Source organism: Streptomyces sp. NPDC050439, from assembly GCF_040655335.1.
In the GTDB taxonomy this organism is placed as follows: domain Bacteria; phylum Actinomycetota; class Actinomycetes; order Streptomycetales; family Streptomycetaceae; genus Streptomyces.
Genome location: NZ_JBFAJT010000003.1, coordinates 1 through 54,426 on the forward strand (window position 1 = coordinate 1; position 54,426 = coordinate 54,426).

General features: G+C 70.5%; 59 protein-coding genes and 1 rRNA gene (1 of these 60 only partly in view). 24 read left to right on the plus strand and 36 right to left on the minus strand.

The annotated features are described in order from the left end of the window. From AB0I66_RS13040 to AB0I66_RS13050, 3 genes are all read right to left on the minus strand, one after another. Positions 1–90, minus strand: a 16S ribosomal RNA gene (locus AB0I66_RS13040); the annotation flags it as partial. A gap of 174 nt (positions 91–264) precedes the next feature. After that, positions 265–519: a hypothetical protein gene (locus tag AB0I66_RS13045; protein ID WP_363207899.1), complete on the minus strand. Its 255-nt coding sequence runs from the start codon at positions 517–519 to the stop codon at positions 265–267. Between the two features lie 128 nt (positions 520–647). Beyond that, positions 648–1,289 (minus strand): DNA-3-methyladenine glycosylase, encoded by a 642-nt coding sequence (locus tag AB0I66_RS13050; protein WP_363207900.1) that lies wholly within the window; start codon positions 1,287–1,289, stop codon positions 648–650. Between the two features lie 127 nt (positions 1,290–1,416). Between AB0I66_RS13050 and AB0I66_RS13055 the strand changes: the two genes are divergently transcribed. From AB0I66_RS13055 to AB0I66_RS13065, 3 genes are all read left to right on the plus strand, one after another. After that, positions 1,417–2,199, plus strand: a complete 783-nt coding sequence (locus AB0I66_RS13055) for a sporulation protein (RefSeq protein ID WP_363207901.1) — start codon at positions 1,417–1,419, stop codon at positions 2,197–2,199. A gap of 60 nt (positions 2,200–2,259) precedes the next feature. Continuing rightward, positions 2,260–2,799, plus strand: a complete 540-nt coding sequence (locus AB0I66_RS13060; RefSeq protein WP_363207902.1) for a YbhB/YbcL family Raf kinase inhibitor-like protein — start codon at positions 2,260–2,262, stop codon at positions 2,797–2,799. 146 nt (positions 2,800–2,945) lie between these two features. Continuing rightward, complete coding sequence (locus AB0I66_RS13065; protein WP_363207903.1) at positions 2,946–3,452, plus strand: HNH endonuclease; 507 nt, start codon at positions 2,946–2,948, stop codon at positions 3,450–3,452. 30 nt (positions 3,453–3,482) lie between these two features. On the opposite strand, the gene AB0I66_RS13070 is transcribed toward AB0I66_RS13065, so the two are convergent. From AB0I66_RS13070 to AB0I66_RS13080, 3 genes are all read right to left on the minus strand, one after another. After that, positions 3,483–4,442, minus strand: coding sequence for an SPFH domain-containing protein (locus AB0I66_RS13070; RefSeq protein ID WP_363207904.1), 960 nt, complete (start codon positions 4,440–4,442; stop codon positions 3,483–3,485). A 119-nt stretch (positions 4,443–4,561) separates the two neighbouring features. After that, entirely contained in the window at positions 4,562–4,990 is a 429-nt protein-coding gene (locus AB0I66_RS13075) for an NfeD family protein (protein ID WP_363207905.1), read from the minus strand. A gap of 82 nt (positions 4,991–5,072) precedes the next feature. Further along, a complete protein-coding gene (locus AB0I66_RS13080) occupies positions 5,073–5,870 on the minus strand; it encodes an ABC transporter ATP-binding protein (RefSeq protein WP_363207906.1) in 798 nt (265 codons plus the stop codon). Positions 5,871–5,994: 124 nt separating this feature from the next. On the opposite strand from AB0I66_RS13080, the gene AB0I66_RS13085 reads away from it, so the two are divergent. Continuing rightward, positions 5,995–6,777 carry a hypothetical protein gene (locus tag AB0I66_RS13085; protein WP_363207907.1) on the plus strand — a complete coding sequence of 261 codons (783 nt, stop codon included), beginning with the start codon at positions 5,995–5,997 and terminating at the stop codon, positions 6,775–6,777. A gap of 176 nt (positions 6,778–6,953) precedes the next feature. Here AB0I66_RS13085 and AB0I66_RS13090 read toward each other — a convergent pair whose 3' ends face one another. The 3 genes from AB0I66_RS13090 to AB0I66_RS13100 all read right to left on the minus strand — a co-directional run bounded on the left by AB0I66_RS13090 (position 6,954) and on the right by AB0I66_RS13100 (position 9,167). After that, on the minus strand, positions 6,954–7,199 hold the full coding sequence (locus AB0I66_RS13090; protein WP_363207908.1) for a chaplin: 246 nt from the start codon (positions 7,197–7,199) through the stop codon (positions 6,954–6,956). 170 nt (positions 7,200–7,369) lie between these two features. Continuing rightward, a complete protein-coding gene (locus AB0I66_RS13095) occupies positions 7,370–8,029 on the minus strand; it encodes a response regulator transcription factor (RefSeq protein WP_363207909.1) in 660 nt (219 codons plus the stop codon). After that, positions 8,022–9,167: a GAF domain-containing sensor histidine kinase gene (locus AB0I66_RS13100; protein WP_363207910.1), complete on the minus strand. Its 1,146-nt coding sequence runs from the start codon at positions 9,165–9,167 to the stop codon at positions 8,022–8,024. The genes AB0I66_RS13095 and AB0I66_RS13100 overlap by 8 nt, the downstream gene beginning before the upstream one ends. Positions 9,168–9,359: 192 nt before the next feature. On the opposite strand from AB0I66_RS13100, the gene AB0I66_RS13105 reads away from it, so the two are divergent. The 3 genes from AB0I66_RS13105 (at position 9,360) to AB0I66_RS13115 (ending at position 12,154) form a co-directional block, all read left to right on the plus strand. Beyond that, positions 9,360–10,058 (plus strand): SDR family oxidoreductase, encoded by a 699-nt coding sequence (locus AB0I66_RS13105; protein ID WP_363207911.1) that lies wholly within the window; start codon positions 9,360–9,362, stop codon positions 10,056–10,058. Next, entirely contained in the window at positions 10,055–11,137 is a 1,083-nt protein-coding gene (locus AB0I66_RS13110) for an S-adenosylmethionine:tRNA ribosyltransferase-isomerase (protein ID WP_363207912.1), read from the plus strand. Before AB0I66_RS13105 ends, AB0I66_RS13110 begins: the two co-directional genes overlap by 4 nt. Positions 11,138–11,431: 294 nt before the next feature. Then, the gene (locus AB0I66_RS13115) at positions 11,432–12,154 is read left to right on the plus strand and encodes a transglycosylase SLT domain-containing protein (RefSeq protein WP_363207913.1); all 723 of its coding nucleotides are present in this window, start codon (positions 11,432–11,434) and stop codon (positions 12,152–12,154) included. Between the two features lie 104 nt (positions 12,155–12,258). Here the strand turns inward: AB0I66_RS13115 and AB0I66_RS13120 are convergent, their stop codons facing one another. Further along, complete coding sequence (locus AB0I66_RS13120; RefSeq protein ID WP_363207914.1) at positions 12,259–14,865, minus strand: FHA domain-containing protein; 2,607 nt, start codon at positions 14,863–14,865, stop codon at positions 12,259–12,261. 264 nt (positions 14,866–15,129) lie between these two features. Here AB0I66_RS13120 and AB0I66_RS13125 point away from each other — a divergent pair, with 264 nt between their 5' ends. Both AB0I66_RS13125 and serB read left to right on the plus strand, forming a co-directional pair. Further along, positions 15,130–16,857, plus strand: coding sequence for a streptophobe family protein (locus AB0I66_RS13125; protein WP_363207915.1), 1,728 nt, complete (start codon positions 15,130–15,132; stop codon positions 16,855–16,857). A 618-nt stretch (positions 16,858–17,475) separates the two neighbouring features. Continuing rightward, entirely contained in the window at positions 17,476–18,690 is a 1,215-nt protein-coding gene (gene serB, locus AB0I66_RS13130; protein ID WP_363207916.1) for a phosphoserine phosphatase SerB, read from the plus strand. Between the two features lie 83 nt (positions 18,691–18,773). On the opposite strand, the gene AB0I66_RS13135 is transcribed toward serB, so the two are convergent. From AB0I66_RS13135 to AB0I66_RS13150, 4 genes are all read right to left on the minus strand, one after another. Further along, positions 18,774–19,292 (minus strand): histidine phosphatase family protein, encoded by a 519-nt coding sequence (locus AB0I66_RS13135; RefSeq protein WP_363207917.1) that lies wholly within the window; start codon positions 19,290–19,292, stop codon positions 18,774–18,776. 88 nt (positions 19,293–19,380) lie between these two features. Further along, positions 19,381–19,605, minus strand: a complete 225-nt coding sequence (locus tag AB0I66_RS13140) for a hypothetical protein (RefSeq protein ID WP_363207918.1) — start codon at positions 19,603–19,605, stop codon at positions 19,381–19,383. A 168-nt stretch (positions 19,606–19,773) separates the two neighbouring features. Beyond that, positions 19,774–19,890, minus strand: coding sequence for an SGM_5486 family transporter-associated protein (locus tag AB0I66_RS13145; protein WP_358853437.1), 117 nt, complete (start codon positions 19,888–19,890; stop codon positions 19,774–19,776). 67 nt (positions 19,891–19,957) lie between these two features. After that, positions 19,958–21,262: a CynX/NimT family MFS transporter gene (locus tag AB0I66_RS13150; RefSeq protein ID WP_363207919.1), complete on the minus strand. Its 1,305-nt coding sequence runs from the start codon at positions 21,260–21,262 to the stop codon at positions 19,958–19,960. Positions 21,263–21,372: 110 nt separating this feature from the next. On the opposite strand from AB0I66_RS13150, the gene AB0I66_RS13155 reads away from it, so the two are divergent. Next, positions 21,373–22,065 (plus strand): FadR/GntR family transcriptional regulator, encoded by a 693-nt coding sequence (locus AB0I66_RS13155; RefSeq protein WP_363207920.1) that lies wholly within the window; start codon positions 21,373–21,375, stop codon positions 22,063–22,065. A 49-nt stretch (positions 22,066–22,114) separates the two neighbouring features. Here AB0I66_RS13155 and AB0I66_RS13160 read toward each other — a convergent pair whose 3' ends face one another. The 3 genes from AB0I66_RS13160 to fabG form a co-directional block, all read right to left on the minus strand. Further along, the gene (locus AB0I66_RS13160; protein ID WP_363207921.1) at positions 22,115–22,450 is read right to left on the minus strand and encodes a hypothetical protein; all 336 of its coding nucleotides are present in this window, start codon (positions 22,448–22,450) and stop codon (positions 22,115–22,117) included. A 143-nt stretch (positions 22,451–22,593) separates the two neighbouring features. After that, a complete protein-coding gene (gene fabI, locus AB0I66_RS13165; protein ID WP_363207922.1) occupies positions 22,594–23,355 on the minus strand; it encodes an enoyl-ACP reductase FabI in 762 nt (253 codons plus the stop codon). 5 nt (positions 23,356–23,360) lie between these two features. Beyond that, positions 23,361–24,080 (minus strand): 3-oxoacyl-[acyl-carrier-protein] reductase, encoded by a 720-nt coding sequence (fabG, locus tag AB0I66_RS13170; RefSeq protein WP_363207923.1) that lies wholly within the window; start codon positions 24,078–24,080, stop codon positions 23,361–23,363. A gap of 185 nt (positions 24,081–24,265) precedes the next feature. On the opposite strand from fabG, the gene AB0I66_RS13175 reads away from it, so the two are divergent. From AB0I66_RS13175 to tyrS, 3 genes are all read left to right on the plus strand, one after another. Continuing rightward, positions 24,266–25,789, plus strand: a complete 1,524-nt coding sequence (locus tag AB0I66_RS13175) for a TldD/PmbA family protein (protein ID WP_363207924.1) — start codon at positions 24,266–24,268, stop codon at positions 25,787–25,789. Further along, the gene (locus AB0I66_RS13180; RefSeq protein ID WP_363207925.1) at positions 25,786–27,177 is read left to right on the plus strand and encodes a metallopeptidase TldD-related protein; all 1,392 of its coding nucleotides are present in this window, start codon (positions 25,786–25,788) and stop codon (positions 27,175–27,177) included. Before AB0I66_RS13175 ends, AB0I66_RS13180 begins: the two co-directional genes overlap by 4 nt. An 88-nt stretch (positions 27,178–27,265) precedes the next feature. After that, the gene (tyrS, locus tag AB0I66_RS13185; RefSeq protein ID WP_363207926.1) at positions 27,266–28,543 is read left to right on the plus strand and encodes a tyrosine--tRNA ligase; all 1,278 of its coding nucleotides are present in this window, start codon (positions 27,266–27,268) and stop codon (positions 28,541–28,543) included. Between the two features lie 75 nt (positions 28,544–28,618). Here tyrS and AB0I66_RS13190 read toward each other — a convergent pair whose 3' ends face one another. Then, positions 28,619–28,894 carry a GlsB/YeaQ/YmgE family stress response membrane protein gene (locus AB0I66_RS13190; protein WP_363207927.1) on the minus strand — a complete coding sequence of 92 codons (276 nt, stop codon included), beginning with the start codon at positions 28,892–28,894 and terminating at the stop codon, positions 28,619–28,621. 215 nt (positions 28,895–29,109) lie between these two features. On the opposite strand from AB0I66_RS13190, the gene AB0I66_RS13195 reads away from it, so the two are divergent. Further along, positions 29,110–29,499: a DUF3099 domain-containing protein gene (locus AB0I66_RS13195; RefSeq protein ID WP_363207928.1), complete on the plus strand. Its 390-nt coding sequence runs from the start codon at positions 29,110–29,112 to the stop codon at positions 29,497–29,499. A gap of 189 nt (positions 29,500–29,688) precedes the next feature. Continuing rightward, positions 29,689–29,904 carry a hypothetical protein gene (locus AB0I66_RS13200; protein WP_363207929.1) on the plus strand — a complete coding sequence of 72 codons (216 nt, stop codon included), beginning with the start codon at positions 29,689–29,691 and terminating at the stop codon, positions 29,902–29,904. Between the two features lie 16 nt (positions 29,905–29,920). Here the strand turns inward: AB0I66_RS13200 and moaA are convergent, their stop codons facing one another. The 3 genes from moaA to AB0I66_RS13215 form a co-directional block, all read right to left on the minus strand. Beyond that, the gene (gene moaA / locus AB0I66_RS13205) at positions 29,921–30,928 is read right to left on the minus strand and encodes a GTP 3',8-cyclase MoaA (protein ID WP_363207930.1); all 1,008 of its coding nucleotides are present in this window, start codon (positions 30,926–30,928) and stop codon (positions 29,921–29,923) included. Positions 30,929–31,107: 179 nt separating this feature from the next. After that, a complete protein-coding gene (locus AB0I66_RS13210) occupies positions 31,108–32,742 on the minus strand; it encodes a cation acetate symporter (protein WP_363207931.1) in 1,635 nt (544 codons plus the stop codon). After that, on the minus strand, positions 32,739–33,107 hold the full coding sequence (locus AB0I66_RS13215) for a DUF485 domain-containing protein (protein ID WP_363207932.1): 369 nt from the start codon (positions 33,105–33,107) through the stop codon (positions 32,739–32,741). The genes AB0I66_RS13210 and AB0I66_RS13215 overlap by 4 nt, the downstream gene beginning before the upstream one ends. A gap of 328 nt (positions 33,108–33,435) precedes the next feature. On the opposite strand from AB0I66_RS13215, the gene AB0I66_RS13220 reads away from it, so the two are divergent. The 3 genes from AB0I66_RS13220 to AB0I66_RS13230 all read left to right on the plus strand — a co-directional run bounded on the left by AB0I66_RS13220 (position 33,436) and on the right by AB0I66_RS13230 (position 37,794). Next, on the plus strand, positions 33,436–34,971 hold the full coding sequence (locus AB0I66_RS13220; RefSeq protein ID WP_363207933.1) for a S8 family serine peptidase: 1,536 nt from the start codon (positions 33,436–33,438) through the stop codon (positions 34,969–34,971). A gap of 14 nt (positions 34,972–34,985) precedes the next feature. Continuing rightward, entirely contained in the window at positions 34,986–36,569 is a 1,584-nt protein-coding gene (locus tag AB0I66_RS13225; RefSeq protein ID WP_363207934.1) for a S8 family serine peptidase, read from the plus strand. Between the two features lie 181 nt (positions 36,570–36,750). Then, entirely contained in the window at positions 36,751–37,794 is a 1,044-nt protein-coding gene (locus AB0I66_RS13230; protein ID WP_363207935.1) for a CopD family protein, read from the plus strand. Here AB0I66_RS13230 and AB0I66_RS13235 read toward each other — a convergent pair. The 6 genes from AB0I66_RS13235 to AB0I66_RS13260 all read right to left on the minus strand — a co-directional run bounded on the left by AB0I66_RS13235 (position 37,727) and on the right by AB0I66_RS13260 (position 43,767). Then, positions 37,727–38,452 (minus strand): lysoplasmalogenase, encoded by a 726-nt coding sequence (locus AB0I66_RS13235; protein WP_363207936.1) that lies wholly within the window; start codon positions 38,450–38,452, stop codon positions 37,727–37,729. The genes AB0I66_RS13230 and AB0I66_RS13235 overlap by 68 nt on opposite strands. Further along, the gene (locus tag AB0I66_RS13240) at positions 38,449–39,369 is read right to left on the minus strand and encodes a sterol desaturase family protein (RefSeq protein WP_363207937.1); all 921 of its coding nucleotides are present in this window, start codon (positions 39,367–39,369) and stop codon (positions 38,449–38,451) included. The genes AB0I66_RS13235 and AB0I66_RS13240 overlap by 4 nt, the downstream gene beginning before the upstream one ends. A 170-nt stretch (positions 39,370–39,539) precedes the next feature. Beyond that, positions 39,540–40,793, minus strand: a complete 1,254-nt coding sequence (locus AB0I66_RS13245) for an amidohydrolase family protein (RefSeq protein ID WP_363207938.1) — start codon at positions 40,791–40,793, stop codon at positions 39,540–39,542. After that, positions 40,790–42,073 (minus strand): amidohydrolase family protein, encoded by a 1,284-nt coding sequence (locus tag AB0I66_RS13250; RefSeq protein ID WP_363207939.1) that lies wholly within the window; start codon positions 42,071–42,073, stop codon positions 40,790–40,792. The genes AB0I66_RS13245 and AB0I66_RS13250 overlap by 4 nt, the downstream gene beginning before the upstream one ends. A 10-nt stretch (positions 42,074–42,083) precedes the next feature. Continuing rightward, positions 42,084–42,968, minus strand: a complete 885-nt coding sequence (locus AB0I66_RS13255) for an SDR family NAD(P)-dependent oxidoreductase (protein ID WP_363207940.1) — start codon at positions 42,966–42,968, stop codon at positions 42,084–42,086. Between the two features lies 1 nt (position 42,969). Next, a complete protein-coding gene (locus AB0I66_RS13260) occupies positions 42,970–43,767 on the minus strand; it encodes an acetoacetate decarboxylase family protein (protein WP_363207941.1) in 798 nt (265 codons plus the stop codon). 71 nt (positions 43,768–43,838) lie between these two features. On the opposite strand from AB0I66_RS13260, the gene AB0I66_RS13265 reads away from it, so the two are divergent. The 5 genes from AB0I66_RS13265 to AB0I66_RS13285 all read left to right on the plus strand — a co-directional run bounded on the left by AB0I66_RS13265 (position 43,839) and on the right by AB0I66_RS13285 (position 47,554). Further along, positions 43,839–44,507, plus strand: a complete 669-nt coding sequence (locus AB0I66_RS13265; protein WP_363207942.1) for a TetR family transcriptional regulator — start codon at positions 43,839–43,841, stop codon at positions 44,505–44,507. Positions 44,508–44,538: 31 nt separating this feature from the next. Next, positions 44,539–45,546, plus strand: coding sequence for a DEDDh family exonuclease (locus tag AB0I66_RS13270; RefSeq protein WP_363207943.1), 1,008 nt, complete (start codon positions 44,539–44,541; stop codon positions 45,544–45,546). A gap of 90 nt (positions 45,547–45,636) precedes the next feature. After that, on the plus strand, positions 45,637–45,870 hold the full coding sequence (locus AB0I66_RS13275) for a hypothetical protein (protein WP_135331724.1): 234 nt from the start codon (positions 45,637–45,639) through the stop codon (positions 45,868–45,870). A gap of 91 nt (positions 45,871–45,961) precedes the next feature. Further along, positions 45,962–46,756 carry an SURF1 family protein gene (locus AB0I66_RS13280; RefSeq protein ID WP_363208660.1) on the plus strand — a complete coding sequence of 265 codons (795 nt, stop codon included), beginning with the start codon at positions 45,962–45,964 and terminating at the stop codon, positions 46,754–46,756. 42 nt (positions 46,757–46,798) lie between these two features. Then, positions 46,799–47,554 carry an SDR family oxidoreductase gene (locus AB0I66_RS13285; protein ID WP_363207944.1) on the plus strand — a complete coding sequence of 252 codons (756 nt, stop codon included), beginning with the start codon at positions 46,799–46,801 and terminating at the stop codon, positions 47,552–47,554. 27 nt (positions 47,555–47,581) lie between these two features. Here AB0I66_RS13285 and amaP read toward each other — a convergent pair whose 3' ends face one another. Genes amaP through AB0I66_RS13310 form a run of 5 tightly spaced genes read right to left on the minus strand, consistent with a single transcriptional unit; the run spans position 47,582 to position 49,922 of the window. After that, on the minus strand, positions 47,582–48,160 hold the full coding sequence (gene amaP / locus AB0I66_RS13290) for an alkaline shock response membrane anchor protein AmaP (RefSeq protein ID WP_363207945.1): 579 nt from the start codon (positions 48,158–48,160) through the stop codon (positions 47,582–47,584). A 5-nt stretch (positions 48,161–48,165) separates the two neighbouring features. Further along, complete coding sequence (locus tag AB0I66_RS13295; protein ID WP_363207946.1) at positions 48,166–48,852, minus strand: DUF6286 domain-containing protein; 687 nt, start codon at positions 48,850–48,852, stop codon at positions 48,166–48,168. Continuing rightward, on the minus strand, positions 48,849–49,193 hold the full coding sequence (locus AB0I66_RS13300; protein ID WP_363207947.1) for a hypothetical protein: 345 nt from the start codon (positions 49,191–49,193) through the stop codon (positions 48,849–48,851). Before AB0I66_RS13300 ends, AB0I66_RS13295 begins: the two co-directional genes overlap by 4 nt. 3 nt (positions 49,194–49,196) lie before the next feature. Further along, on the minus strand, positions 49,197–49,385 hold the full coding sequence (locus AB0I66_RS13305; RefSeq protein WP_249590721.1) for a hypothetical protein: 189 nt from the start codon (positions 49,383–49,385) through the stop codon (positions 49,197–49,199). Positions 49,386–49,427: 42 nt separating this feature from the next. After that, positions 49,428–49,922, minus strand: a complete 495-nt coding sequence (locus tag AB0I66_RS13310) for an Asp23/Gls24 family envelope stress response protein (protein WP_363207948.1) — start codon at positions 49,920–49,922, stop codon at positions 49,428–49,430. A gap of 93 nt (positions 49,923–50,015) precedes the next feature. Between AB0I66_RS13310 and AB0I66_RS13315 the strand changes: the two genes are divergently transcribed. Then, complete coding sequence (locus AB0I66_RS13315; protein WP_363207949.1) at positions 50,016–50,753, plus strand: nucleopolyhedrovirus P10 family protein; 738 nt, start codon at positions 50,016–50,018, stop codon at positions 50,751–50,753. Between the two features lie 17 nt (positions 50,754–50,770). Here AB0I66_RS13315 and AB0I66_RS13320 read toward each other — a convergent pair whose 3' ends face one another. The 4 genes from AB0I66_RS13320 to AB0I66_RS13335 form a co-directional block, all read right to left on the minus strand. Next, complete coding sequence (locus tag AB0I66_RS13320) at positions 50,771–51,583, minus strand: enoyl-CoA hydratase/isomerase family protein (protein ID WP_363207950.1); 813 nt, start codon at positions 51,581–51,583, stop codon at positions 50,771–50,773. Positions 51,584–51,717: 134 nt separating this feature from the next. After that, positions 51,718–51,939, minus strand: a complete 222-nt coding sequence (locus tag AB0I66_RS13325; protein ID WP_055550175.1) for a helix-turn-helix domain-containing protein — start codon at positions 51,937–51,939, stop codon at positions 51,718–51,720. 371 nt (positions 51,940–52,310) lie between these two features. Beyond that, positions 52,311–53,909: an ABC-F family ATP-binding cassette domain-containing protein gene (locus tag AB0I66_RS13330; protein ID WP_363207951.1), complete on the minus strand. Its 1,599-nt coding sequence runs from the start codon at positions 53,907–53,909 to the stop codon at positions 52,311–52,313. Between the two features lie 95 nt (positions 53,910–54,004). After that, positions 54,005–54,426: the 3' portion of a hypothetical protein gene (locus AB0I66_RS13335; RefSeq protein ID WP_363207952.1), read on the minus strand. 364 nt of this gene lie beyond the right edge of the window; the window shows 422 of its 786 coding nt (coding positions 365–786); its start codon lies beyond the right edge, outside the window; the stop codon is at positions 54,005–54,007.

The window sequence follows — 54,426 nt, forward strand, 5'->3', positions numbered from 1 at the left end:
AATCCACCCCGAAGGGCTTCATCGTTCGACTTGCATGTGTTAAGCACGCCGCCAGCGTTCGTCCTGAGCCAGGATCAAACTCTCCGTGAATGTTTACCGGTAATCCGGTGCACATCCGCGTTGAGCGGAACCAGGAAGAGGAATAATCTTCCGGTTCACAGCGTCCTCGCTGATGTTTTCTTCAAAGGAACCTCGTCCCGGCCAAACGGCCGAAGACGGGGTATCAACATATCTGGCGTTGACTTTTGGCACGCTGTTGAGTTCTCAAGGAACGGACGCTTCCTTTGTACTCACCCTCTCGGGCTTTCCTCCGGGCGCTTCCCTTCGGTGTTTCATTTTGTCTTGCTGTGTTTCGCTGTCTTGCGTTTCCAACTCTACCAGATCCGTTTTCCGTTCCGTTCCCGGTTCGGATTTCATTTCCGGTGGCCATTGGGGGCCTTTGCCTTTCGGCGTGTTCACTACGTTAGCGGATTCCCTCTGCAACTCATAATCGAGTTCCGCGAGTTCGAATTCCGGCATGCGAGCATGCGAAATGCGCCCCCGCTGAGGGGAAGTCGTAGGTAGTGGTTGGCCGCTCTCGGCTGCTGGCAGATTGCCGTAACCGGGTCAAGCGGCTCGGGCTACATTACGGTCCGCCCAGGGCCGCGTCAAGTTCGGCGCCGTCGGGGCGCATGGGCCCGATAAGGGCTCACCGTCGGGTCGTTGGCCGTCCAGAAGCGCCACGGGTGGACGGCTCCTTCGCCGCCGACTCCCGTACGCGGGCCGTTGCTGACCTGGTCGGGGTCGACAGGGGTGCCCGCGAGGAGAGTGAGGGGCGCGTCCCCGCCTGCGCAGAGGTCGGAGCCGTTCAGGCTGCGGTCCACGTCAAGGGCGGTGGCCAGGCGTGCCGGGCCTTTGGCCAGTTCCCTGTCGTTGCGGGCCGAGAGTCGACGCTTGCGGGCTGTCTCGGCTCCCGCCGTGATCTCCCCCGCCCGGAGCAGGACTCCGCTCGCCTGGCCCTCCGGGCCGCACACCACGTTGAGGCAGTGCCACATGCCGTAGGTGAAGTAGACGTACGCGTATCCGGGCGGACCGAACATCACGCTGTTGCGGGCGGTGGGGCCGCGATAGGCGTGTGACCCCGGGTCGGCCTCGCCCGCGTAGGCCTCCACCTCTGTCAGGCGCAGCTCGATCGGACCGTCCGGTGAGCTGCGTACGAGGACACGACCCAGCAGATCAGGGGCCACGTCGAGGACAGGGCGTGCGAAGAAGTCATGGGTGAGGGGCGTACGGTCAGGGGCCTCGATCATGGCGTCCGAGCGTACTGGAGACGGTCTGTTCGGCGAGGACGCGGAACCGGACGTGGGTTCACCGCGTTTGTATGGATCAAGGATTCAAGTCGAGTCGAACCACAGGCGGGGCCTGGGGAGGAGAGTCATGGGGTTCAAGAAGCTGCTTGCGAGCCTGGGTGCCGGCGGTGCGTCGGTGGAGACGGTGCTGACCGAGGTCAACGTCGTGCCCGGTGGTGTCGTGCAGGGTGAGGTGCGGATCCAGGGCGGGTCCGTGGACCAGGAGATCGAGGGTCTGTCCGTCGGTCTGCAGGCGCGGGTCGAGGTCGAGGGTCAGGACCAGGAGACGAAGCAGGACATCGAGTTCACCAAGCTGCGTCTCGGTGGGGCGTTCACGCTCCAGGCGGGGCAGGTGCACGCGGTGCCGTTCGGCCTGGAGATCCCCTGGGAGACGCCGGTCACCTCGATCGACGGGCAGCAGCTGCGCGGCATGAACATCGGTGTGACCACCGAGCTCGAGATCGCGCGTGCCGTGGACTCCGGCGACCTGGACCCGGTCAACGTGCACCCGCTGCCGGCGCAGCAGGCCATCCTGGACGCGTTCATCCAGCTGGGCTTCCGCTTCAAGAGCGCCGACATGGAGCGCGGGCACATCCGTGGCACGCGGCAGAAGCTGCCGTTCTACCAGGAGATCGAGTTCTTCCCGCCGCAGCAGTACCGCGGGCTCAACCAGGTCGAGTTGAGCTTCGTGGCCGACGACCGCGAGATGGACGTCATCCTGGAGATGGACAAGAAGCCGGGCCTCTTCAGTGAGGGCAGCGACTCATTCCGCTCGTTCAAGGTCGATCTGAACGACTTCCAGGGCACGGACTGGGCGGCGTACCTCAACGAGTGGCTGTCCCAGGTCGGCAGCAAGCGCAACTGGTTCTAGGCTCGGGACGGAAGAGCTGTAGAGCTACCGCCGATCAGGAACCAACCAGGAGGTGCTGACGTGACCGAGCTCAAGAGGCCGCCGCTTCCGCATGACTTCCATCCGCCCGTGCCGTCCTTCACGGTCGTGAGCGAGGACTTCGAACCGGGTGCGGTCCTTAAGGACGCTCAGGTCCAGGCGGCCGGGAACACTTCGCCGCACCTGCGGTGGGAGGGCTTCCCGCCGGAGACCAAGAGTTTCGCCGTGACGTGCTTCGACCCTGACGCGCCCACGGGCAGCGGGTTCTGGCACTGGTCGGTCATCGACATCCCGGTGTCGGTGACCGAACTGCCCACGGGTGCGGGCAGCGGCAAGTTCGAGGGACTGCCCGAGGGCGCGGTGCAGGTGCGCAACGACTACGGGACGAAGGAGTTCGGGGGCGCCGCGCCGCCTCCCGGCGACCCGGCGCACCGTTATGTGTTCACCGTGTACGCGGTGGACCAGGAGAAGCTCGGTCCGGACTCCGACGCTTCGCCTGCCGTCGTCGGGTTCAACCTCCGGTTCCACACGGTCGGGCGTGCGCAGGTGCTCGCCGAGTACGCGGCTCCCGCGGGTAGCTGAGCGTTCACTGAACGTTTGCCCGCCCCTGGTCATGAAAGTGATCAGGGGCGGGCATTTTTTATTGCGTTGTCCATCTCGGCGTGCCCGGCCAGAGTTGATCCCAGCCCGCCAGGGGTGGGTCGGTGTGCATACGGGAGGTGGGCGAAATGCGGGACACGCTGGTGCTGAACGCGAGCTTCGAGCCGCTGTCGACGGTGACGCTGAACCGTGCCGTCGTGCTGGTCCTCAGCGACAAGGCCGTCGTCGAGCATGCCCACCCCGGACTGCGTGTGCGTGCGGCCGCGGTGGAGATACCGGTGCCTCGGGTGATCAGGCTCTGCAGGTATGTGCGGGTGCCTTTCCGAAGACGGGCTCCGTGGTCGCGGCGGGGTGTTCTCGTGCGGGACCAGCACCGGTGCGCGTACTGCGGGAAGCGGGCGACGACCGTGGACCACGTGGTGCCGCGGGCGCAGGGTGGTGCGGACTCCTGGCTGAACACGGTCGCCTCGTGTGCCATGGACAATCACCGCAAGGCGGCCCGGACGCCTGAGGAGGCCGGGATGCCGCTGTTGCGGCAGCCCTTCGAGCCGACTCCGGCCGACGCGATGCTGCTCGCGCTCGGCCGGGACGAACTGGCTTCGCTGCCCGAGTGGCTGGCTCAGCCCGCGGCCTAGCTCCGCGCGCCGCGCCCCCCTGTCGAGGCCTCAGTCGATCCGCGGCTGTTCGCGGCGCTCGGTGGCGGGGGCGGGGACGCTGCCGGAGGCGCCCGAGCTGCCGGAGCCGCCGCCCAGGGGGCCGAAGTTGCCGAGTGCGCCGCCGAGGCCCTTGAGGGCGTCGCCGATTTCGCTGGGGACGATCCAGAGCTTGTTCGCGTCGCCCTCGGCGATCTTCGGGAGCATCTGGAGGTACTGGTACGAGAGGAGCTTCTGGTCCGGGTCTCCGGCGTGGATGGACTCGAAGACCGTACGGATCGCCTGGGCCTCGCCCTCGGCGCGCAGGGCCGCGGCCTTGGCCTCACCCTCGGCGCGCAGGATCGCGGACTGCTTCTCGCCCTCGGCGCGCAGGATCTCCGACTGCCGTACACCTTCGGCCTGGAGGATCGCGGCGCGCTTGTCGCGGTCGGCGCGCATCTGCTTCTCCATCGAGTCCTGGATGGAGGTCGGCGGCTCGATCGCCTTGAGCTCGACGCGGTTGACGCGGATGCCCCACTTGCCGGTGGCCTCGTCGAGGACGCCGCGCAGTGCCGCGTTGATCTCCTCGCGGGAGGTCAGGGTCCGCTCCAGGTCCATGCCACCGATGATGTTGCGCAGCGTGGTGACGGTGAGCTGCTCGATCGCCTGGATGTAGCTGGCGACCTCGTACGTCGCGGCGCGGGCGTCGGTCACCTGGTAGTAGATGACGGTGTCGATGTTCACCACGAGGTTGTCCTGGGTGATCACCGGCTGGGGCGGGAAGGGGACGACCTGTTCACGGAGGTCGATGCGGTTGCGGATCGAGTCGATGAACGGGACGACGATGTTCAGGCCCGCGTTCAGCGTCCGTGTGTAGCGGCCGAAGCGCTCGACGATGGCGGCGCTGGCCTGCGGGATGACCTGGATCGTCTTGATCAGGGCGATGAAGACCAGCACCACCAGAATGATCAGGACGATGATGATTGGCTGCATCGTTGTTCCCCGTACCCCTCTTGCCTCGGTGTTCCCAAAAGATCCGCAGAGTCAGAACGCGGGTCGGCGAAGATCTTGCTGGTCGAGTCTGACAGACCGTCGCACCCCCCGTGGTGGATTCACATGACGACGGCCGTCGCTCCGTCGATCTCGACGACATCCACCTCGCGTCCCGCCTCGTAGCTCTGGGCGGTGTCGAGCGCGCGGGCCGACCAGACCTCGCCGGCGAGCTTGATGCGGCCGCCGGAGGCGTCGACGCGTTCCAGGACGACGGCCGTCCTGCCCTTCAACGCCTCGATTCCGGTGGCCAGTTCGGGCCGTTGGGAGCGGTGCCGCGCCGCCACCGGGCGTACGACCGCGATGAGCGCGACCGACACCGCGGCGAACACGACGACTTGGAGCACGGTGCCGCCGCCGAGGCCCGCGGTCACTGCGCCCGCGACGGCGCCCACGGAGAGCATGCCGAACTCCGGCATCGCGGTCAGTACGAGCGGGATTCCGAGCGCGGCGGCGCCGATCAGCCACCACACCCATGCGTCGATGTCCACGTGGTCATGGTAGGACCGCGGGACCTTCTCGCACAGGGCACGTGATCTACCGGCCGGAGCGGGCCCGGCCGTTCGCGCCGTCTCAGCTGAGCGGGAGACCCTGTGCGCTCCAGCGCTCGCCGCGCTCCTCGACCACCAGGGGCAGTCCGAAGCACAGGGAGAGGTTGCGGGAGGTCAGTTCGAGCTCCAGCGGGCCCGCGGCCATGATCTTGCCCTGGCGGATCATGAGCACGTGGGTGAAGCCGGGGGCGATCTCCTCGACGTGGTGCGTGACCATGATCATCGAGGGGGCGATCGGGTCGCGGGCCAGGCGGCCGAGGCGCCGTACGAGGTCCTCGCGGCCGCCGAGGTCGAGGCCCGCGGCGGGCTCGTCCAGGAGGAGCAGCTCGGGGTCGGTCATCAGGGCGCGCGCGATCAGTGTGCGCTTGCGCTCGCCCTCGGAGAGGGTGCCGAACTTGCGGTCCAGGTAGTCGGTCATGCCGAGGCGGTCGAGGAAGGCGCGGGCGCGCTGCTCGTCGACGTCCTCGTAGTCCTCGTGCCAGCCGGCGGTCATGCCGTACGCGGCGGTGAGCACCGTCTGGAGCACGGTCTGGTTCTTGGGCAGCTTCTCGGCCATCGCGATGCCGGCCACGCCGATGCGCGGGCGGAGCTCGAAGACGTCCGTGCCGGGCTTGCCCAGGGTCTCGCCGAGGATGGTGGCGGTTCCGGTGCTCGGGTAGAGGTAGCTGGACGCGACGTTCAGGAGGGTGGTCTTTCCCGCGCCGTTCGGTCCGAGGATGACCCAGCGCTCACCCTCCTTGACCGACCAGGAGACCTGGTCCACCAGAGCCCGGCCCTCGCGGACCACGGATACGTCCTCCAGCTCCAGTACATCGCTCATGAGCGCGTTGTCTCCCATTGCAGTCTCGGCTGTCGCTTGCGTCTGTGAAACGCAGTCCCCTGGGAGAAAACCTACGCCACCGGTCGAGCGCTCCAGCCCTTAGCCCGGTCCTTAGGCTGTACGCATGCTTTCGGAACCACGCTCAGGACGCCTGGCGGCATGGGGAAATGCCCTACTTGCCGGACTTGTCTCACCGGATGACGCGGTGCACGCGATGGTCGGTGACGACGCCGTGCACCGGGTCGAAGGACTTCCCGGCGAGTCGGGGCCGGTCGGTCTCACGCTCGCCGTCGGACGATTGCGCACGCTCGGGGTGACCGGGCTGCGGGTCGCGCTGCCCGCGCCCGGCCATCCGCTCGGCCTGAGCGGTCCGCCCGCGTTCAACGCCCGCGCCCTGGACGCGCAGGAGGCCGTCGTCGCCTTCGGGGCGGCGTACGGCCTGGTGCCCGAGGTGACCGAGGCGGGGCCCGAGGGCGACGTACACGTGGAGGTTCTCTGGCACTGTCTGCCCGTTCGGGAGGCGCCGCCCGCCGATGTGCCCTCGCTGGGCGAGGCGGAGCGCGAGCTCGCCGAGGCGCTGCGGGATGCGACGGAGGTGCTCTCGCGCCTTGACGTCGCGGGCTCGGGACCGGTCGCCGAGGCCGCGGTGGACGCCTACCGGGCGCGGGCCGAGCGCGGGCGCGAGGCCCTGGCCCCCGGATATCCGCCGCGCGCCGTACGGGTGTTGGAGCTGGCCCAGCGGGTCGGCCTGCTGATCTCGGTGGCGTACGAGAACGGCCACGGCGGGGCCGTGAGCGCCTCGGAGATGGCCGCGCGGGGCGAGGCGCTGCGTCCGGTCGAACGGACGGCCCGGCGGGCGCAGGTGGCCGCGTACAACGCATTTGTGGAGGAGCGGCAGCGGGGCTGAGCCCCGCTGCCCGGGGTGGCCGCAGCTCCGGGGGCCGTCTGTTCCGGAGAGACTGTCGGCCGCGGCACCGTCGTGGCTTGTCGCGCAGTTCCCCGCGCCCCTTGAGGGGCACGGCAGACCGGCCCCCCGGGAATTACCCGGGAGGCCGGTAGTCACTGCTGCGCCCGGGGCGTGCGTCAGGCGTTGAGGCCGTTGTTCGCGAAGGCCGGGTTGAGGGCGCCGATGACCGACACGGTGTTGCCCACGGCGTTCACGGGGATGTGCACCGGCGCCTGGACGAGGTTGCCCGAGCCGACGCCCGGCGACTTCACGGCCTTGCCGCCCGCGTGCGCGCCGTCCGTGGCGGAGGCGAGACCGGCACCGGCGACGACGAGGCCACCCGCCACCATCGTGACAGCAGCGGCCTTCTTCAGGTTCTTCACTTCTGGACCCTCCTAGCGATCGCCGCGGCCAGCCGCCGCAGCACGCCCTGAAGAACGGCCGGGCGGCGCGCAGGTTGCGCCAATCGGGGGACATTGACACGACGGTATGAATCTCAGACCGGAACGCATCCATCCGCCGCGCCGGTCGACGGAGTACGCAGAAACGTTAATCAGCCGGTCACACCGTGTCGGACGGCCCACAGGGCGGCCTGGGTGCGGTCGGCGAGGTCCAGTTTCATCAGGATGTTCGAGACGTGGGTCTTGACGGTCTTCTCGGAGAGGACGAGGGCGCGCGCGATCTCGCGGTTCGAGCGGCCGTCGGCGATGAGCCCGAGGACCTCGCGCTCCCGCTCCGTGAGCGAACCGCCCCTCCCCTGCCCGGTGTTGGCCTCCTGGGACAGCAGCGCGCCCGCCACCTCGGGCTGCAGCAGCACATGCCCCGCGTGCACGGAGCGGATGGCGCCCGCCAGGGCGTCCGGGTCGACGTCCTTGTAGACATACCCGGCGGCGCCCGCGCGCAGGGCCGGGACGACCGTGCGTTGCTCGGTGAAGCTGGTGACGATGAGCACGCGCGCGGGGTTGGCCAGTTCGCGGAGCTTGCGCAGTGCCTCGACCCCGTCCATGCCCGGCATCTTGACGTCCATGAGGACGACGTCCGGCTTCAACTTCTCGGCCTGCTCGATCCCTTCGGCGCCGTCCGACGCCTCACCCACGACCTCGATGTCGTCCTGCACCTCGAGGAACGTGCGCAGACCGCGGCGGACCACCTGGTGGTCGTCGACCAGCAGCACCCGGATCCCCGTCTTCGTCCTGAACACGGCGTCAGCCACCGGGAACCTCCATCTCGATCGTCGTGCCCTTGCCGGGCTCCGATTCCACCGTCAGCCGTCCGCCGACCCCGCCGGCCCTGTCCCGCATCGAGACCAGGCCCAAGTGCCGTCCCGCGCGCCGGATCACGCGCGGGTCGAAGCCGCTGCCGTCGTCCGTGACGCGCAGCACGGCTCCGGCGCCACGCCGCACCAGTGTCACGCAGACGCGCTCCGCGCCGGAGTGGCGCAAGGCATTGTGCAGCGCCTCCTGGGCGACGCGCAGCATCGCTTCCTCCTGGGCCGCCGGCAGGGCGCGGACCGCGCAGCTCTCGAAGGTGACGGCGGCGGAGTGCGCGCGGTCCAGGACCTGCGTGTGCGTGCGCAGCGTGGCCACCAGGCCGTCCTCGTCCAGGGCGGCGGGGCGCAACTCCACGACGGCGGCGCGCAGTTCGTCCGCCGCCTCGGCCGCGAGCGCGGCCACCTGCTGGAGTTCGCCCTTGGCGCGCGAGGGGTCGCGGTCCACCAGGGCGGCCGCGGCCTGGGCGGTCAGGCGCAGCGAGAAGAGCTTCTGGCTGACGGCGTCGTGCAGTTCGTGCGCCAGGCGCGAGCGCTCCTCGGCGATGGTCAGCTCGCGACTGCGCTCGTAGAGACGGGCGTTGGTGAGGGCGATCGCGGCGTGCTGGGCGAGGATCGAAAGGAGCTCTTCGTCGTCGGCGGTGAACCCGCAACCGCCGTCCGGCTTGGGGCAGTTCTTGTTCGCGAGGAATAGGGCGCCGAGCGTCTCGTCCCCGTACCGGATCGGCAGGCCGAGGAAGTCGGACATGTCCGGGTGGGCGGACGGCCAGCCCTCGAAGCGCGGGTCCTTGCGCACGTCGGCGAGGCGCTCGGGCTCGGCCTTGTGCAGCATCGCGGCGAGGATGCCGTGCTGGCGGGGCAGCGGGCCGATGGCGCGCCACTGCTCGTCGCTGACGCCGTCGACGACGAACTGGGCGAATCCTCCGTGGTCGTCCGGAACGCCGAGCGCCGCATACTCCGCGTCGAGCAGTTCGCGGGCCGAGGCGACGATCGTCTTCAGGACGTCGCGCACCTCCAGCTGCCTGCTCATGGCGAGAAGCGCGGAGCTCACCGCGTTCAGGCCGGACCGGGGACCTTGACTCATGGCCTCACCGTACCGGCGGGGTGTGACAGTGCGTATCGGACCAGTGGTGGCCGTCGCCTAGGGCTGTCGGCGTAAGCCCAAGGGCCCTGAGTGGTTGCGGCCGACGCACGAGGCGCCGGGAGCGGTGCCGTTCCTACCGTGGGGTCAGCCGCCGGAGAAGCGGCCGCAGGGTGACCCGAGGGGACGGATGTCATGCCGGTAGCGATCATCACGGGGGCTTCGAAGGGCCTGGGGCGCGCCCTGGCGGCGGCGCTCGCCGAGCGGGGCTGGGGCTTGGTGCTCGACGCGAGAACGGCAGCCGTGCTCGATGAGACCGCCCACGATCTGGCGGGGCGCGGCGCGCGCGTGGAGGCCGTCGCCGGGGATGTCACGGACGCCGGGCACCGGGCTGATCTGGTGGCCGCGGCGCACGGGCTCGGCGGTCTCGATCTGCTGGTGAGCAACGCGAGCGCGCTGGGCGCGGAGCCCCTCGTACGGCTCGACGAGCTCACGCCCGACGGGCTGCGGCTGGCTCTGGAGACCAATGTGGTGGCGGCGCTGGGGCTGGTCCGCGAGGCGCTGCCCCTGTTGCGCGCCTCCGGGGCGGGGGCGGTGGTCGGTGTCAGCTCCGACGCGGCCGTGGAGGCGTACGAGACGTGGGGCGGGTACGGGGCGTCCAAGGCCGCTCTCGACCAGCTGTCGGCGGTCCTGGCCGTGGAGGAGCCGGGGATCAGGGTGTGGGCGGTCGATCCCGGTGACATGCGGACCGACCTCTACCAGGCGGCCGTCCCGGACGATGACGCCTCGGGACGGCCGTCGCCCGAGACGGTGGTGCCCGCCTTCCTGAGACTGCTCGACGAGCGACCGGCGAGCGGGCGGTACGCCGCCCCTTCCTTGCTGGACGCCCGATGACGCTGGCCGTGCGGGTGCCCGACGAGCTGTCGGCGCGCGTCCCCGCCGAGCAACGTGGTCCGGGGCTCGGCAGGGACGCGGTGCGGCTGCTCCTGTCGCGCGGGACGGAGGTCTCGCATCACGCGTTCACCGACCTGCCCGCGCTGCTGCGGGCCGGGGACCTGCTGATCGTGAACACCTCACAGACGCTGCCCGCCGCGGTCGACGGGACCGTCGGGCACGCGCGCGTGGTGGTGCATTTCTCGACGCGGGGCGACGACGGACGGTGGGCCGTCGAGTTGCGGGACCCGGACGGCGGGGGCACCACGCGCGCGCGGGCGGGCGGGCCCGCGCATTCAGTCGTGCGGCTCCCCGGTGGCGTACGTCTGGTCGTCGAGGAACCGCTGGCCCCGGGGAGCGGGCGGTTGTGGTGGGCCCGGGTGCCGGCCGACGTGCCGTCACTGCTGCGGCGGCACGGGCGCCCCATCCGTTACTCCTATACGGAGAGGGACCAGCCGCTCTCCGTACATCAGACGGTGTTCGCGCTGCCGTCGGCCGACGGGGCGGGCAGTGCGGAGATGCCGAGCGCGGCCCGCCCCTTCACCGCGGACCTGGTGGCACGCCTGGTGAGCAAGGGTGTGCAGTTCGCCCCGGTCACGCTGCATACGGGGGTGGCGTCCCCCGAGGCGCACGAGCCGCCGTATCCCGAGCTCTTCGAGGTGCCCGAGGCGTCGGCGCGCCTGATCAACGCTGCCGCAGCGGGCGGCGGGCGCGTCATCGCGGTCGGCACGACGGCCGTGCGCGCCGTGGAGTCGGCCGCGGGCCCCGACGGGGCGGTCCGGGCGGCAGCGGGCCGTACGGAGCTCGTGGTGACGCCCGAGCGGGGCGTGCGCGTGGTGGACGGGCTGCTCACGGGGCTGCACGAGCCGCAGGCCTCGCATCTGCTGATGCTGGAGGCAATCGCCGGCCGGGCCGCCGTGGACCGGGGTTATACGGAGGCCGTACGCCGTCTCTACCTGTGGCACGAGTTCGGCGACGTACATCTCCTACTTCCGGAGGAGTTTGCTCACGCAGAGAGTTGCGACGGCAACTGCCGGTGAGGTTGTTACGTGGCTGATGTGAGCCCGCGCATAGGACGCGCATCACGTACGAAGGTCCCTAGTGGACGGGAAAGTCCTTTATGCGCATGGGTTGCAATGCCATAAATACGTACACCGCGCCCCCTGATCCACTATCCGGCTTCGTACGTCACTGCTTTGCCACAGAATTTTGCGACCGCTAAGAATTGCATCCGTCGTTCGGCGCCGCGGTCTTCCACCGCGGCGTTTGTGTCGGAGAAGTACATGTCCCCGCCGACCAGAGCGACCTCCGCGATTCGAAGAGGTCCATCAGCCATGTCCAAGCTCAGCACCCCTGGTCATAGTCGCCCCGCGCCGACCAAGACCCAGAAGTTCGCCATCGCCGGTGTCGCCACGCTCGGCGCCGCCGCCCTCGCGTTCTCCCTCGTGCCGGGCAGCGCCGATGCCGGAACCCAGAGCGTCGAGGCCGCCCCGGTGGCCTTCAAGCAGAACGTCGACGCCCAGCAGGCGGTCGAGGCCGGTGTCATCAAGCAGCACACCGCCGTCAACAAGCAGGCCAAGGCCGCCAAGGACACAGCCGCCGCGAAGGCGAAGGCCGAGGCCGACGCCGCCGCGAAGAAGCGCGCCGCCGAGCAGGCCGCGGCCAAGAAGAAGGCCGAGGACGAGCGCAAGGCCAAGGAAGCCGCGAGCCGTGCCGCCGCGCGCAAGCCGGTCTACGCGAACAACCTCGACGGCTGGATCCGCCAGTCCCTGGACATCATGAAGTCCAAGGGCATCCCCGGCTCCTACGAGGGCCTGCACCGCAACATCATCCGTGAGTCCGCGGGCGACCCGAACGCCAAGAACGGCTGGGACATCAACGCCATCAACGGCACCCCGTCGGTCGGCCTGCTCCAGGTCATCCAGCCCACGTTCAACGCGTACCACGTCGAGGGCACGTCCACGAACATCTACGACCCGGTCGCCAACATCACGGCCGCGGCCAACTACGCCGCCGACCGCTACGGGTCGATGGACAACGTGAACAGCGCCTACTGAGCCTGATCTCCTGATCAACGGACCTCTTCACCGAGGCTCTGCGGACGCCGAAGGGCGGCACCCCCCAGGGGGGTGCCGCCCTTCTCGTCGTCGCAGCGGGCCCGCTACTTGCGCATGACCTCCGGCTCGTGACGGCGCAGCAGCCGTGCGACCGCGAAGCCGCAGGCGATGCCGATCAGGAGCAGGATCGTGATGTTCATGCCCCACTGGCCCGCCGAGTGCTCCCACAGCGGGTCGAGGTCGCCCGGCTTCTTCGGGTCCCACGGCGGCATGAGGTGCGCGAGGTCCAGCGTGGCGCCCGCGCCGGCGATGGCCCAGCGCGACGGCATCAGCCAGGCGAACTGTTCGAGGCCCGGCGAGCCGTAGACCTGGAAGAGCACGCCGGTGAAGACGACCTGGACGATCGCGAACATCACCAGGAGCGGCATGGTCTTCTCGGCGGTCTTCACCAGCGAGGAGATGACCAGGCCGAACATCATCGAGGTGAAGCCCAGGGCGATGATGACCAGGCAGATCTCGACGGCCGGAGGGAAGATCAGGCCCTCTGCCGGCATGTCTCGCGTCGCGAAGCCGATGCCGCAGATGATGACGCCCTGGAAGGCCGTGATCACGCCGAGGACGATGACCTTGGACATCAGGTACGCCGAGCGGGAGAGGCCGGTGGCCCGCTCCCGTTCGTAGATGACCCGTTCCTTGATCAGCTCTCGTACGGAGTTGGCCGCGCCCGAGAAGCACATGCCGACCGCGAGGATCAGCATGATCGTTCCGGCGTCGCCGTTGAACTTCACCGGCGGCTTGGGCGGGCCGAGCCCGAATTCGGCCGGGATGACGACGCTGACGATGCCGAGCACCGCGGGCAGGATCACCATCAGGCCCAGGAAGCCCTTGTCCGAGGCGATCACCGAGCTGTAGCGGCGGATCAGGGTCCACAGCTGCGAGCCCCAGCCCTGCGGCTTGGGCGGCCTGATCGCCTGCGGCGGCGGCATGTGGACGGACTGCGCGGCCACGGCGTCGATGTCGGCGGCGTACATCTGGTAGTGCTGCGAGCCCTTCCAGCGGCCCGCCCAGTCGTAGTCGCGGTAGTTCTCGAACGCCGAGAAGACGTCCGCCCACGTCGAGTAGCCGAAGAAGTTGAGCGCTTCCTCCGGCGGACCGAAGTAGGCGACCGAACCGCCCGGCGCCATCACCAGGAGCTTGTCGCAGATCGCCAGCTCGGCGACCGAGTGCGTGACGACCAGGACCGTGCGGCCGTCGTCGGCGAGGCCGCGCAGGAGCTGCATGACGTCGCGGTCCATGCCCGGGTCGAGGCCGGATGTGGGCTCGTCCAGGAAGATCAGCGACGGCTTGGTGAGGAGCTCCAGGGCCACCGAGACGCGCTTGCGCTGGCCGCCGGAGAGGGAGGTGACCTTCTTCTCCTTGTGGATGTCCAGCTTGAGCTCGCGCAGGACCTCGTCGATCCGCTGCTCGCGCTCCTGCTCGCTGGTGTCCGAGGGGAAGCGCAGCTTGGCGGCGTACTTGAGGGCCTTCTTGACGGTCAGTTCCTTGTGCAGGATGTCGTCCTGCGGGACCAGACCGATGCGCTGGCGCAGCTCGGCGAACTGCTTGTAGAGGTTCCGGTTGTCGTAGAGGACGTCACCCTTGTTGGCGGGCCGGTAACCGGTGAGCGCCTTGAGCAGGGTGGACTTTCCGGAGCCCGAGGGGCCGATGACCGCGATGAGCGACTTCTCCGGGACACCGAAGGAGACGTCCTTGAGGATGTCCTTGCCGCCGTCGACCGTCACCGTCAGGTGGCGGGCGGAGAAGGAGATCTCACCGGTGTCGACGAACTCCTCGAGCCGGTCGCCGACGAGCCGGAACGTCGAGTGGCCGACGCTGACGATGTCGTTCGGTCCGATGAGGGCCGTGCCCGACTTCGCGACCGGCTGACCGTTGATGTACGTGCCGTTGTGCGAGCCGAGATCATGGATCTCGAAGCGGCCGTCCGGAGTGGCCGTGAACTCGGCGTGGTGCCGCGAGACCTGGAGGTCGGAGACGACCAGCTCGTTCTCCAGGGCGCGGCCGATGCGCATCTTGCGGCCGAGCGAGAGCTGGTGGAACGTCGTCGGGCTGCGGTCCCCGTAGACCGGCGGGGCCCCCGCGACACCGCCGGAACCCGCACCGGGACCCTGCTGCTGCGGGACCTGCGGCTGCTGAGGCTGCTGGTGCTGAGCGGCCTGCTGCGGCTGCGGCCAGCCCTGCTGCTGGGGCATCTGCTGCTGCGCCTGGTACTGCGGCGCCTGCGGCTCAGGCGACTTGGCGGCCCAGCCGGGGCCGCCCTGCTGCTGCGCGTGGTGCTGCGGTGCCTGGTGTTGCGGCGCCTGATGGGCCGGTGCCTGCTGGGCGGCCTGCTGCGGTGCGGACACGGCGGCGGCGCCCGAGGCGCTGCCGGACACATTCAGCCGCGGACCGTCGGTCGCGTTGCCGAGGTTCACGGCCGAGCCGGGGCCGATTTCCATCTGGTGGATCCGCTGGCCCTGCACAAAGGTGCCATTGGTGCTGCCGTGGTCCTCGATGACCCAACTGCGGCCGCTCCAGCTGATCGTGGCGTGACGCCAGGACACCCTGGCGTCGTCAAGCGCGAGATCCCCCTGCGGATCACGTCCGAGGGTGTACGACCTGGACGGATCGAGCGTCCAGGTCCTTCCATTCAATTCCAGTACGAGTTCCGGCACTCCAGCCCCACTGAGTTGTCCCCCGAGCTAGCCCCCGTCATGGGGAGTCTAGGGATGTCGAACATCGGGAGGAACTATTTCAGGCGGAGGCCTCTGACCGAAAGTCGGGCCTTGTGAAGACTGCGTACGGGCCTCCGTGACCGCCCCGTTGACGGGGCAGAAACCGCCCCGGAGAGTAGTAACCGCCCATGAGTGCATACGGATCATGAGCATTGCGCACATCTCGTACGAATCGGGCGGCGCGGTGTGAGTCGGGGGGTCCAGATGGAGACCGGAGGAAAGCGGGCCGAAGGCCGGGGCGTGCGGTGGGGCGATGTGATCGTCTCCGCGATTGCCGCCGTGAGCTGGGCTCTTGTCGGGATGGCCGGTACGGCGGCGCTCGGTCTGCATCTCCTCGGCGCGGACTCGGTGGGGTCCCTGGGGCCGATGACGGCTGCCGTGGTCGCGCTCGGCGCGGGTGGCTCGGTCACCCCGTCCGGTGATGTGTCGGCGTTCGGGCTCGACGGCGCCGAGGCGACCACCGCGATCGATGTCGCGCCACTGGGCGTCGGGCTCGCCGGAGCGGTCCTCCTTGCGTATTTTTTCCTACGTTCCTTGCGCGGGGCGGGAGTTGTGATCACCCCGGCCGAACTGACCGCGCGCGCGGGTGCGGTGATCGTCCTCTTTCTCGCGATGCTCGGAGGGCTCGCGTGGGCGGGTCACGACATCATCACGATCGACGGCGAGCAGCTGGGGATCGACAAGGGCATCGAGGAGGGCGTCGACCAGCTCCCCGATGACATCACGGACAAACTTCCCGACGGGCTCGGTGACATCGGCGGCCTGCTGCCCGACCGGCTCGGCGACCTCGCACAGGCGAAGGCGGCCGTCGGCTTCACCGTGGACACGGGTCCGACGCTGCTCGGGGGCGCGGTGTGGGTGATCGGCGTCCTGGTGATCGCGCTGCTCGCCTCACGTCGTACGCCGCTGCCGCGCGGCTGGGACGCCCTGCACCGCGTGGTGCGGCCCGCCGCGTCCGCGCTGGTCACGGTGGCGCTCGTGGCGGTGCTCGCCGGGCTCGCGGCGGCGCTGTACGCGATGATCGGCGACGCCAACCCCAAGCGGATTGCGGGCGCCGCGCTGCTCGGGGCGCCGAACGGGGTGTGGCTCGGGGTGCCGGTCGGGCTCTTCGTGCCGTGGGACGGCGAGGCCACGGGCGAGCTGGCGAAGCTTCTGCCCGATCCGATGGACGACCTGCTGACGGGCTCGGGCGCCGGGGGGAACGAGGCGGTGACGCTGGGGCGCCTCGCTGAGCTCGACAGCAGGGTGTGGCTCCTCGGGGTCGCGGCGGCGCTCATGATCCTGTTCGCCGGGGTGCTCACCGCTGTCCGTACTCCTTACTTACGTGGTGAGACGGGTGCCCTGCGGTTCGCGGGGCAGTGCGCGGTGCGGCTCGGCGTCCTGACGGCGCTCGCGCTGCCGTTGATGGTGTGGCTGACGGGGGTGTCCGCGGACGCCTCGCTGTCGGTGCTCGGCTTCGACGCGTTCGGGGCGGGGATCGAGCTGCACGGGCAGCTGGGGATGGCGTTACTGCTGGGTGCGGCATGGGGTGCCGGTGCGGGGGCGGTGGGGGCGTTGCTCGCTGTGGCGAGTGGGGCCGCGGGGGGCAGGGTTTCGCCGCTTGCTCTTGCAGGGGGTGCGGTTCCTGGCGTGGCGCCATCGGCTGAGGTGGCGGCTGGGGCTGGTGCCTCTGGGGCGGGCGTTCCTGGGGCTGGAGCGCCTGGGGCTGCCGGGCCGTACAGTCCCGGCGCGCCCTACCGGCCCTCGAACCCCGACACCAATCCCTACCTCCGGCCGCCACGTGATGTGTCGGGGTCGCCGACAGTCATCGGGCCGGTCGCCCCGCCTCCGCAGCCGAAGCCGCGGCCCCGCTCCTCGGGCAACGGCGACTGGCCACCGCCTCCGCCACCTCCGCCGCCTCCGCCGGGGCCACGGGGTGGCCGGGGGCGGTAGTAAGCCCCGCGCCGGCGATGGGGCTGCCTGTCCCGCCGCTTCGCGGCGGATCTCTCCCTCCCACCCACCCGTTCACCCCGCGGCGTTGACCGTGCCGCATCGAGGGTGGGAGAACCCGAGGGTTGCGGGGAGCGCGTGGCGATCGGGGAGGCTGGGGACGTCCGGCGGCCATGGGGCGGACTCCGCGTAGCGAGGCAGGGCAGCGGGCCGTCGGGGCTCGGGGCGACCGGCAGCCCCGGGGGGGGCGGGTGGGCGGGAGGGGGAATCCGCGGCGTTGACCGTGCCGTATCGAGGGTGGGAGAACCCGAGGGTTGCGGGGAGCGCGTGGCGATCGGGGCTGGGGACGTCCGGCGGCCATGGGGGGGACTCCGCGTAGCGGGGCAGGGCAGCGGGCCGTCGGGGCTCGGGGCGACCGGCAGCCGTGGGGGGACGGGTGGGCGGGAGGGGGAATCCGCCGCGTTGCGGCAAGGCAAGGGCAGGGCAGCGGCGCGCAGTCGGATCCGGGGGAGAATTCGCCGTGAAGCGGCGGTGACGCGACGCTCGGCGCAGCCGACCAGGTGTCCGCCAAGCGGACCGGCGGCACGTCTCCTTGGGGCGCCGGATACCGTGGGCCTCACCATGAGCGCTTCGCAGCCCCCGCAGCCCGCCGATGTCCCCACGCTCCTCGTCAAGATCTTCGGCAAGGACCGTCCCGGAATCACCGCAGGCCTCTTCGACACCCTCGCCGCCTACTCCGTCGACGTCGTCGACATCGAGCAGGTCGTCACCCGTGGCCGCATAGTGCTGTGCGCGCTCGTGACCGAGCCGCCGGCCGGCCTGGAGGGCGACCTGCGGTCCACCGTCCACAGCTGGGCCGACTCACTGAAGATGCAGGCCGAGATCATCTCGGGCATCGGTGACAACCGCCCGCGTGGCCTCGGCCGCTCCCATGTCACCGTGCTCGGTCACCCGCTGACCGCCGAGTCGACCGCCTCCATCGCCGCCAGCATCACCGCGACCGGCGGCAACATCGACCGCATCTTCCGGCTCGCCAAGTACCCCGTCACCGCAGTGGAGTTCGCCGTCTCCGGCACGGAGACCGAGCCGCTGCGCACCGCCCTCGCCCTGGAGGCCGCGAAGCTCGGCGTGGACGTGGCCGTCGTCGCCGCGGGCCTGCACCGCCGCGCCCAGCGGCTCATCGTGATGGACGTGGACTCGACCCTCATCCAGGACGAGGTGATCGAGCTCTTCGCGGCGCACGCGGGCTGCGAGGACAAGGTCGCCGAGGTGACCGAGGCCGCGATGCGCGGCGAACTGGACTTCGAGCAGTCCCTGCACGCCCGCGTGGAGCTTCTCGCCGGGCTCGACGCCTCGGTCGTCGAGAAGGTCCGCACCGAGGTCCGCCTCACCCCCGGCGCCCGCACCCTCATCCGCACGCTCAAGCGCCTCGGCTACCAAGTGGGCGTCGTCTCGGGCGGGTTCACCCAGGTGACCGATGATCTGAAGGAACGTCTCGGCCTCGACTTCGCCCAGGCCAACACCCTGGAGATCGTCGACGGCAAGCTCACCGGCAAGGTGACCGGCGAGATCGTGGACCGTGCGGGCAAGGCGCGGCTCCTTCGCCGCTTCGCCGACGAGGCCGGGGTCCCGCTGGAGCAGACCGTGGCGATCGGCGACGGCGCCAACGACCTCGACATGCTGAACGCGGCGGGACTCGGTGTCGCCTTCAACGCCAAGCCCGTCGTCCGGGAGGCCGCGCACACCGCGGTGAACGTCCCCTTCCTCGACACCGTCCTCTACCTCCTCGGTGTCACCCGTGAAGAGGTCGAGGCGGCGGACACGCACACCGACTGAGGTCGCCGAGGCCACTCGCGCCTTACACCGATGGCCCCCGTACCGCAGCGGTACGGGGGCCATCGGTGTATGTGCGTCTGGGGTCAGTCGGAGGGCGCCCAGTAGTCGGTGAGGGTACCGACGCCCGGCTCCAGGGCCTTCCATGAGCCGGAGTACGTCAGGACGGCGAAGGCCGCGGTCGGGAAGCCGCGCCGGTCCATCCGCGTACGCGCGTCGCCCTCGGCCTTGCCCGCGAGGATGTCGGCGAGCCCCTGCACTCCGGGGTTGTGGCCGATCAGCACGACGTTCTGCACGTCGTCCGGGGTTTCGTTGAGCACGGCGATCAGCTCGCCCGGAGAGGCTTCGTACAGCCGCTCCTCGTAGACGGTCTTGGGCCTGTGCGGCAGCTCATGGACGGCGAGCTTCCATGTCTCGCGGGTCCTGGCGGCGGTCGAGCAGAGGGCCAGGTCGAAAGGGATGCCGCTGTCGGCGAGCTTGCGCCCGGCCACGGGGGCATCCTTGCGGCCGCGCTCCGCGAGGGGCCGTTCGTGGTCGGTCACCTGCGGCCAATCGGCCTTCGCATGCCGGAAAAGGACAATCCTGCGGGGTTCTGCGACGCTCATGCATCCCAGCTTCGCATGAAACCCGCCAGCGGGCGCAGGGAGTTGATGTGCTCCCCCGCGACGGGTGACGGCGTCCGGCCGGGGCAGGTCACGGGGTCGTGCTGAAGACCGTCTCCTGGATGCGCTCGAGCACGTGCGTGACCACCGGCTCGCCGCTCGCCGCGTGTGCGTCGGCGGGGTTCAGTATCAGCAGGAGCAGGGCCGCGAAGGCGATGGCGGGGAGGGCGATGGCCCACCACGGAAGCTGGATCTCGACGCTCGCGGAATCCTTCGGGGCTCCCGGGTGGCGCCGAGTGTGCGAACGGGCCGACATGCCGCCTCCGTGGTCTTCGAGTCCTGCGTGCCGCGTCCTCGCGGGCACTCTTCGAAGGTACGGATCGGGCGACCCTCAGCACATCCGGTGATCCACCCACTTGACCCTGACACTGACCCCCTAGGGGATGGTGGTGCTAACCCCACCATCGGCCCCGCCGGGGTCAGTTCACGGCGAGGCGATGGAGGCGATGACGCCGATGATCACGGTGATGGCCAGCATCGCTCCGAGCACGAGGAGCAGCTTCTTCTGGCCGTTCTGGGGGTTCGGGTCGAGCACTGGCATGGGGAGAGTCTCGCACCCTTTGTCCGAGGGGTCACCGCCGGGGGTCCGAGGGGTCTGCGCACCAGAGTCAGGCAGCCGCCGCGACCTCGTCCTCGACCGTGCGGTTGCGGCCCGCCAGGATGCCCACCACGATCTGCGGCACCATCAGGCCCGCCATGAGCGCGATCGGCAGCCCCCAGCCACCGCTGTGCTGGTAGAGCACGCCCACCAGGAGCGGCCCCGGAATCGAGATCAGATAGCCGGTGCTCTGCGCGAACGCCGAGAGCTTGGCGACGCCCACGCTGCTCTTGGCCCGCATGCCGACCATGGTGAGGGCCAGCGGGAAAGCGCAGTTGGAGATGCCGAGCAGCAGGGCCCACGCCCAGGCGCCGCCCTCGGGGGCGAGGTAGAGGCCCGCGTATCCGGCGAGACCGCAGGCGCCGAGCACGACCACCACGGGGCCCTGGTTCGGCAGCCGGGTGGCGACCCGCGGGATGACGAAGGCCAGCGGGACGCCCATCGCCATGGTGACGGCGAGGAGCACGCCGGCCTCCCCCGCCGGGACCCCGGCGTCGCGGAAGATCTGCGGCATCCAGCCCATCGTGATGTACGCGGCGGTGGCCTGGAGCCCGAAGAAGCAGGCCAGCGCCCACGCCGTACGGCTGCGTGTGATGCGCAGTCCCGCGTCCTCCTGGCGCACCTCGGAGCTGACGTGCTCCGGAGCGGCCGACGCGGCGGTGCGGTCCCGCACGAGGGGCACCCACGGCACGACGGCGACGACGGCGAGCGCCGCCCATACCACGAGTCCGTTCTGCCAACTCCCGCCCAGCGCATCGGTCATGGGCACGGTGATGGCCGCGGCCATCGAGGTGCCGAGGGCGAGCGCCATCGAGTAGAGCCCGGTCATCGAGCCGACCCGGTCGGGGAACCAGCGCTTGACGATCACCGGCATCAGGACGTTGCTGACCGCGATGCCCATGAGGGCGAGCGCGCTCGCGGCGAGGAAGCCGACGGTGCCGCCCAGGAAGGGGCGTATCGCCAGACCCGTGGCGATGGCGACCATGCCCGCGCAGACCACCGCGCTGGGGCCGAACCGGCGGGCGAGCCGGGGCGCCATCACTCCGAAGACCGCGAAGCAGAGCGGCGGGACGGAGGTGAGCAGCCCGGCGAGCGTGCCGCTCATGCCGAGCCCGTCACGCACCTCTTCGAGGAGGGAGCCGAGGCTGGTGATGGCCGGACGGAGGTTGAGGGCGGCCAGGACGATGCCGACCATGACGAGACGCGTCGCCCACGCGCGCGTGGGGGGCTGTTTCTCAGCTGCCCCGGTGGCCGCGCCGGTGCGTGTCGTCGGTGTCGGTGTCGGTGTCATCGTCGTGGTTTCCTCACTAGCCATGGGGCCATCATAGAATCATGGGATGATTGGCTGTCCAATCCGATCGCGTCTCTCACCCGTAACCTCGTCCCGCACGGCCCCGTCCGTCATCCCGCGCACGAAGGAACGTCATGCCGCTGACCACCCCTCATCGATCGGCGCTCTCCGAGCAGGTCATCGCCGAGCTGCGCAACCAGATCTCCACGGGCGAGTGGCCGGTCGGTTCCCGTATCCCCACCGAGCCCGAGCTGGTCGAGCAGCTGGGCGTGGCGCGCAACACCGTCCGGGAGGCGGTCCGCGCGCTCGCGCACAACGGCCTGCTCGACATCCGCCAGGGCTCGGGCACCTATGTGGTCGCGACCAGCGAACTGGCCGGCGTCATGCAGCGCAGGTTCGCCGGGACGGACCCGCGGCACATCGCGGAGCTGCGCAGCACCCTGGAGTCGAGCGCGGCGAAGCTGGCCGCGCAGCGCCGCACGGAGCGCGACCTCAAGCAGCTCGACGTCCTCCTTCAGCGCCGCGAGGAGGCCTGGGCGTCGGGCGACGCCGAAGCCTTCGTGGCGGCCGACGCGACGTTCCACCTGGCCGTCGTGGCCGCGTCGCACAACGACGCGATGACGGCGATGTACGCCGACCTCGGCGAGGTGATGGTGGACTGGCTGCGCGAGGACATCGGCGAGGAGCTGACCCCCGAGAGCCACATGGACCACGCCCGGCTCGTCGACGCGATCCGTGAGAACGACGCGGAGGCGGCGGCCAAGGAGGCCGCGGGCTACCCCTTCATGTGCCGCAGGGAACTCTTCGAGGACCCCGCCCGCCCCTGACTCCCCCGTCCCTGACTCCCCCCGTCCCCGACTCCCTCTCCCCAGGCCCTCACTTCTCGTGGCTGACCCAGACGGCCCGGATCTCCTTCCAGCACCGTCCCGTGAGCCGCACGGTCTGCGCGGGCCCCGCCTCGACGAACGCGCCGTCGCTGTCGATGTCCCACCATTGCTCGCACTCCACGTGCAGCCGGACCCGGTCGGTCTCGGGGTACGGGTTGTGGCAGTGCACGACCACGTCCGAGCCCTCGACGCTGGTGCGGCACTCCGCGCCGAAGGGCCGCGGTTCGGCGGCCTCCACGCGCGCGCGTGGAGGCTTCGCTCCTCCGACGGCGTGCGAGGCGGCGCCGTACGACAGGGCGATCAGCAGGGTGAGAGCGGCGAGCACCGCAGAAGAGGACGGGCGCACACTTCAGGGTGCGCGGTCCTGCCCCGACCTCGCCCGGTCAGTGGGCCGAACGGGCGACGCCCCGCCTCCCGCGCGGTGCGGGGGACGGGGCGTCAGGAACGTACGCGATGCCTGGTCGGTCGTCAGGCACCCATCATGTGCACGCCGCCGTCGACGTGGATGATCTCGCCGGTCGTCTTCGGGAAGAAGTCCGAGAGCAGCGCGACGATGCCGCGGCCCGCGGGCTCGGGGTCGGCCATGTCCCAGTCCAGCGGGGAACGGGTGTTCCACACGTCGGCGAGGTCGGCGAAGCCCGGGATGGACTTGGCGGCCATGGAGCCGATCGGACCCGCCGAGATCATGTTGCAGCGGATGTTCTCCTTGCCCAGGTCGCGGGCGAGGTAGCGGCTCGTGGCCTCCAGGGCGGCCTTGGCCGGGCCCATCCAGTCGTACTTCGGCCAGGCGAACTGCGCGTCGAAGGTCAGCCCCACGACGGAGCCGCCGTTCGGCATCAGCGGACGGCACGCCATGGTGAGCGACTTCAGGGAGAACGCCGAGACGTGCATCGCCGTCGCGACGTCCTCGAAGGTCGCCTCGAGGAAGTTGAAGGCGCCCTGCGGCGCGAAGCCGATGGAGTGCACGATGCCGTCGAGGCCGCCGAGCTCGTCCTTGACCAGGCCCGCGAGCCGGTCGAGGTGCTCCTGGTTGGTCACGTCGAGCTCGATGACCTTGGCGGGCTTGGGCAGCTTCTTGGCGATGCGCTCGGTGAGCGTGGGGCGCGGGAAGGCGGTGAGGATGATCTCGGCGCCCTGCTCCTGAGCGACCTTGGCCGCGTGGAACGCGATGGAGGATTCCATCAGCACGCCGGTGATCAAAATCTTCTTGCCGTCGAGAATTCCGCTCATGGTGATCAGTGACCCATGCCCAATCCGCCGTCAACGGGGATGACGGCTCCAGTGATGTACGACGCGTCGTCCGAGGCGAGGAACTTCACCGCGGCGGCGATCTCCTCGGGCTGCGCGTAACGGCCGAGCGGCACCTGCGCCATGATGTTCGACCGCTGTTCGTCGCTCAGCGCCTTGGTCATGTCGGTGTCGACGAAACCGGGCGCCACGACGTTGAAAGTGAGGTTGCGCGAGCCGAGCTCACGGGCGAGCGAGCGCGCGAAGCCGACCAGGCCCGCCTTGGAGGCGGCGTAGTTCGCCTGCCCCGGGCCGCCCATCAGGCCGACGACCGAGGAGATCAGCACGACGCGGCCCTTCTTGGCGCGCAGCATGCCGCGGTTGGCGCGCTTCACGACACGGAAGGTGCCGGTGAGGTTGGTGTCGAGGACGGACGTGAAGTCCTCCTCGGACATCCGCATGAGGAGCTGGTCCTTGGTGATCCCGGCGTTGGCCACCAGGATCTCCACCGGACCGTGCTTCTCCTCGATCTCCTTGTAGGCCTGCTCCACCTGCTCGGCGTCAGTGATGTCGCACTTGACGGCGAGGACTCCGAGCTCCGTGAGGGCCTGGGGCGGTTCACCCGAGCGGTAGGTGATCGCGACCTTGTCGCCGGCGTCGGCGAAGACGCGGGCGATGGCGAGGCCGATGCCCCGGTTTCCTCCGGTGACGAGAACCGAGCGGCTCAACGGATCACCCTTTCGATAGCGGTCTGGTACCTCGAAAACCTATCGGTACGGTGCTCCATACGGAGAATCGACGACCGACAGTGGCGTACCGGACTCCCTGTCGGGTCCCTACAGAAATCTCTGGCCGCCGGCCCCTCACGCGCGACATGATCTGAGCGACCGGTGCCGACAGCAGGGAGACACCCGTGCCTCATTCCATCGATGAAGCCTTCACGGCGCTGCCGCTCAGGGCTCTGGCCGACGCCGCCCTGGCCCGTGCGCGGGCCCTGGGGGCGGACCACGCGGACTTCCGCCTCGAGCGGGTGCGCAGCGCGTCCTGGCGGCTTCGGGACGCCAGGCCGTCCGGCACGTCGGACACCACGGACCTGGGCTACGCGGTCCGTGTCGTGCACGGCGGGACCTGGGGGTTCGCCTCGGGCGTCGATCTGACGATGGACGCGGCGGCGAAGGTCGCGTCCCAGGCCGTGGCCATGGCCAAGCTCTCCGCGAAGGTCATCAGGGCCGCGGGGTCGGACGAGCGCGTGGAGCTCGCGAGTGAGCCCGTGCACGCCGACAGGACGTGGGTGTCGGCGTACGAGATCGACCCCTTCTCCGTGCCGGACGAGGAGAAGAGCGGGCTGCTCGCCGAGTGGAGCTCGCGGCTGCTCGCCGCCGACGGCGTCTCGCACGTCGACGCCTCGCTGCTCACCGTGCACGAGAACAAGTTCTACGCGGACACGGCGGGGACGGTGACCACACAGCAGCGGGTCAGGCTGCACCCGCAGCTCACCGCGGTCGCGGTCGACGGGACGAGCGGCGAGTTCGACTCGATGCGGACCATCGCGCCGCCGGTCGGGCGTGGCTGGGAGTACCTCACAGGGACCGGCTGGGACTGGGACGCCGAGCTCGCGCGCATCCCGGAGCACCTCGCCGAGAAGATGCGGGCGCCGAGCGTGGAGGCGGGCTCGTACGACCTCGTGGTAGACCCCTCCAACCTCTGGCTGACCATCCACGAGTCCATCGGCCACGCCACGGAGCTGGACCGCGCGCTGGGCTACGAGGCCGCGTACGCGGGGACGTCGTTCGCCACCTTCGACCAGCTCGGCAAGCTCGCCTACGGCTCGTCGATCATGAACGTGACGGGTGACAGGACGGCCGAGCACGGCCTCGCGACCATCGGGTACGACGACGAGGGCGTGGCCGGGCAGTCCTGGGACCTGGTGAAGGACGGCACCCTGGTCGGCTACCAACTGGACCGGCGGATCGCGAAGCTCACCGGTTTCGAGCGGTCCAACGGCTGCGCGTACGCGGACTCCCCCGGCCATGTGCCGGTGCAGCGCATGGCGAACGTGTCGCTCCAGCCGGATCCGGCCGGGCTCGGCACGGAGGATCTGATCGCGGGCGTGGACCGGGGCATCTACGTCGTAGGTGACCGTTCCTGGTCGATCGACATGCAGAGGTACAACTTCCAGTTCACGGGACAGCGTTTCTACCGCATCGAGAACGGCCGCATCACCGGTCAGCTGCGCGATGTCGCGTACCAGGCGACGACCACCGACTTCTGGGGTTCGATGGCGGCGGTCGGCGGCCCGCAGACGTATGTGCTCGGCGGCGCCTTCAACTGCGGCAAGGCCCAGCCGGGGCAGGTCGCGGCGGTCTCGCACGGCTGCCCGTCGGCCCTGTTCCGGGGCGTGAACATCCTCAACACGACGCAGGAGGCCGGTCGATGAGCCGTACCAGCAAGCCTTACGAGATCGTCGAGCGTGCCCTCGAACTGTCCACCGCCGACGGCTGCGTCGTCATCGCCGACGAGCACTCGACCGCGAACCTGCGCTGGGCGGGCAACGCCCTGACCACCAACGGCGTCACCCGCGGCCGTACCCTCACCGTCGTCGCGACCGTCGACGGCAAGGAAGGCACCGCTTCCGGCGTCGTCTCCCGCTCGGCGGTGACCGCCGCCGATCTCGAGCCCCTGGTCCGCGCCGCCGAGCACGCCGCGCGCGGGGCGGGTCCCGCCGAGGACGCGCAGCCGCTGGTGGCCGGGGGCAAGGAGTCCGCGGACTTCAGGGACGCGCCCCGCGAGACGTCCTCCGCGGTCTTCGACGGCTTCGCCCCGGCGCTCGGCGAGGCGTTCGCCACCGCCCGCGCGGGCGGACGCGAGCTGTACGGCTTCGCGAACCACGAGCTCGTGTCGAGCTACCTGGGGACGTCGACGGGCCTGCGCCTGCGGCACGACCAGCCCAACGGCACCCTGGAGCTGAACGCGAAGTCCCCCGACCGCACGAAGTCGGCGTGGGCGGGGCGTGCGACCCGGGACTTCAAGGACGTCGACCCGGCGGCCCTCGACGCGGAGCTCGCCAAGCGCCTGGGGTGGGCCCAGCGGCGCGTCGACCTGCCCGCGGGGCGGTACGAGACGCTGCTTCCGCCGACCGCCGTGGCCGACCTGCTGATCTACCAGCTGTGGTCGGCGTCGGCCAGGGACGCGGCCGAGGGCCGGACGGTGTTCTCCAGGCCCGGCGGCGGCACCCGCGTCGGCGACCGGCTCGCCGAGCTGCCCCTGACGCTGCGCAGCGACCCGAACGAGCCGGGCCTGGAGTCCGCGCCGTTCGTCCTCGCGCACGCCTCGGGCGGCGACTCCTCCGTCTTCGACAACGGGCTTCCGCTAGCCGCCACCGAGTGGGTGCGCGCGGGCGAGCTGGCGAACCTGACCAGCACCCGGCACAGCGCGAGCCTCACCGGTCTGCCGGTGGCCCCCGCCATCGACAACCTCATCCTGGACGGCGGCACCGACCGCACCCTGGAGGACATGGTCGCGGGCACGGAGCGCGGGCTGCTCCTGACCTGCCTCTGGTACATCCGCGAGGTCGACCCGGCGACCCTGCTGCTCACCGGCCTCACCAGGGACGGCGTCTATCTCGTCGAGAACGGCGAGGTGGTGGGCGAGGTGAACAACTTCCGCTTCAACGAGTCGCCGGTGGACCTGCTCTCGCGGGCCTCGGAGGCCGGGCGTACGGAGAAGACGCTGCCCAGGGAGTGGGGCGACTGGTTCACCAGGGCCGCGATGCCCGCCCTGCGCATCCCCGACTTCAACATGAGCTCGGTCAGCCAAGGCGTGTGACGCCCATAGACTGGCCGGTGCCAGCCGGTACCGGCCAGAAGCCTCAGGCCTTTCGACCGGCCAGAACCTTTCAAGGAGACACAAGACCGTGACGGACATCGTCGACGAGCTGAAGTGGCGGGGACTCTTCTCCCTGTCCACGGACGAAGATGCACTGCGCAAGGCGCTCGCGGACGGCCCCGTCACGTTCTATTGCGGCTTCGACCCGACCGCGGCCAGCCTGCACGTCGGACACTTGGTGCAGGTCCTGACCGTCCGCAGGCTCCAGCAGGCGGGCCACCGCCCGCTGGCGCTCGTCGGCGGCGCCACGGGCCAGATCGGTGACCCGCGGCCGACCGCCGAGCGCACCCTGAACGACCCGGAGACGGTCGCGAACTGGGTGGCCCGGCTGCGCTCGCAGATCGAGCCGTTCCTGTCCTTCGAGGGCGAGAACGCCGCGGTGATGGTCAACAACCTGGACTGGACCGCGGGCATGTCCGCGATCGAGTTCCTGCGGGACATCGGCAAGCACTTCCGCGTGAACAAGATGCTGACCAAGGACTCCGTGGCCCGCCGTCTGGAGTCCCAGGAGGGCATCTCGTACACGGAGTTCAGCTACCAGCTGCTCCAGGGCATGGACTTCCTTGAGCTCTACCGGCGCTACGGCTGCACGCTGCAGACAGGTGGCAGCGACCAGTGGGGCAACCTCACCGCGGGCATCGACCTGATCCACCGCCTGGAGCCGGACGCCGCGGTGCACGCCGTCGGCACACCGCTGATGGTCAAGGCGGACGGCACCAAGTTCGGCAAGTCCGAGAGCGGCGCCGTCTGGCTCGACCCGCAGATGACCACGCCGTACGCGTTCTACCAGTTCTGGCTGAACGTGGACGACCGGGACGTCTCGACGTACATGCGCATCCTCAGCTTCAAGTCCCGCGAGGAGCTGGAGGAGATCGAGAAGCTCACCGAGGAGCGTCCGCAGGCCCGTGCGGCCCAGCGCGCGCTCGCCGAGGAGCTGACGACGCTGGTGCACGGCGCCGACCAGTGCGCCGCGGTCATCGCCGCCTCCAAGGCGCTGTTCGGCCAGGGTGAGCTCGGTGACCTCGACGAGGCGACGCTGAGCGCGGCCCTCTCCGAGCTGCCGCGTGTCCAGGTCGCCGAGCTGGGCCCGGTGGTGGACCTCCTCGCGGAGGTCGGCCTGGTCGCGAGCAAGTCCGCGGCCCGGCGCACGGTCAAGGAGGGCGGTGCCTACGTGAACAACGCGAAGGTCGCCTCCGAGGACGCCGTGCCGTCCCGCGACGAGCTGCTGCACGGGCGCTGGCTCGTGCTGCGCCGCGGCAAGAAGAACCTGGCAGCCGTCGAGGTCACGGCGGTCACGGCAGGCTGATCCGCGTTCCCGTATGCGTACGAAAGGGGCCGGCCCTTATGGACCGGCCCCTCTCGCATGCCGTGTTCGCGCAGGTCAGGCGCGTTGCCTGTTGCCCTTGATCATCTTGTACGCCATGTCTCCGACGCCCACGACGACGAGTGCCGCCACCAGCTGCAGGGCGTGGCGACCCCAGTCGATGCCCTTGGTGTCATCGATGCCGAACGCCGAGGCAAGCGAGTTGCCGATGATCGCGCCGATGATGCCGAAGATCGTGGTCAGCCAGAGCGGACTGTGCTGCTTACCGGGCAGGATCGCCTTGGCGATCAGCCCCAGCACGAATCCCACGACGATGGCCCACAACCAGCTCATAGCTGCCTCCTCATTCGGCTCAACATGAGCATTACGGCAAGTCTCGACCGATCCTCCATACGGCGCATGTCGGGCACCCCCATACGTGGCATGACGCAGACAGGACACCGAGAAGAGGCCTGCCCCGGTCTCGAAGGCTGCGCAGCCCCGGCGTAACGTGGAGCGCGTCCGGGCCGGGGAGCGCCCGGCTTCTTGTGAGCAGGCGGTGGAATGTGATGCGGAAGCAGAGCGGCGCCCAGGTCTTCCGGATCACAGGGGCCCGGCAGTCACTCGCGGACGACGTGCGGGGCAGGCAGCGGCGGTACGTGATCTCGATGTCGATCCGTACGCTTTCGGTCATTGCCGCGGCGGTGCTGTGGAACGTCGAGCGGCACGTCGCCCTTGTCGCACTGGTGCTCGGCATCCTCCTGCCGTACATCTCCGTCGTGATCGCCAACGCGGGGCGCGAGAACATCCCCTCGCTGCCGTCGACCTTCGTACCGGCGCCGTCCCGGCCGGTGCTCGCGCCGCCGCCCCCGCGCGACGAGTCCGCGGAACCCGTCCCGGAAGCCGGCACGGGCCCCGCGCCGGGCGAGCCCAACGCTCCGTCAGGCCATCAGAACTGACCGTCGACGATGCGCCAAGCTCAAGAAAACCTCAGATCAATCATGTGGTTCCGGTGCCAGGCACCGGGTCCCCCGTGACATACTTCGTACGCGCTCCGCATCCCCCGTCGGAGCGACAGACCGACGCCGGGCAGCTCCCCCCGTGGCTGCTCGGCGTCGCCTTGTTTTGAACGCACTTGGACGTCATTCGTGAGCGACGAAACACCGATCTGTTCCGCCAAGGGCTGCCGCGCGGCCGCCGTGTGGGTGCTGGCGTGGAACAACCCGAAGATCCACACCCCGGAGCGCCGCAAGACGTGGCTCGCCTGTGAGGAACACCGCGAGCACCTCTCTCAATTCCTGGGCGTACGCAGCATGTTGAAGGACGTCGTGCCGCTCGCCGAGTGGGAAGCCCCGGAGAGCTAGCGCACCGGGGCCTGTCCTAGCCGCCGATCGCCGACATGGGGCGGTCGGGCTGCAGGAACGTCGGGTCGTCAAGGCCCGAGCCCGCCTTCTTGCCCCACATCGCGAGCTTCCAGATGCGGGCGATCGCCTCGTCCGAGCCCTCGGAGCTCTCTTCGTCGTTCGCCCGCAGGGCCGCCCTCAGGTCGGTCTCCTCGGTGGCGAACAGACAGGTGCGGACCTGGCCGTCGGCCGTCAGGCGGGTGCGGTCGCAGGCCGAGCAGAATGGGCGCGTGACGGATGCGATGACGCCGACGCGATGCGGGCCGCCGTCCACGAGCCAGCGCTCGGCCGGCGCGGAGCCGCGCTCGCCGGAGCCCTCTTCGGTGAGCTCGAAGCGCGTACGCAGCGACTGCAGGATGTCACCGGCGGTGATCATGCCGTCGCGCTTCCAGCCGTGCTGGGCGTCCAGGGGCATCTGCTCGATGAAACGCAGTTCGTAGTCGTTCTCGACGGCCCAGGCGAGGAGGTCGGGGGCCTCGTCGTCGTTCAGGCCCGGCATCAGGACCGTGTTCACCTTGACCGGGGTCAGGCCGGCGTCACGGGCCGCCTCCAGGCCTTCCAGGACGTCCTTGTGGCGGTCGCGGCGGGTGAGGGTCTTGAAGACGTCGGGGCGCAGGGTGTCCAGCGAGACGTTCACCCGGTCGAGGCCCGCGGCCTTGAGGGCGGCGGCGGTGCGCTTGAGGCCGATGCCGTTCGTCGTCAGGGACATCTTGGGGCGCGGCTCCAGCTGGGCGCAGCGCTCGATGATGCCGACGAGGCCGGGGCGCAGGAGCGGCTCGCCGCCGGTGAAGCGGATCTCGGTGATGCCGAGCTGGGTGACGGCGATCCGGATGAGGCGGACGATCTCGTCGTCGCTGAGGAGCTCGGACTTGGACAGCCATTGCAGGCCCTCTTCGGGCATGCAGTACGTGCACCGCAGATTGCACTTGTCGGTCAGCGAAACCCGCAGATCGGTGGCCACTCGGCCGTAGGTGTCGATGAGCACGTGGGCCCCCTCCCTGATCCTGTTCAGCCGTTCGGTTCAGATGACACGAGCCTACGTGACGGGACCGACAGCGAGGGGGGCCCGATCCCACGAGGAGCGGTGCGGCCGCGTCGTAGAGATCTACCAATGATCTACGACGCGGCCGCTGACGTGCGTGTTTCAGGTGGAACCCAGGAGGATCAGTGGGCTCCGGTTCCCGTGAGGGACCGTACCTCCAGCTCCGCGTATTTGCCCTTGTCCGCCTTCTCCTTCGACAGGATCGTGCCGAGCCAGCCGAGCAGGAAGCCCAGCGGGATGGAGATCAGGCCCGGGTTCTCCAGCGGGAAGAAGTCGAAGTTCGCGTCGGGGAACATCGAGGTGGGCTTGCCCGAGACGACCGGCGAGAACAGCACCAGGCCGACGGCCGCGATCAGTCCGCCGTAGATGGACCAGAGTGCGCCCTGGGTGGTGAAGCGCTTCCAGAACAGGCTGTAGAGGATCGTCGGCAGGTTCGCGGAGGCCGCCACGGCGAAGGCGAGGGCGACCAGGCCCGCCACGTTGAGATCGCGGGCCAGGGCGCCGAGCGCGATGGAGACGATGCCGATGAAGACGGTCGACCAGCGTGCGGCCTTCATCTCCTCCTTCTCGGTGGCCTTGCCCTTCTTGATGACGTTGGCGTAGATGTCGTGCGCGAACGACGAGGACGAGGCGAGGGTCAGACCGGCGACGACCGCGAGGATCGTGGCGAAGGCGACCGCGGAGATCACGGCGAGCAGGAGCGCGCCGCCGGTGGAGTCGCCACCGCCGCCGATCTCCAGGGCGGCGAGCGGCGCCGCCGTGTTGCCCGCCTTGTTCGAGGCGATGATGTCGCCCGGCTTGAGCAGCGCCGCGGCGCCGAAGCCGAGGACGATCGTCATCAGGTAGAAGGAGCCGATGATGCCGATCGCCCAGTTCACGGACTTACGCGCGGCCTTGGCGGTCGGCACCGTGTAGAAGCGGATCAGGATGTGCGGCAGTCCCGCCGTGCCGAGCACCAGGGCGATGCCGAGCGAGAGGAAGTCCAGCTTCGACGTACCGCTCACGCCGTACTTGAGACCGGGCTCCAGGAAGGCCGAGCCCTTGCCGCTGTTGGAGGCGGCGGTGCCGAGCAGGTCGGAGACGTTGAAGTTGAACTTCAGCAGGATCAGGAAGGTGATCAGGATGGTGCCCGCGATGAGCAGCACGGCCTTGACCATCTGCACCCAGGTGGTGCCCTTCATGCCGCCGATGGTGACGTAGACGATCATCAGGACGCCGACGAGGGCGACGATCAGGATCTTGCCCGCGTCACTGGTGATGCCGAGCAGCAGCGAGACCAGGACACCGGCGCCCGCCATCTGCGCGAGCAGGTAGAAGATCGAGACGACGATCGTGGAGGTGCCCGCCGCGGTGCGCACCGGACGCTGGCGCATGCGATAGGCGAGCACGTCGCCCATCGTGTACCGGCCCGAGTTGCGCAGCGGCTCGGCGACCAGGAGGAGCGCCACCAGCCAGGCGACCAGGAAGCCGATGGAGTAGAGGAAGCCGTCGTACCCGAAGAGGGCGATGGCGCCCGCGATGCCGAGGAAGGACGCGGCGGACATGTAGTCGCCGGAGATCGCCAGACCGTTCTGGAAGCCGGTGAACTGGCGGCCGCCCGCGTAGAAGTCGGCGGCGCTCTTGGTCTGGCGTCCCGCCCAGACGGTGATGAAGAGGGTCGCGACGACGAAGGCCGCGAAGAGGCTGATGATCAGCGCCCGGTGCTCGGAGGCGTCGGACGTGGCCGCCAGGACAGTGGTGTTCAGCGCGGGGCTCATGCGCCGGCCTCCATACGGGACTTGATCGCCTCGGCCTTGGGGTCGAGCTTCGCCGAGGCGTGGCGCGAGTAGAACCAGGCGATGAGGAACGTGGTCAGGAACTGTGCGAGGCCGAGGACCAGGGCGACGTTGATGTTGCCGAACAGCTTGGTGCCCATGAAGTCGCCCGCGTAGTTCGAGAGCAGGACGTACGCGAGGTACCAGAGGATGAAGGCGACGGTCAGCGGGAAGGCGAACGAGCGGTGCGCCTTGCGGAGTTCACCGAACTCGGGACTCGCTTGCTCCTGGAGGAATTCTTCCGTGGACGGCGCGTACGGGGCGGGGGCTGCTCCGTCCTTGGACGGTGGGGATGCTTCGGGGGCCACGGAGTCTTCTCCTCGTGGTGCGGGTGCGGTGGGGACGGACAGCTGATCCATTGACTCTCTTCGATCCGGCAGTGACGCGGATCACGTGAGCCACGGATGGCGATGCTAAGGCCACAGGACGTGATCCGACAGGGGTCGATGTTGCTTCCGTTACCTGTTCAACGTCTCGACGGCGCGCCCGGCGCGGTGTGCGGGATCGATTTCTTCTGGAATCCATTGCTGGCCTGGGAGTTCGGGGGATAGCTTCACCCTGCACAGCCCGTCATGTACCTGCCCGATCACTTGGTGTGTTCGGGCAGTTCACGTATCCGGATGATGTGGAGATCCCATGGCTCATCTGCGTTCCAGACGTCGCATCGCGCTCACCGTGCCGCTCGGCATCGCGCTCGCGGCGTCGGTCGGCTTCGCTCCCGGTGTCGCCACCGCGGCCCCCGACGCCCCCGCCACCGCGTCCGCGAAGGCCGAGGCCCCGAAGCTGGCCTACGTCGTCAACACCCGCACGGACTCCAAGACGATCGCGTACGTCAAGAGGGCGATCGCCAAGGCGGACGGCACCGTCGTCGTCGCCTACCCGAAGATCGGCGTGATCGTCGCGCACTCCGCGAACCCCGACTTCGGCAAGCAGCTGCGCAAGGTCAAGGGCGTCCAGTCCGCCGGCGCGACCCGCACCTCGCCCCTGACGGCGGCGGGCACCACGGAGGAGGGCGCCCCGACCCTCCTGTCGAAGTCCGAGGCCAAGGCGCTCAAGGCGCAGGCCCCTTCGGCCGCCGAACCGCTCGAGGCCGACCAGTGGGACCTGCGCGCGATAGGCGCCGACAAGGCAGCCAAGGTCAACCCGGGCAGCAAGAAGGTCACCGTCGGCGTCATCGACACCGGAGTCGACGACACCCACCCGGACCTCGCGCCCAACTTCTCGGCCTCGCAGTCGGCGAGCTGTGTCGGCGGCAAGGCGGACACCTCCGCCGGTGCCTGGCGCCCGGAGAAGCCCGACCACTACCACGGCACGCACGTGGCCGGCGAGATAGCCGCCGCCCGCAACAACGTGGGCGTCGCGGGTGTCGCCCCCGGCGTGAAGGTGGCCGGCATCAAGGTGGCCGACCCGGTCAGCGAGCTGTTCTACCCGGAGAGCGTCGTCTGCGCGTTCGTGTTCGCCGCCGACAAGGGCATCGAGATCACGAACAACAGCTACTACGTGGACCCGTGGCTCTACAACTGCATGGACGACCCGGACCAGCGGGCCATCGTCGACGCGGTCAACCGTGCACAGCTGTACGCCCAGAAGAAGGGCACCCTGAACCTCGCGTCGGCGGGCAACTCCAACCACGACCTCGCCGCCGACGAGATCCTGGACGACTCCAGCCCGGACGACTCGACGCCGGTGCCCCGCACCATCGACCCGTCCGAGTGCTTCGACCTCCCGACGCAGCTGCCGGGCGTGGTCACGGTCAGCGCGACGGGCGTGCAGAACCTCAAGTCGTACTACTCCACGTACGGCAAGGGCGTCATCGACATCGCGGCCCCGGGCGGCGACAAGTACCAGATCCCGGCCGACACCCCGTCGAAGAACGGCCGCATCCTCTCCACGATGCCGGGCAACGAGTACGGCTGGCTGCAGGGCACCTCGATGGCCTCGCCGCACGCCTCGGGCGTGGCCGCGCTCCTGAAGTCGACGCACCCCAAGGCGAGCCCCGCCGAGCTCCAGCGCCTCCTCAAGAAGCAGGCCGACAACCCGGGCTGCCCGACGACGCCGTACGACCCGGACGGTGACGGCAAGGTCGACGCGATCTGCGAGGGCGGCAAGAACAAGAACGGCTTCTACGGCAGTGGGATCGTCGACGCGCTCGACGCCGTGAAGAAGAAGTGAGGGGCTCGCGCACCATGACCGCACCCTTCACGCGCTCCCGCCGCGTGCTCGCACTCCCGCTCGGCGTGGCGGTGGCCTCGGCCGTCGCCTTCCTGCCGGGCACGGCGTCGGCACAGCCCGACGCCGCGGCCCGTCCCGGCACCCCGGTGTCGTCGGCCGTGTCCGCCCTGGGCTCGCTCACGGACGGCACGTCGATGAGCTACGTCGTCAACGTCCGTGCCGGACACGGCGGTTCACCGTCCGCCAAGACGACGGCGTACGTGAAGAGGGCCATCGCCAAGGCCGGCGGCACGGTCGTCATCGCGTACGACAGGATCGGCGTGATCGTCGTCCACTCGGCGGACGCGGACTTCGCGAAGAAGATCCGCGGGGCGAAGGGCGTCGCGTCGGCGGGAGCCACTCGTACGGCTCCGCTGTCCGCGCAGTCCGACGACGCCCTGGAGGCCGACCGGCCCCTGTCCGCCGCCGAGGCGAAGCAGGCGGCCGGGCAGGCGGGCGCGGGCCAGGACGAGCTCGAGCCGCTCCAGTGGGATCTGCCCGCCATCAAGGCGGACAAGGCCCACAAGGTGTCGCTCGGCAGCTCCAGGGTCACCGTCGGCGTCCTGGACTCCGGCGTGGACGACACGCACCCGGACATCGCGCCGAACTTCGACGCGAAGGCGTCCGCGAGCTGTCTGGGCGGCGTGCCCGTGCAGAAGGACAGCGCGTGGCGTCCGGTGAGCGGGGAGAGCGACCACGGCATGCACGTGGCGGGCACCATCGCCGCCGCGAAGAACGGCACCGGCGTCACCGGTGTCGCTCCGGGCGTGAAGGTGGCGAGCCTGAAGGTGGCCGAGCCGGCGACCGGCATGTACTACACGGAGGCCGTCGTCTGCGGCTTCATGTGGGCGGCCGATCACGGCGTCGACGTCACCAACTCCAGCTACTACACCGACCCGTGGCTGTTCAACTGCAAGACGGACGACGACCAGAAGGCCCTGGTCGACGCCGTCGGGCGGGCCACCCGGTACGCGGAGCGCAAGGGCGCGGTGAACGTCGCGGCGGCAGGCAACGCCGAGACGGACCTCGCGCAGGACGAGATCGTGGACGACTCCAGCCCGGACGACACGACGCCCACGGAGCGGGTCATCAAGACCGCGGACTGCCTCGACCTTCCGTCGCAGCTTCCGGGTGTGGTGACCGTCTCGGCCACGGGCGCGAAGGGCATCAAGTCCTCGTACTCGAACTACGGCCAGGGCGTGGTGGACATCGCGGCGCCGGGCGGTGACTCGACGCGGTACCAGACGCCGGACGCGCCGGCCACGGACGGCCGCATCCTGTCGACGCTGCCGGGCGGCAAGTTCGGCTACAAGGCGGGCACGTCGATGGCGTCCCCGCATGCCGCGGGCGTCGCCGCGCTCATCAAGTCGGCCCACCCGTACGCGTCCTCGTCGAAGGTGAAGGCGCTGCTCTACGGCGAGGCCGACGCCATGAAGTGCACCGATCCGTACGACATCGACGCCGACGGCAAGGTCGACGCGGTGTGCGAGGGCGGCAAGAACAAGAACGGCTTCTACGGCGTGGGCATGATCGACGCCTTGGACGCCATCCGGAAGTAGCCCCCTCGCGGAAGTACCCCTCTCGCGGGAGGCCCAGGGCCGGGCGGTCGGTGACCGCCCGGCCCTTCGCGTGCGCGCCCGTGACCGGAGTGCCTGCGTGGCTCCGGTGGGCCGGAACGGGGAGGCGCCAGTTGTTTGCCAGGACTTGCCCGTTTAGGGGGTGCCTGGTGAAGATCATGTGGTGAGCTCCATAGAACCGTCCGCCGACCCCGGTGGTGAAGCCTCGGGTGGCCCGGCAGCCGCCTCGCACCGCGCACCCCGCCGCCCCTCGGCGGGTCATGCCGTCGCCGTGCTGATCCTGGTGGCCGTCGCCGCCGCCGTCCCGCTGCTCGGCCCCTCGGCGGCACTGAGCGGCACCGGAGAGGCCGAGGCGCCCGGCACGGCCGGGATCACGTTCCTGCGGACGGTCATGTTCGCCGCGCTCTGCGTGCAGTTGGGCGAGGTGTACGCGATCCGGCTCGCGCGCCGCGTCCCGGGGGCGCCGCTGGACCGTGAGCCGCGCAGCTGGGCGGCGTACGCGGCGGGCGCGGGCCTCGTCGCCGCGCTCGGCCTCGCTTCGGTGGTGGCCACCGGCAATCTGGTCCCCCACCAGCTCTCCGACATGGACATCGGCGGCCTCTACGCGACGCGGGACGGCAGGCTGGCGCTCCTTGAGGTCAACGCCTTCATCGTGGCGCTGCTCTGCTCGCGCTCGCGCCGCCCCTCCACCGCCGCGCTTCCGCTGGCCGCGGTGATCGTGGCGGAGGCGTTGCGAGCCCATCCCCCGGTGGAGGACACCCCGCTCATCGGCACCGGTCTGACCCTGGTGCATCTGACCTGCGGGGTGCTGTGGGCGGGTGGCCTGCTGCAGGTGCTTCGGATGCTGCGGCTGTGGCGGACTTTCGCCCCGGAGGCGGGCGCGGCGCTACTGGGGCTCTACGCGCGCGTGGCGGCCGTGCTCCTCGCCGCGATCACGGTGACGGGAGTGTTCAGCACACTGCGCCGGATGCCGCCGGGCACGGTCGTCGACCAGCTGGCGGAGACGGCCTACGGGCGCACGCTGCTCGCCAAGGTGCTCCTCGTGGCGGCCGTGGCCGTCCTGGCGCTGCTCGCGCGCCGCCGGCTGCGCAGGGCCCCCGATCCGGTCTCGGCGTACTCCCCCGCGCGCTGGGAGGTCATCATGCTCGGGGTCGTGGTGGCGGTGTCGGCTCTGCTGACCGCGTTGCCGCTGCCGATTCGCTGGTGAGCTGCTGAGCTGTCTGGGGCAACTGGCGGGGCTGCGCCGCCAATATGCCGCGGACCAGCAGGAACTGGGCGGCGATGTAGGTGAGCATGATCCAGAAGTCGGGGCGCGGGGCCTGCGGCCACTCGGCGACGCCGGTCGCGATGAGGGTGTCCGACAGGAGGAACAGCGCGCCGCCGACCGCCGCGGTGACACCCAGCCTCGTGGCGCCGAACGCCATCGCGGTGAGCAGGAGGCTGTAGCCCGCCACCGGTCCGCGCATGTCCGGCGGGAGATCCGGCCAGAGGAGGGCGACCGTGACGACGAGGGCGGTGGCGTACGCGGCCACGAGCCAGGCGCCACGCGCGCGTGGTGCGCCGTGGCGCTTGAAGAGGATCAGGTAGCAGACGTGGCCCGCCGCGAAGGAGCCCATGCCCGCGAGGAACGCGGCGTCCGCGTCGAAGAGCAGGAGGGTGTCGCCTCCCCAGCCGAAGAGCAGGGCCACGGTCAGCAGGCGCGGCCCCTTGACCGTGACCACGTACGCCGCCAGGAGCGGCATAAGGAGTGGCTTGAACACCGTGTGCCCGACGTCCGAGCCCGCCAGCAGTGCCGCCAGGTCGCCCGCCGCCGCCAGGGCGAACGCGGCCAGGAGCGGCTTGGCCGTCGCGGGGCCGGCGTTCACGCCGCGCTCTCCGTGACCGGCTCCGTCACGGGCTCCGCCACCGGCCCCGGCGCGGCCCCCTGAGCGGTCTGCGACTTCGCGGATTCCTGCGGCTGCCAGCCCGGCCCCCGGAACAGCCTTCCGCCCCGCTCGCGCCAACTGGTGGCCTTCCTGAGGTCCTTGGCTATCGCCACGTACTCGTGCGTGGCCACCCGCAGCGGGTTGTACGTGGTGATGTTCTTCGTGAGGCCGTACACGGGGCGGTCCGTCTCCGCGACCCAGGAGCCGAACATGCGGTCCCAGATGATCAGGATGCCGCCGAAGTTGCGGTCCAGGTAGCCGCCCTGCGACGCGTGGTGGACGCGGTGGTGCGAGGGGGTGTTGAAGATGAACTCGAAGGGCCGCGGGAGCTTGTCGATGCGCTCGGTGTGGATCCAGAACTGGTAGACGAGGTTCGCCGACGAACAGAACGCGAGCGCCGCCGGATGCACGCCGAGCGCGATCAGCGGAAGGTAGAACGGCCAGACCGTCAGGCTCGTCCAGGGCTGGCGCAGCGCCGTCGTGAGGTTGAACTTGCGGCTGGAGTGGTGCACGACGTGGCAGGCCCACAGGATGCGGATGACGTGGTGCCCGCGGTGCGACCAGTAGTAGAAGAAGTCCTGCGCGAGCAGCATCAGCGGGATCGTCCACCACAGCACGGGGATGTGCAGCGGCGTCAGCGCGTACACCGCCGTGTAGATCGCCACGATGGGGATCTTCCACAAGAGGTCGAAGGCGAGGCTGCCGAGCCCCATGGTGACGGAGGTGGCGGCGTCCTTCGTCTCGTACCCGGCTTCGTCCTCGTCGGGATGGATCCGGTGGCTCACGATCTCCACGACGGTGAGCAGCACGAAGGCAGGTATGGACCACAGCACGACATCGGGCAGGTTCGGCGGCATGCGTGCACCGTAAGGGCCCCCGGCCGACCGCCGCTAGACGTAGTTACCGACAAGTATTACCAGCGGTAAAGAAGTGGATGTTGGTGATCCCCGCCAAAAGCGGACGCTCAAACGCCGAGCGTCTCGTCGTGCGTCGCTTCCGTCGCGCGGGGACCACCCCACCCCGTACGTCACCAGACCCGTACCGACCCTCCCGGAGCGAACACCGGGCTCGTGGCACCGGCAGGGGTCTCCTTGAGGGGCTCATCCAGCTCCTGGACCGTGGGCCCGACCTTCGCCGCGATCGCGTCGAGCCGCTCCAGGTCGAAGCCGTACACCCGGGCCGCGTTGCCGCCGACCATGGCGGCGATCTCGTCCTTGGGGAGGCCCGCGTAGGCGATGCGCAGGCCCTCGCGCGAGAAGGGATGCGTGCCCTCGTCGTGCGGGTAGTCACTGCCCCACATGATCTTGTCGAGGCCGATCCGGTCCCTCATCTGCGCCTCGTGCGGGCGCATGAAGCTCGCCCCGACGAAGCAGTTGTCGCGCCAGACCTCGGACGGCCCCTTGCCCATCGAGTCGGCGAGGCCCGCACCGAACTTCGACTCGGCCGTCCCGGAGCTGCCCTTCCGCGACGCCGCCGCGACCAGGCGCCCGTGGTAGTAGTCCAGCATGTCGAGGACGCCCGGGATCCACCCCGAGCCCTGCTCGGTGAGCACGAGCCGCAGGTCGGGATGGCGGCGGAAGGCGCCGCCGAACACCAGGTGCCACAGGGCCCGGTGCGAGAACCACGTCGTCTCCACCATGAACACGGCCCGCGCGGCCGGCTCCTCGCCCAGGGGCGGAGACGCCGACCCCGCATGGTGGTTGACCGGCACGCCGCGCTCGGCGCAGGCCGCCCAGATCGGGTCGTACGCCGCCGAGTAGAGCTCCGCGAGCCCGCTGCCCGGCGGCGTGCCGGGCAGCAGGAGGCCGCCGTGCAGGCCCGCGTCGGCCGCCCGGTGGATCTCCTTCACGGCCTCGTCCACGTCGTTCAGGAGGATCTGGAAGACGCCCGCCCTGCGCCCCGGAGCCGCGGCGCAGAAGTCGGCGAGCCAGCGGTTGTGGGCCCGCAGTCCCGCCCAGCGCTGCTCGTACTCCTCACGGGTAGGGGCCGGTGCCATCAGAGAAGCGCTCGGGAAGAAGGGCGGGATGGTGTTCGGGAAGACGACCTCGGCGACGATGCCGTCCTCTTCCAGTTCGGCGACGCGGCGGTCCGAGTTCCAGTTGCGGTCGGCGGTGTCGGCGAGCAGGTCCTCGTACGGATTGACGTACGTGGCCGCCCACGCGTCGAACGCGTCGTGGTGGCGCGACTCCAGGTAGGGCCGGTAGTCGAGGAGATCGGCGCCCGCGTGGCAGTCGGCGGAGATGACGGTGTAGCGCTCTTCGGTCGTGTGCTGTCCGCTCATGTGTCCGCCCCCAGTACCGGGAAGTCGTGGTCGGTCAGCCAGTGGCGGCCCACCTCGCGCGAGCGCGCCCAGGAGGACTCGACGGCGCCCTGGTCGGCGTCCTGGCCGAGGTCGGCCGGGGTGGGGCCGATCCGGCGTGCCAGCGGCGCGAGGCGCTCCGTGTCGAAGCCGAAGACCTCGGCGGCCGCCAGACCCAGCATTCGGCGGGTCTCCTCCACGGGGATGTCGTGGAAGGTTTTCCGCAGCCACGCGCGCGTGTCGGGCCAGGTCCCCTCGGGGTGCGGGAAGTCGCTGCCCCAGAGGATGTTGTCGACGCCGATCTCGTAGCGCTGGGCGAGTTCGCGGCGCTTGGTGTTGGTCGCGCAGATGAAGATCTGCCGGTCCAGGTACTCGTGCGGGGGCCGTTTGAGCTCCGCGAACGGGGAGAGCTTTTTGCCGCCGTGCGCGCCCAGGTAGAGGCGGTCCATGAACCACAGGAGGTTCGGCAGCCACCAGCAGCCGGATTCCGCGACCCCGAACTTCAGCCCCGGATGACGCTCGAAGACGCCCGACCAGAGCATGAACCACAGGGGCCGCGCCGGCCACCAGGTCACTTCGGAGACGTAGATCCCCAGGTGGTCGCCGTACTCATGGCGGGGCGCCGCCCCGGAGTGCGTGACCACGGGCATCGCGCACTCGGCCGCCGCCGCCCACACGGGGTCGTAACGCGGGTCGTGGTAGGGCGCCTTGTCGACCCACATGGAGGGGATCATCAGCGCGCCGAGCCCGGACTCCTTGGCGCGGTGGACTTCGGCGACGACCCGGTCGACCTCGCCGGTGATGGGCAACAGGGCGACCCCGCAGTGCCGTTCGGGGTGCTCGGACACGAAGTCGGCGAGCCAGCGGTTGTGCGCCTGCGCGCCCGCCATGCCCAGCTCCGGGTCCTGGTCCCCGGAGAGGCCTAGGCCCACCCCGAAGGGCGCGGCCGTCTGGCTGTCCACGGCGTCCGCGTCGGGGAAGACGACCTCGGCGGCCACCCCGTCGCCGTCGAGCTCCTTGAGGCGCTGCGCGGTCTCCCAGCCGCCGCGCAGGCCCTCCTCGTTGTCCTGGAACCACTTGGCGGCGAACGCGTCGTTGCGGATGCCGAGCCGCGTCGCCTCCGCGCGGCGGGCGTCCCGCTCCCCCAGGAACCCGTCGAAGTCCCGGTGGAAGCGGCTGTCGAGATAGGGCCGGTACTCCTCGGTGGGAAGCCCGGCGTGGCAGTCGGAGGAGATGATCAGGTAGGGATCCTGGTCGGTCATCACGTGCCCTTCAGTCCAGAATGAAGCTCTCCAGATACGCCGGGTTCGCGCGGTCCAGCATCGACCGCGACCTGGCCTTGATCTGCCGGTCGCTGTGCTCGCTCTGCGGGAGCAGCCAGAAGCGGTCGGCCGCGATCCCCTCCGCCACGAAGTCCGCCACCTGCTCGACGGGCGTGAACGCGACCTCCTTGCCCGCGTCCTTCATCGCGGTCTCCCACTGGTCGAGAGAGCGGTAAGGGGTCTTGCGGGGGCGGGACTTGGCGTACCGGTCGGGGCGGTTGCGGTGCGACTCCCACAGCCCCGTGCGCAGCATGTGCGGCCCCGGGAAGAGCACGGAGGCACCCACGCGCGCGTGCTCCGCCCTCAGGTGCGCGTACAGGGACTCCGTCATCGTCACGACGGCCGCCTTGGTGACCGCGTACACGGACGCCGTCGGCAGCGGCGCGATGCCGCCGTCACCGGACGACGTGTTGACGACATGGCCCGGCTCGCCGCCCGCGATCATCCGGGGCACGAAGGCCTGGATGCCGTGGAAGACACCCCACACATTGACCTCGAAGGCCCACTTCCAGTCGTTCGGCTCGTGCTCCCACATGCGGCCCTCGGCGCCCGAGCCGACCCCCGCGTTGTTGCACAGCACATGGACGGCGCCGAACGCGTCGTACGCCGCTTCGGCGAGCGCGAAGACCTCTTCTCGCGACCCGACGTCGACCACGCGCGCGTGGACGCTCGCCCCGTCCTCGCGCAGCCCGGCGGCCGCCTTCTCCAGGGCGCCCTCCTCGACGTCCGCGAGGACCACCTTCAGGCCGTCCGCCGCGAACCGTCGCGCCATCGCGAGGCCGATGCCGCTCGCCGCGCCCGTGACGACGGCGACCTGCCCTTCCCGCAGCTCCATCTCAGACGCTCCCCTCGGGCGGGCCGTCGAGGATCTGCTGCGGGTCGTCGTAGCGCTGGTGGATGTAGGGCAGCAGCGCCTGCGCGCTGACGCGCTCGGCCACCCGGCCCTGCTGGTCCGTGGTCTTCTCGCCGATGGTGATCTCGACGACCCGTCGTACGGGCAGGTCGGCGACCGGGTCGTACATCGACTCGCGCAGGACGACGTCCCCGGTGACGCCCTCCAGCTTGCGGACCTTCTCGTTGCGCACGCAGTGCACGAGCACCGGATCGGCGTCGAAGCCCGAACCGTCCACCGCGGGAAGGAACTTGAAGTAGAAGTCCGTCTTCCGGACCGGCTCCGGGAGCGGCAGGTCGCCGCTGACCGCGCCGCGCACCTCCACGAAGGCGATGCCGTGCCGGGCCAGCGAGGCGCGCACCACCAGGCCGTCGCGTTCCACCTCGACCTCGCCCAGCTTCTTCGGCTCCCCGAAGACCTCACGTCCGCCGATCAGGGCCCGCTCATGGGTCATCGGCATGACGAGCGGATACCAGCCGGCCACCCCGTCGTGCTCGGCGGCGACGGCCACCGAGCCCGCGCCGAGCGGATAGCCGGGCAGGTCGACCTTGCTGATGTTGGCCCGCACCAGCGGCCGGCCCGTGGGTTTCAGCGGCGGCGGAAGGACGGCCGCCACGGCGTCCGGATCGCTCTCCCAGACGGCCACCACACCCGTGGACCAGATGTCGGGCAGCTTCGAACTCGCGCTGCGCGCCGCGGCGATCTCCGCCTCGGTGCGCGCTCCATACCGTACGCGTGCCATGTCGTACCACCCTTCGTCAGGACTACAAGAGGTCTTGCGGGCGGTTCTGTAACACAGTTACAACAGGAGGCGTGAAGAGTGAAGAGACGCGTACGCATCCGGACCGGGAACGCGGCCATCTCGACCGGGAACAGGTCCTCGCCGCCGCCGCGGCGCTCGTCAAGCAGCACGGTCCGGGGGCCCTGACGATGCGCAAGCTCGCCGCCGAGCTGGGCACCGCCGTCACCTCGATCTACTGGCACGTCGGCAACCGCGAGTCGCTCCTGGACGCCCTCGTCGAGCGCACCCTCGCCGACCTCGGCGCGATCCACCCCACCGGCCGCACCCCCGACCGGCGCATCGTCTCCGTCGCGCGCGCCCTGCGTCGCCGGCTGCGCGACCACCCGCACCTCATCGCGATGGTCCACGAACGCGGCCTCACCGAGCGGATGTTCCTGCCCGCCCAGCAGGCCCTGGTCCACGAAGTGCACGCGGCGGGCCTGCGCGGCGCCCGCGCCGCCGACGCCGTACGCGCCGTCCAGGTGCACGTCGTCGGCCACCTCCTGGTCGAGCGCAACCGCGAACGCGCGCCCGTGCAGCGCCCCGGCGAGGAGGAACTGTGGGGTGCGCAGACGGCCGAGCAGGACCCGGCGCTCGCCCGCGCGCTCGCCCGACCCGCCGACCACGAGGCGCTGTTCACCCTGTCGGTCAGGGCACTGGTGTCCGGACTTCTCGACGCGGCGAACAGCCCAGGGACCTGACTGTCAGTCGCGGCCCGTATCCTCATGGACCATGCTCGAAGACCAGACGACCGCAGCGTCCGCAGCCACCTGGCCGGCCGCGTACCCAACGGGGTACGCGGTCGTCGACGTCGAGACCACCGGTCTCGCCCGCGACGACCGCATAGTGTCGGCTGCCGTCTACCGCGTGGACGCGCGGGGCGAGGTGGAGGACCACTGGTACACCCTGGTCAATCCCCAGCGTGACCCCGGGCCCGTGTGGATCCACGGTCTCACCAGCGCCCTCCTCGCGGACGCGCCGCTCTTCAAGGACATCGCCGAGGAGTTCGCGTCGCGCCTGGCCGACCGCGTCCTGGTCGCGCACAACGCCGTCTTCGACTGGTCGATGATCGCCAGGGAGTACGCACGCGCCGAGCTCACCGCACCCGTGCGCCAGCGCCTGTGCACCATCGCCCTCTCCAAGGAGCTGCGGCTTCCGCTGCCCAACCACAAGCTGGAGTCGCTCGCCGCGCACTTCGGGGTCGAGCAGCGCCACGCGCACAACGCCCTCGACGACGCGCGCGTGCTCGCCGAGGCCTTCCGTCCCAGCCTCAAGGCCGCGGCCACCGGCGGGGTGCGGCTGCCGCTCCTGGAGTGCCGTCCGCTCACCGAGTGGTCCGACGGCGCGCCCCGGATCGTCCGTCAGCCGACCGGGCCCGGCTCGGCAGGCTCGTCGTACTCCTCGTTCGGCCCGTCGAGTTGGCGCCCCTCGCGCAAGCGGCCCGCCTGCCCCTACCCCAACCCAGGTCGGTATGAACCGGGCAAACAGCTCCAACAGGGCATGCGTGTCGCGTTCTCCGGCGACACCTCCGTGGAGCGCGATCTCCTGGAGGACCGCGCGGTCGAGGCCGGGCTGCACATCGCGACGAGCGTGTCACGCCTGACCAGCCTGCTCGTCACGAACGACCCGGACTCGGGCACCTCCAAGACCGTGAAGGCACGGTCCTTCGGCACCCCCGTCATCGACGAGGCCGCGTTCGGCCAGCTCCTCCAGGACGTCGCTCCGGCGGCGGAGGGCTGAGCCGCCCGCGGGCGTCAGACGGGTGAATTGTCGGCCCGGCGCCCGCCTGCTTGCTCGCTTGCGGGCGCCCCGCGTCCCACCCTGTGGCGCATGGCACGTTGCGAGGTCTGCGGAAACGACTACGGCATGTCGTTCGAGGTGCACGCGCAAGGCGCGGTGCACGTCTTCGACTGCTTCTCCTGCGCCATTCACCGCATGGCGCCCATCTGTGAGCACTGCCGCTGCCGGATCATCGGCCAGGGCGTGGAGGCCGACGGGCAGTGGTACTGCGGTGCGCACTGCTCGCGGGCGGAGGGGCAGGTGGGCATCGTCGACAGGGTGTGACCCGGGCCCTGCGCACCCCACGGCCCGCCCCGGCCCCGTTCCGGAGTACCCCACCCCCGTGCACCCCACGACCGAGTTGTACCGTCGTGGGGTGTACCGCTTCCTGTTGTCCCGGCAGTGGGTGATCCTCACCCTCATCGGCCTCGTTCTCATCCCCACGATGATCGAGCTGGGCTTCTGGCAGTTGCACCGCCACGAGCACCGCGTCGCCCAGAACGCGGAGATCTCCAAGGCCCTGGACGCCCAACCGGTGCCGGCCGAGCGGCTGACCTCGCCCGGACACTCCGTTGCGGACTCCGAGCGCTACCGCCGGGTGACCGCGCACGGCACGTACGACACGAAGGACGAGGTCGTCGTGCGGCGCCGCACGAACGCCGACGAGGAGATCGGGTTCCACGTCCTGACCCCGTTCGTCCTCGACGACGGCAAGGTCCTCCTCGTCAACCGTGGCTGGATCCCGGCGAACGGACCGCAGACCGCGTTCCCCAAGGTCCCCGCCGCGCCCAGGGGCGAGATCACCGTCACCGGCCGCCTGATGGCCGACGAGACGTCCGCGCAGAGCGGCATCAAGGACGTCCAGGGGCTGCCGGACCGTCAGATCATGCTGATCAGCAGCGGCCAGCAGGCGCACAGCCTCGGCAAGGAAGTCCTCGGCGGCTACGTCGAACTGACCTCGCCCGAGCCCGCCGACGGTTCCCCGCAGCTGATCGGCGAGCCGGAGCACGGCGACATCGGCCCGCACATGGCGTACGCCGTCCAGTGGTGGCTGTTCTGTTCGGGCGTGCCCATCGGCTGGGTGGTCCTGGTGCGCAGGGAGGTTCGGGACCGCCGCGCGGCTGCCGCGGAGACGGCGCCCGCCACCGAGTCGACGCCGGCCGCCGTCTAGCGGGCCTCGCGTTCCACGGCCGGTACGCGGCAGGATAGGGCCATGGATCTTGGACTGAAGGACCGCGTCTACGTCATCACCGGTGCCACCCGGGGCCTGGGCAACGCCGCCGCGCGTGCGCTGGTCGCGGACGGCGCGAAGGTACTGATCACCGGCCGGGACGAGAAGACCGTCGCCGAGGCGGCGACCGAGCTCGGCGACAACGCCCGGGGTGTCGCGGCGGACAACGCCGATCCGGCCGTCGCGAGCCGGCTGATCTCCGCCGCGCGCGAGCACTTCGGCCGCTTCGACGGTGTGCTGATCAGCGTCGGCGGGCCCGCGCCCGGTTTCGCCGCCGACAACACGGACGAGCAGTGGACGTCGGCCTTCGAGTCCGTGTTCCTCGGGGCGGTACGTCTGGCCCGTTCCGCGGCGGCGGAGCTCGGCGAGGGCGGCGTCATCGGCTTCGTCCTCTCCGCATCGGTGCACGAACCGATCCCGGGGCTCACCATCTCCAACGGGCTGCGGCCCGGCCTCGCGGGCTTCGCGAAGTCGCTCTCGGACGAGCTCGGCCCCCGGGGCATCCGCGTCGTGGGGCTGCTTCCGTCCCGTATCGACACGGACCGGGTGCGGCAGCTCGACGGGCTCTCCGCGGACCCCGAGGCGACGCGCGCGGGCCACGAGTCGCGCATCCCGCTGCGGCGTTACGGCACCCCGGAGGAGTTCGGCCGCACGGCGGCGTTCTTCCTCTCGCCCGCCGCCTCCTACCTGACGGGCGTCATGCTGCCGGTGGACGGCGGGGCACGGCACGGGTTCTAGCCGCCGGGAGGGACCACTCGACCGAGCTCAACTGACCCGCTCGGCCCGGTGCTTCACCGCCCGCAATTGCACCACCGCGGGCAGCCGGGCCAGGCCGGCCGAGTCCCTGGCGTGCGTCAGCGCCTCCGTGGAGAGCCGGTGCAGCGCCTCGCCGGGCGTCGCCTGCGGCTCAAGAAGCAGCGACACCCGCGCCTCGGGGGCGTTGCGGCGGCCTGTCAGGGAAACCCCGGCCCGCTGCACGCCCTCCAGCGACTCCGCCTCCCCCACGAGTACGCTCTCCAGGGCCCGCCCCCGCAGCAGAGCGCCCTCGCCGTCCCCGGTCTCCACCAGCACCTCGGCCAGCCTGCGCCGCCGCAGCTGCGCCACCAGCCACCACAGGGCGAGCAGCAGAAGCACCGCGAGCACGGCGATCACCGTGGGCCAGAACCAGCCCTCGTCCCGCCACCGCGACCGGTCCGCGTCGCTCACCAGGACGTCACGCCTGCCGTCGTGGACCCACCACGACGGCGGCGACGCCCCGAGCCCGATCGCGAGGACCGAGCCGCCCCCGACCACGAGCACCAGGCCGACCAGGCCGAGCACCACACGGTTGACCGTCTTCAGCATCGCGCTCAGCCCTTCCTGCCAGGCCGTGCCACCCGGACGGTGAGCGCGGGGCCGCGGGCGAGGCCCAGGTCCCGGATGCCGTCGGCCAGCGTGGTGTCCAAGTCGCTTCGTACGTCGTCGAGTTCACGGAAGTGCGAGACCGCGTGCACGTCCACCTTCGAGCGCGTCATGCGGACCCGCACCGACTGCACCCCCGACACGTCCATCGCCCGGTCCCGCAGCACCATCGCGGCGGCGCCCCGGTGCAGCCCCGCCCGTACGTCCGCGTCCCCGCGCCGCATGGCGAGCACCGCCCGGAGCCCGGGGGTCGCGGCGAGCACGAGCAGCCAGATCCCGGCGGCCGCGGCGACCCCGGCGCCGATGAGGACCGCCGTGTCGTCCAGGGGCCGCTCGCCGAGTTCGCGGGAGAGGACGCGCCGCCAGCCCATGGCCGAGTGCCCGGCCCGCACCGCGGCGATGTCGTACAGCAAGAGCCCCGCGCCGCCGAGGATCAGCAGGGCGAGGACGGCGGCGGGCACGCGCCGCGGTGACCAGAAGCGGGTCGCCTTCGTCTCGTCGGCCAGGGTGGGCGGCGGGTCGTAGGACGCCGCGGAGGCCGACTGGTCGAGCTCGCTCTCGGCGCGTTCGACGACGGGCAGCGGCTGCGTGCCGCCACCCCCGCCGGCGCCCTGAGGCCCCTGAGCCTGGCTCATCGCGTCCTCCCCTGCGCCGCGGCGCGCACGTGTGCCGAGTGCAGCCGCTCGACCTGGACCGCGACCTCGGGCACTTCCATCCCCGCCAACGCCTTTACCCGCTGGGCGACTTGGCGACGCACCGCGCCGCACTGCCCGCCGATGTCCGAGGGGTAGTCCAGTTCGACGCTGACCCGGACGCGGGCGACGTCATGGCGCACGGTGACGGTCGCGTGCGGCGGCGAGCAGTCCGCGGGCAGCTCCGTCAGCGCCTCGCGTGCCGCCTGTGCCGCGATCTTCGCGACGACCCGGTCGGCGATCTGGGTCGCGCCGCGCTCACCGGGCCCGACCTGTGCCGCCACCGCTCACCGCCGCCGGTCGTCGCCACGGGTACGGAAGAAGTCGCCGAGCTCCAGGTCCCCCTCGAGGAACCGGCCCGCGACAAACCCTATGGCGCCCAACGCGGCCACCAGCAAGAACGCCCCGAACCCGCCGAAGTACCCGGCGAAGCCGAGCGCCATTCCGGCCACCATGCCGATCACGGCCATGCTCATCGTGCGCTCCTTAGCAAGACGCGGCTGGGGTACTGGGGCATGTCACTGAAGGCGGCCTTGGGGCTCGTCGTCTTCCTCGTCCGGGAGCTTCACGTCGCTCACCGCGATGTTGACCTCGACGACCTCCAGGCCGGTCATGCGCTCGACGGCCCCGATGACGTTCTCCCGCACGTCGCGCGCGACGTCCGCGATCGACACCCCGTACTCGACGACGATCTCCAGGTCGAGTGCCGTCTGCACCTCGCCGACCTCGGCCTTCACGCCGCGCGACACGGACTTGGAGCCCGAACCGCCGGGCACCCGGTCGCGTACGGCCCCGAAGGTCCTGGCGAGTCCGCCGCCCATCGCGTGCACGCCGTCGACGTCGCGGGCGGCGAGCCCGGCGATCTTCTCGACGACACCGTCCGCGATGGTGGTGCGCCCCCGGGTGGCGGGGTCGCCGCCGCCCCGCTTGGTCGTGCCGCTCTTCCCCGCCTCGTCGGTGGACTCCTTCGCGAGGGTCCCCTGAGGCAGGTTCCGCTGTCCGGTGTCGGTCATCGCCGTCCGTCCCTTTCGAAAGGGGATCTACTCCTTCGCCCACACTAAGTGCGGTTCCGTCCGCGCGCGCCAGGGATGGGGCAGGCTGGGGCAATGACGGGTGACGGATGGACCGAGGCGGTACGGCGACAGCTCGGCCTGGGGCGGGTTCTCCCCCTGGGCGGTCCGGGTGACGGCTCCTGGCTGACCGAGGCGTGCGCGGACGGGGTACTGCGCCATGCGGCGGAGGGGGTGAGCGGCGTACGTCTGGGGGCCCTGCGGCTGGCGCTCGCCGATCCGTCGCGGGCGGCGGACCCCGCCGTGCCCGCGCCGCCGAGCGCGCTGCTGCCGGGACCGCTGCGGATCACGGCGGAATTCGCGGCCGAGCCGAGCGAGCCGCTTCCCGCGGCGGCGGACCGGCTCCGGACGGCGCTGTTCACTGCGGCCCATGAGCGGCTCGGCCTGGTGGTCGCGGAGGTGGACCTCAGCGTGACGACACTCCTCGACGCGGGGCAGGCCCCCGTGGAGGTGTCGGCGCAGTCGGAAAAGACGCCGCGGGACGGGGCGCAGCCGGCCCCCGGGAGCGGCGACGAGGCACGCGTGGCGAACGCCGTCCTCGAAGTGCCGGGCGTACGGCGGCTGACCGGCGCCCTGGGCTTCGGGCGCGCGGTCCACCTCGCCGAGTCCCCGGCAGCGGACGCCGCTCTTCCGCGTCGCCACGCGCGCGTGGAGCTGGCGACGGACCGCGAACACCGCGCCCTGGACGTGGCGCTCGCGGTCCGCGCGGTGGTCGGTGACGCCCTGACGGACCACCCGTCGGTGGCGGTCCTGATCACGGCGGTCGAGGAGTGAGCTGCGGTCGGGAACGCCTAGTCGCCGAGGCCCGCCAGATCCCTCAGGCGACGGCCCTGCGCGGCACGCTCCGCGGTGCGCTGCTCCTCGTACGTACGACCGGCGACGCCCTGGAGGAGGGCCTTGGTCTCGATGACGGCGTCGCGCGGCGCGGTGAGCAGCGCGGCCGCCAGGTCGCTCACGGACGCGTCGAGCTGGTCGGCGGGCACGACGAGGTTGGCCAGGCCCACGCGCTCGGCCTCGGGGGCGTGGACGAACCGCCCGGTGGCGCAGATCTCCAGCGCGCGGGCGTAGCCGACGAGCCCCACGAGGGGATGCGTGCCGGTGAGGTCGGGCACCAGGCCCAGGCTGGTCTCGCGCATGGCGAACTGCACGTCGTCCGCGGCGATCCGCAGGTCACAGGCGAGCGCGAGCTGGAAGCCCGCACCGATGGCATGCCCCTGGACGGCAGCGATGGACACGATGTCGCTGCGCCGCCACCAGGTGAACGCCTCCTGGTACTCGGCGATCGTCGCGTCGAGGACGTCGTCGTCGCCGCGCGCCAGATCAATGAAGGACGGCTCGCCGTCGAAGCCCTCGGGCGTGAACGCCTGGCGGTCGAGGCCCGCGGAGAAGGACTTGCCCTCACCGCGGAGCACGACGACACGGACACTGCCCGGCAACATCCGACCTGCCTCGGCCAACGCCCTCCACAGCGCGGGAGATTGGGCGTTGCGCTTGGCCGGGTTGGCCAGCGTCACCGTGGCGACGGCCTCGTCGACAGTCAGGCGTACGCCGTCCTTGTCGAGTACCGGTGCGGATCCGCCGAGTTCACTGCCGGGCGAAACCATGGGAGCCTCCGATGGTGGTGTGCAGTCGGTGCGGACGCGCGGACGCGCCCGTAAGTGACTGCACAGTAAACACCCGGCCGATCAGGCGATCGGCCGGGTGGCCACCGTCGAAGCCGGTGAACCGCCCGCAGCCGTCAGCCGGCTGCGGCCTTCTTGCCTCGCGTCGCCCCGCCGCGTCCCCGCAGCGTGACTCCGGACTCGCTGAGCATGCGGTGCACGAAGCCGTACGAACGGCCGGTCTCCTCGGCCAACGCCCGGATGCTCGCACCGCCGTCGTACTTCTTCTTCAGGTCTGCCGCGAGCTTGTCGCGCGCGGCGCCGGTTACCCGGCTGCCCTTCTTCAGAGTCTCGGCCACCCGTGCCTCCTCATGGGAAGTGCGCTCTGGACTTCTCATGATCACCCCTCCTGGGCTTCCTGGCCACCCATTCGGCAAGGTCCGTACGACGAGGTTTCCCGCCGGGGAAGGCGGCACCACGAGCGGAATGAACGATTCCGCGTACGGAATTCCGTGCCGCCGAATGGGTTGGGGACCGAAGTGCCAGGTCAGCGCGGTGGCGGACGAAGGCCTTGTCCGATGCCGCGCCCACCCCAAAAATCCGTGTACCCCACACTTCGGTACGAGGAGAGCTCACACAGATGAAGGATCACGGCTCGGCCGAATGATCCATACGCTGTGGATCAGTTATTCGATCAACCAAGGTGGACGCCGCACGGGGGCCCCGCGGATCAGGCGAGCGCGACCAGATCCGCGTAGTCCTGGCCCCACAGGTCCTCGATGCCGTCGGGCAGCAGGATGATCCGCTCCGGCTGGAGCGCGTCCACCGCGCCCTCGTCGTGCGTGACGAGGACGACCGCGCCCTTGTAGGTGCGCAGGGCGCCGAGGATCTCCTCGCGGCTCGCCGGGTCGAGGTTGTTCGTGGGCTCGTCGAGGAGCAGCACGTTGGCGGAGGAGACCACCAGGGTGGCGAGCGCCAGACGGGTCTTCTCGCCGCCGGACAGGACGCCCGCGGGCTTGTCGACGTCGTCGCCGGAGAAGAGGAACGAGCCGAGCGTCTTGCGCACCGCGACGAGGTCGAGGTCGGGGGCGGCCGAGCGCATGTTCTCCAGGACCGTGCGCTCGGGGTCCAGGGTCTCGTGCTCCTGGGCGTAGTACCCGAGCTTGAGGCCGTGGCCCTCGATGACCTGCCCGGTGTCGGGCTTCTCGGCGCCGCCGAGGAGCCGCAGGAGCGTGGTCTTGCCCGCGCCGTTGAGGCCGAGGATGACGACGCGCGAGCCCTTGTCGATGGCGAGGTCGACGTCCGTGAAGATTTCGAGCGAGCCGTACGACTTCGAGAGGCCCTCGGCCATCAGCGGGGTCTTGCCGCAGGGCGAGGGGTCGGGGAAGCGCAGCTTGGCGACCTTGTCGCTCTGGCGCACCTCGTCCAGACCGGCGAGGAGCTTGTCGGCACGCTTGGCCATGTTCTGCGCGGCGACGGTCTTGGTGGCCTTGGCGCGCATCTTGTCGGCCTGCGAGTGGAGCTGGGAGGCCTTCTTCTCGGCGTTCTGCCGCTCGCGCTTGCGGCGCTTCTCGTCGGACTCGCGCTGCTGCTGGTAGAGCCGCCAGCCCATGTTGTAGACGTCGATCTGGGCGCGGTTGGCGTCCAGGTAGAAGACCTTGTTCACGACCGTCTCGACCAGGTCGACGTCGTGGGAGATCACGATGAAGCCGCCGCGGTAGGACTTGAGGTAGTCCCGGAGCCAGACGATGGAGTCGGCGTCGAGGTGGTTCGTCGGCTCGTCCAGGAGCAGGGTGTCGGCATCCGAGAAGAGGATGCGGGCCAGCTCGACGCGGCGGCGCTGACCACCGGAGAGCGTGTGCAGGGGCTGGCCGAGCACACGGTCGGGGAGGCTGAGCGCGGCGGCGATGGTGGCGGCCTCGGCCTCGGCGGCGTACCCGCCCTTGGTGAGGAACTCCGTCTCCTGGCGCTCGTACTGCTTCATCGCCTTGTCGCGCGTGCCGCCGGTGCCGGTGGCGATGCGCTGTTCGTTCTCGCGCATCTTGCGGATGAGGGTGTCGAGGCCGCGGGCGGAGAGGATGCGGTCGCGGGCGAGCACGTCCAGGTCGCCGGTGCGCGGGTCCTGCGGGAGGTAGCCGACCTCGCCGGAGCGGCTGATCGTGCCGCCGGCCGGCATGCCCTCACCGGCGAGGCACTTGGTGAGCGTGGTCTTGCCCGCTCCGTTGCGTCCCACCAGGCCGATGCGGTCGCCCTTGGCGATACGGAAGGTGGCGTTCTCGATGAGGATGCGGGCGCCGGCGCGCAGCTCGATGCCGGAAGCGGTGATCACGGACAGACTCCTGGGCAGGGGTGGGTATGGACGGCGGAAGGACTGAAGGCGATCACGCCGTCTAATGCACGAGGAGAATGGCCATGCGGCCAATTCTAACGGGGCGGTGCAACAGCTTTTCCTGCCCGGGTTCGTACGTCGTCCGAGGCGCCGCCCGGCAGTTCGTTGCCCAGGGGCGTGCGCCGGGGCACGATCCGGCCGAGGTCGTCCACGGCGATCAGCTGCGAGGTCCACGGTGTCGCGGCGTCGCCGCAGGGCTGGGCGACCATCAGGGCCTGCCCGCGGCGGGCGGAGCGGGCGGGCTCGAAGGCGCAGCCGTCGTACGCGGGCAGCACCCAGCGCAGGTCGCCGTCAGCGCTGCGGTAGGCGGCGATGCGGTGCGGGGTGATGACGGCGAGCATGCGGCCGCGGGGGTCCAGCGGCTGGAGGACCCCGGCGGCGCCCCGGGCGGCGGGAGAGCGCAGCCAGGACGCGCTGCCGGGGATGGCGCGGTGCCAGCGGACGGCGCTGCCGTCGG

Excerpts from the sequence above, each read along its gene's own strand:
- AB0I66_RS13045 (WP_363207899.1), bottom strand. The coding sequence starts at position 519 with ATGCCGGAATTCGAACTCGCGGAACTCGATTATGAGTTGCAGAGGGAA.
- AB0I66_RS13050 (WP_363207900.1), bottom strand. The coding sequence starts at position 1,289 with ATGATCGAGGCCCCTGACCGTACGCCCCTCACCCATGACTTCTTCGCA.
- AB0I66_RS13055 (WP_363207901.1), top strand. The coding sequence starts at position 1,417 with ATGGGGTTCAAGAAGCTGCTTGCGAGCCTGGGTGCCGGCGGTGCGTCG.
- AB0I66_RS13065 (WP_363207903.1), top strand. The coding sequence starts at position 2,946 with ATGCGGGACACGCTGGTGCTGAACGCGAGCTTCGAGCCGCTGTCGACG.
- AB0I66_RS13070 (WP_363207904.1), bottom strand. The coding sequence starts at position 4,442 with ATGCAGCCAATCATCATCGTCCTGATCATTCTGGTGGTGCTGGTCTTC.
- AB0I66_RS13080 (WP_363207906.1), bottom strand. The coding sequence starts at position 5,870 with ATGAGCGATGTACTGGAGCTGGAGGACGTATCCGTGGTCCGCGAGGGC.
- AB0I66_RS13085 (WP_363207907.1), top strand. The coding sequence starts at position 5,995 with ATGCTTTCGGAACCACGCTCAGGACGCCTGGCGGCATGGGGAAATGCC.
- AB0I66_RS13100 (WP_363207910.1), bottom strand. The coding sequence starts at position 9,167 with ATGAGTCAAGGTCCCCGGTCCGGCCTGAACGCGGTGAGCTCCGCGCTT.
- AB0I66_RS13105 (WP_363207911.1), top strand. The coding sequence starts at position 9,360 with ATGCCGGTAGCGATCATCACGGGGGCTTCGAAGGGCCTGGGGCGCGCC.
- AB0I66_RS13110 (WP_363207912.1), top strand. The coding sequence starts at position 10,055 with ATGACGCTGGCCGTGCGGGTGCCCGACGAGCTGTCGGCGCGCGTCCCC.
- AB0I66_RS13115 (WP_363207913.1), top strand. The coding sequence starts at position 11,432 with ATGTCCAAGCTCAGCACCCCTGGTCATAGTCGCCCCGCGCCGACCAAG.
- AB0I66_RS13125 (WP_363207915.1), top strand. The coding sequence starts at position 15,130 with ATGGAGACCGGAGGAAAGCGGGCCGAAGGCCGGGGCGTGCGGTGGGGC.
- serB (WP_363207916.1), top strand. The coding sequence starts at position 17,476 with ATGAGCGCTTCGCAGCCCCCGCAGCCCGCCGATGTCCCCACGCTCCTC.
- AB0I66_RS13135 (WP_363207917.1), bottom strand. The coding sequence starts at position 19,292 with ATGAGCGTCGCAGAACCCCGCAGGATTGTCCTTTTCCGGCATGCGAAG.
- AB0I66_RS13140 (WP_363207918.1), bottom strand. The coding sequence starts at position 19,605 with ATGTCGGCCCGTTCGCACACTCGGCGCCACCCGGGAGCCCCGAAGGAT.
- AB0I66_RS13145 (WP_358853437.1), bottom strand. The coding sequence starts at position 19,890 with ATGCCAGTGCTCGACCCGAACCCCCAGAACGGCCAGAAGAAGCTGCTC.
- AB0I66_RS13150 (WP_363207919.1), bottom strand. The coding sequence starts at position 21,262 with ATGGCTAGTGAGGAAACCACGACGATGACACCGACACCGACACCGACG.
- AB0I66_RS13155 (WP_363207920.1), top strand. The coding sequence starts at position 21,373 with ATGCCGCTGACCACCCCTCATCGATCGGCGCTCTCCGAGCAGGTCATC.
- fabI (WP_363207922.1), bottom strand. The coding sequence starts at position 23,355 with ATGAGCGGAATTCTCGACGGCAAGAAGATTTTGATCACCGGCGTGCTG.
- AB0I66_RS13180 (WP_363207925.1), top strand. The coding sequence starts at position 25,786 with ATGAGCCGTACCAGCAAGCCTTACGAGATCGTCGAGCGTGCCCTCGAA.
- AB0I66_RS13190 (WP_363207927.1), bottom strand. The coding sequence starts at position 28,894 with ATGAGCTGGTTGTGGGCCATCGTCGTGGGATTCGTGCTGGGGCTGATC.
- AB0I66_RS13195 (WP_363207928.1), top strand. The coding sequence starts at position 29,110 with ATGCGGAAGCAGAGCGGCGCCCAGGTCTTCCGGATCACAGGGGCCCGG.
- AB0I66_RS13210 (WP_363207931.1), bottom strand. The coding sequence starts at position 32,742 with ATGAGCCCCGCGCTGAACACCACTGTCCTGGCGGCCACGTCCGACGCC.
- AB0I66_RS13220 (WP_363207933.1), top strand. The coding sequence starts at position 33,436 with ATGGCTCATCTGCGTTCCAGACGTCGCATCGCGCTCACCGTGCCGCTC.
- AB0I66_RS13225 (WP_363207934.1), top strand. The coding sequence starts at position 34,986 with ATGACCGCACCCTTCACGCGCTCCCGCCGCGTGCTCGCACTCCCGCTC.
- AB0I66_RS13240 (WP_363207937.1), bottom strand. The coding sequence starts at position 39,369 with ATGCCGCCGAACCTGCCCGATGTCGTGCTGTGGTCCATACCTGCCTTC.
- AB0I66_RS13245 (WP_363207938.1), bottom strand. The coding sequence starts at position 40,793 with ATGAGCGGACAGCACACGACCGAAGAGCGCTACACCGTCATCTCCGCC.
- AB0I66_RS13250 (WP_363207939.1), bottom strand. The coding sequence starts at position 42,073 with ATGACCGACCAGGATCCCTACCTGATCATCTCCTCCGACTGCCACGCC.
- AB0I66_RS13255 (WP_363207940.1), bottom strand. The coding sequence starts at position 42,968 with ATGGAGCTGCGGGAAGGGCAGGTCGCCGTCGTCACGGGCGCGGCGAGC.
- AB0I66_RS13260 (WP_363207941.1), bottom strand. The coding sequence starts at position 43,767 with ATGGCACGCGTACGGTATGGAGCGCGCACCGAGGCGGAGATCGCCGCG.
- AB0I66_RS13270 (WP_363207943.1), top strand. The coding sequence starts at position 44,539 with ATGCTCGAAGACCAGACGACCGCAGCGTCCGCAGCCACCTGGCCGGCC.
- AB0I66_RS13275 (WP_135331724.1), top strand. The coding sequence starts at position 45,637 with ATGGCACGTTGCGAGGTCTGCGGAAACGACTACGGCATGTCGTTCGAG.
- AB0I66_RS13285 (WP_363207944.1), top strand. The coding sequence starts at position 46,799 with ATGGATCTTGGACTGAAGGACCGCGTCTACGTCATCACCGGTGCCACC.
- amaP (WP_363207945.1), bottom strand. The coding sequence starts at position 48,160 with ATGCTGAAGACGGTCAACCGTGTGGTGCTCGGCCTGGTCGGCCTGGTG.
- AB0I66_RS13295 (WP_363207946.1), bottom strand. The coding sequence starts at position 48,852 with ATGAGCCAGGCTCAGGGGCCTCAGGGCGCCGGCGGGGGTGGCGGCACG.
- AB0I66_RS13305 (WP_249590721.1), bottom strand. The coding sequence starts at position 49,385 with ATGAGCATGGCCGTGATCGGCATGGTGGCCGGAATGGCGCTCGGCTTC.
- AB0I66_RS13310 (WP_363207948.1), bottom strand. The coding sequence starts at position 49,922 with ATGACCGACACCGGACAGCGGAACCTGCCTCAGGGGACCCTCGCGAAG.
- AB0I66_RS13315 (WP_363207949.1), top strand. The coding sequence starts at position 50,016 with ATGACGGGTGACGGATGGACCGAGGCGGTACGGCGACAGCTCGGCCTG.
- AB0I66_RS13320 (WP_363207950.1), bottom strand. The coding sequence starts at position 51,583 with ATGGTTTCGCCCGGCAGTGAACTCGGCGGATCCGCACCGGTACTCGAC.